The 57,671-nt window shown below is 60.9% G+C and carries 45 protein-coding genes (2 of these 45 only partly in view); 29 read left to right on the plus strand and 16 right to left on the minus strand.

Annotated features, from left to right (window positions below; translation table 11 throughout):
- A protein-coding gene (gene hisM, locus RGM2987_RS26550; protein ID WP_245145828.1) for a histidine ABC transporter permease HisM crosses the window boundary here: on the plus strand, nt 1–95 show its 3' portion. Its footprint begins 613 nt before the window's first position; 95 of the gene's 708 nt are visible here — the last part of the coding sequence; its start codon lies off the left edge, out of view; it ends in the stop codon at nt 93–95.
- Between the two features lie 62 nt (nt 96–157).
- Here hisM and RGM2987_RS26555 read toward each other — a convergent pair whose 3' ends face one another.
- Nucleotides 158–754 (minus strand): TetR/AcrR family transcriptional regulator, encoded by a 597-nt coding sequence (locus RGM2987_RS26555; RefSeq protein WP_245145829.1) that lies wholly within the window; start codon nt 752–754, stop codon nt 158–160.
- Between the two features lie 393 nt (nt 755–1,147).
- Here RGM2987_RS26555 and RGM2987_RS26560 point away from each other — a divergent pair, with 393 nt between their 5' ends.
- The 13 genes from RGM2987_RS26560 to RGM2987_RS26620 all read left to right on the plus strand — a co-directional run bounded on the left by RGM2987_RS26560 (nt 1,148) and on the right by RGM2987_RS26620 (nt 18,884).
- Nucleotides 1,148–2,161, plus strand: a complete 1,014-nt coding sequence (locus RGM2987_RS26560; RefSeq protein WP_245145830.1) for an SDR family oxidoreductase — start codon at nt 1,148–1,150, stop codon at nt 2,159–2,161.
- A gap of 81 nt (nt 2,162–2,242) precedes the next feature.
- Entirely contained in the window at nt 2,243–3,763 is a 1,521-nt protein-coding gene (locus RGM2987_RS26565) for a class I adenylate-forming enzyme family protein (protein ID WP_245145831.1), read from the plus strand.
- On the plus strand, nt 3,753–4,364 hold the full coding sequence (locus RGM2987_RS26570) for an HAD-IB family hydrolase (RefSeq protein WP_245145832.1): 612 nt from the start codon (nt 3,753–3,755) through the stop codon (nt 4,362–4,364). The genes RGM2987_RS26565 and RGM2987_RS26570 overlap by 11 nt, the downstream gene beginning before the upstream one ends.
- 3 nt (nt 4,365–4,367) lie before the next feature.
- On the plus strand, nt 4,368–6,131 hold the full coding sequence (locus RGM2987_RS26575; RefSeq protein ID WP_245145833.1) for an FAD-dependent monooxygenase: 1,764 nt from the start codon (nt 4,368–4,370) through the stop codon (nt 6,129–6,131).
- A 135-nt stretch (nt 6,132–6,266) separates the two neighbouring features.
- Nucleotides 6,267–7,337 carry an acyl carrier protein gene (locus RGM2987_RS26580; protein ID WP_245145834.1) on the plus strand — a complete coding sequence of 357 codons (1,071 nt, stop codon included), beginning with the start codon at nt 6,267–6,269 and terminating at the stop codon, nt 7,335–7,337.
- Nucleotides 7,338–7,416: 79 nt separating this feature from the next.
- Nucleotides 7,417–10,833 (plus strand): beta-ketoacyl synthase N-terminal-like domain-containing protein, encoded by a 3,417-nt coding sequence (locus RGM2987_RS26585; RefSeq protein ID WP_245145835.1) that lies wholly within the window; start codon nt 7,417–7,419, stop codon nt 10,831–10,833.
- Nucleotides 10,834–10,888: 55 nt separating this feature from the next.
- The gene (locus RGM2987_RS26590; protein ID WP_245145836.1) at nt 10,889–11,365 is read left to right on the plus strand and encodes a polyketide cyclase; all 477 of its coding nucleotides are present in this window, start codon (nt 10,889–10,891) and stop codon (nt 11,363–11,365) included.
- 55 nt (nt 11,366–11,420) lie between these two features.
- A complete protein-coding gene (locus RGM2987_RS26595) occupies nt 11,421–12,119 on the plus strand; it encodes an outer membrane beta-barrel protein (RefSeq protein WP_245145837.1) in 699 nt (232 codons plus the stop codon).
- Nucleotides 12,120–12,295: 176 nt separating this feature from the next.
- The gene (locus tag RGM2987_RS26600) at nt 12,296–13,951 is read left to right on the plus strand and encodes a sensor domain-containing diguanylate cyclase (protein ID WP_280640064.1); all 1,656 of its coding nucleotides are present in this window, start codon (nt 12,296–12,298) and stop codon (nt 13,949–13,951) included.
- 102 nt (nt 13,952–14,053) lie between these two features.
- Nucleotides 14,054–14,461, plus strand: a complete 408-nt coding sequence (locus RGM2987_RS26605) for a DUF1810 domain-containing protein (protein ID WP_245145838.1) — start codon at nt 14,054–14,056, stop codon at nt 14,459–14,461.
- Nucleotides 14,462–14,566: 105 nt separating this feature from the next.
- Complete coding sequence (locus tag RGM2987_RS26610) at nt 14,567–16,273, plus strand: molecular chaperone HscC (protein WP_245145839.1); 1,707 nt, start codon at nt 14,567–14,569, stop codon at nt 16,271–16,273.
- Complete coding sequence (locus RGM2987_RS26615) at nt 16,270–17,934, plus strand: J domain-containing protein (protein WP_245145840.1); 1,665 nt, start codon at nt 16,270–16,272, stop codon at nt 17,932–17,934. The genes RGM2987_RS26610 and RGM2987_RS26615 overlap by 4 nt, the downstream gene beginning before the upstream one ends.
- Entirely contained in the window at nt 17,931–18,884 is a 954-nt protein-coding gene (locus RGM2987_RS26620) for a DUF3829 domain-containing protein (RefSeq protein WP_245145841.1), read from the plus strand. The genes RGM2987_RS26615 and RGM2987_RS26620 overlap by 4 nt, the downstream gene beginning before the upstream one ends.
- Before the next feature lie 184 nt (nt 18,885–19,068).
- Here the strand turns inward: RGM2987_RS26620 and RGM2987_RS26625 are convergent, their stop codons facing one another.
- The 3 genes from RGM2987_RS26625 to RGM2987_RS26635 form a co-directional block, all read right to left on the minus strand.
- On the minus strand, nt 19,069–19,569 hold the full coding sequence (locus RGM2987_RS26625; protein WP_245145842.1) for a GNAT family N-acetyltransferase: 501 nt from the start codon (nt 19,567–19,569) through the stop codon (nt 19,069–19,071).
- 834 nt (nt 19,570–20,403) lie between these two features.
- Entirely contained in the window at nt 20,404–21,642 is a 1,239-nt protein-coding gene (locus tag RGM2987_RS26630) for a saccharopine dehydrogenase family protein (protein WP_245146159.1), read from the minus strand.
- 25 nt (nt 21,643–21,667) lie between these two features.
- Nucleotides 21,668–22,765 carry a carboxynorspermidine decarboxylase gene (locus RGM2987_RS26635; protein WP_245145843.1) on the minus strand — a complete coding sequence of 366 codons (1,098 nt, stop codon included), beginning with the start codon at nt 22,763–22,765 and terminating at the stop codon, nt 21,668–21,670.
- A gap of 457 nt (nt 22,766–23,222) precedes the next feature.
- On the opposite strand from RGM2987_RS26635, the gene ppk2 reads away from it, so the two are divergent.
- Entirely contained in the window at nt 23,223–24,140 is a 918-nt protein-coding gene (gene ppk2 / locus RGM2987_RS26640) for a polyphosphate kinase 2 (protein WP_245145844.1), read from the plus strand.
- A 47-nt stretch (nt 24,141–24,187) separates the two neighbouring features.
- Complete coding sequence (locus RGM2987_RS26645) at nt 24,188–25,807, plus strand: inorganic phosphate transporter (RefSeq protein ID WP_245145845.1); 1,620 nt, start codon at nt 24,188–24,190, stop codon at nt 25,805–25,807.
- 24 nt (nt 25,808–25,831) lie between these two features.
- Here RGM2987_RS26645 and RGM2987_RS26650 read toward each other — a convergent pair whose 3' ends face one another.
- Nucleotides 25,832–26,488: an NAD(P)-binding domain-containing protein gene (locus RGM2987_RS26650; RefSeq protein ID WP_245145846.1), complete on the minus strand. Its 657-nt coding sequence runs from the start codon at nt 26,486–26,488 to the stop codon at nt 25,832–25,834.
- A 38-nt stretch (nt 26,489–26,526) separates the two neighbouring features.
- Nucleotides 26,527–27,285 carry an SDR family oxidoreductase gene (locus RGM2987_RS26655; protein ID WP_245145847.1) on the minus strand — a complete coding sequence of 253 codons (759 nt, stop codon included), beginning with the start codon at nt 27,283–27,285 and terminating at the stop codon, nt 26,527–26,529.
- 153 nt (nt 27,286–27,438) lie between these two features.
- Between RGM2987_RS26655 and RGM2987_RS26660 the strand changes: the two genes are divergently transcribed.
- Entirely contained in the window at nt 27,439–28,050 is a 612-nt protein-coding gene (locus RGM2987_RS26660; protein ID WP_245145848.1) for a TetR/AcrR family transcriptional regulator, read from the plus strand.
- Nucleotides 28,051–28,065: 15 nt separating this feature from the next.
- Here the strand turns inward: RGM2987_RS26660 and RGM2987_RS26665 are convergent, their stop codons facing one another.
- Nucleotides 28,066–28,989, minus strand: coding sequence for a LysR family transcriptional regulator (locus RGM2987_RS26665; RefSeq protein WP_245145849.1), 924 nt, complete (start codon nt 28,987–28,989; stop codon nt 28,066–28,068).
- Between the two features lie 117 nt (nt 28,990–29,106).
- Between RGM2987_RS26665 and RGM2987_RS26670 the strand changes: the two genes are divergently transcribed.
- From RGM2987_RS26670 to yghU, 5 genes are all read left to right on the plus strand, one after another.
- Complete coding sequence (locus tag RGM2987_RS26670; protein ID WP_245145850.1) at nt 29,107–30,102, plus strand: aldo/keto reductase; 996 nt, start codon at nt 29,107–29,109, stop codon at nt 30,100–30,102.
- A 114-nt stretch (nt 30,103–30,216) separates the two neighbouring features.
- The gene (locus tag RGM2987_RS26675) at nt 30,217–30,975 is read left to right on the plus strand and encodes a transporter substrate-binding domain-containing protein (RefSeq protein ID WP_245145851.1); all 759 of its coding nucleotides are present in this window, start codon (nt 30,217–30,219) and stop codon (nt 30,973–30,975) included.
- Between the two features lies 1 nt (nt 30,976).
- Nucleotides 30,977–32,320 carry a diguanylate cyclase gene (locus RGM2987_RS26680; protein ID WP_245145852.1) on the plus strand — a complete coding sequence of 448 codons (1,344 nt, stop codon included), beginning with the start codon at nt 30,977–30,979 and terminating at the stop codon, nt 32,318–32,320.
- A 24-nt stretch (nt 32,321–32,344) separates the two neighbouring features.
- The gene (locus RGM2987_RS26685; protein WP_245145853.1) at nt 32,345–33,079 is read left to right on the plus strand and encodes a transporter substrate-binding domain-containing protein; all 735 of its coding nucleotides are present in this window, start codon (nt 32,345–32,347) and stop codon (nt 33,077–33,079) included.
- Between the two features lie 81 nt (nt 33,080–33,160).
- A complete protein-coding gene (gene yghU, locus RGM2987_RS26690) occupies nt 33,161–34,000 on the plus strand; it encodes a glutathione-dependent disulfide-bond oxidoreductase (RefSeq protein WP_245145854.1) in 840 nt (279 codons plus the stop codon).
- 189 nt (nt 34,001–34,189) lie between these two features.
- Here yghU and RGM2987_RS26695 read toward each other — a convergent pair whose 3' ends face one another.
- A complete protein-coding gene (locus RGM2987_RS26695; protein WP_245145855.1) occupies nt 34,190–36,151 on the minus strand; it encodes a methyl-accepting chemotaxis protein in 1,962 nt (653 codons plus the stop codon).
- A 389-nt stretch (nt 36,152–36,540) separates the two neighbouring features.
- On the opposite strand from RGM2987_RS26695, the gene RGM2987_RS26700 reads away from it, so the two are divergent.
- The 3 genes from RGM2987_RS26700 to RGM2987_RS26710 all read left to right on the plus strand — a co-directional run bounded on the left by RGM2987_RS26700 (nt 36,541) and on the right by RGM2987_RS26710 (nt 40,193).
- Nucleotides 36,541–38,412 (plus strand): ATP-binding protein, encoded by a 1,872-nt coding sequence (locus tag RGM2987_RS26700; protein ID WP_245145856.1) that lies wholly within the window; start codon nt 36,541–36,543, stop codon nt 38,410–38,412.
- A 126-nt stretch (nt 38,413–38,538) separates the two neighbouring features.
- A complete protein-coding gene (locus RGM2987_RS26705; protein ID WP_245145857.1) occupies nt 38,539–39,744 on the plus strand; it encodes a hypothetical protein in 1,206 nt (401 codons plus the stop codon).
- A gap of 11 nt (nt 39,745–39,755) precedes the next feature.
- Entirely contained in the window at nt 39,756–40,193 is a 438-nt protein-coding gene (locus tag RGM2987_RS26710) for a phosphate ABC transporter substrate-binding protein (protein ID WP_245145858.1), read from the plus strand.
- Nucleotides 40,194–40,446: 253 nt separating this feature from the next.
- Here the strand turns inward: RGM2987_RS26710 and RGM2987_RS26715 are convergent, their stop codons facing one another.
- Nucleotides 40,447–42,810, minus strand: a complete 2,364-nt coding sequence (locus RGM2987_RS26715) for an EAL domain-containing protein (RefSeq protein WP_245145859.1) — start codon at nt 42,808–42,810, stop codon at nt 40,447–40,449.
- Nucleotides 42,811–43,112: 302 nt separating this feature from the next.
- Between RGM2987_RS26715 and RGM2987_RS26720 the strand changes: the two genes are divergently transcribed.
- The gene (locus tag RGM2987_RS26720; protein WP_245145860.1) at nt 43,113–44,339 is read left to right on the plus strand and encodes a zinc-dependent alcohol dehydrogenase; all 1,227 of its coding nucleotides are present in this window, start codon (nt 43,113–43,115) and stop codon (nt 44,337–44,339) included.
- A gap of 421 nt (nt 44,340–44,760) precedes the next feature.
- Here RGM2987_RS26720 and treA read toward each other — a convergent pair whose 3' ends face one another.
- The 5 genes from treA to RGM2987_RS26745 form a co-directional block, all read right to left on the minus strand.
- On the minus strand, nt 44,761–46,398 hold the full coding sequence (gene treA / locus RGM2987_RS26725) for an alpha,alpha-trehalase TreA (protein ID WP_245145861.1): 1,638 nt from the start codon (nt 46,396–46,398) through the stop codon (nt 44,761–44,763).
- A 143-nt stretch (nt 46,399–46,541) separates the two neighbouring features.
- Complete coding sequence (locus RGM2987_RS26730) at nt 46,542–49,295, minus strand: RHS repeat-associated core domain-containing protein (RefSeq protein ID WP_245145862.1); 2,754 nt, start codon at nt 49,293–49,295, stop codon at nt 46,542–46,544.
- A gap of 361 nt (nt 49,296–49,656) precedes the next feature.
- Nucleotides 49,657–50,082, minus strand: coding sequence for a YciI family protein (locus RGM2987_RS26735; RefSeq protein WP_245145863.1), 426 nt, complete (start codon nt 50,080–50,082; stop codon nt 49,657–49,659).
- A gap of 149 nt (nt 50,083–50,231) precedes the next feature.
- Nucleotides 50,232–51,488: an MFS transporter gene (locus tag RGM2987_RS26740; RefSeq protein WP_245145864.1), complete on the minus strand. Its 1,257-nt coding sequence runs from the start codon at nt 51,486–51,488 to the stop codon at nt 50,232–50,234.
- A 20-nt stretch (nt 51,489–51,508) separates the two neighbouring features.
- On the minus strand, nt 51,509–52,003 hold the full coding sequence (locus tag RGM2987_RS26745; protein WP_245146160.1) for a helix-turn-helix domain-containing protein: 495 nt from the start codon (nt 52,001–52,003) through the stop codon (nt 51,509–51,511).
- Nucleotides 52,004–52,328: 325 nt separating this feature from the next.
- Between RGM2987_RS26745 and RGM2987_RS26750 the strand changes: the two genes are divergently transcribed.
- Together RGM2987_RS26750 and RGM2987_RS26755 are read left to right on the plus strand one after the other, a co-directional pair.
- Nucleotides 52,329–52,547 (plus strand): tautomerase family protein, encoded by a 219-nt coding sequence (locus RGM2987_RS26750; protein ID WP_245145865.1) that lies wholly within the window; start codon nt 52,329–52,331, stop codon nt 52,545–52,547.
- Between the two features lie 20 nt (nt 52,548–52,567).
- Nucleotides 52,568–53,026, plus strand: coding sequence for a DoxX family protein (locus tag RGM2987_RS26755; RefSeq protein WP_245145867.1), 459 nt, complete (start codon nt 52,568–52,570; stop codon nt 53,024–53,026).
- Nucleotides 53,027–53,044: 18 nt separating this feature from the next.
- On the opposite strand, the gene RGM2987_RS26760 is transcribed toward RGM2987_RS26755, so the two are convergent.
- Together RGM2987_RS26760 and RGM2987_RS26765 are read right to left on the minus strand one after the other, a co-directional pair.
- Entirely contained in the window at nt 53,045–54,787 is a 1,743-nt protein-coding gene (locus RGM2987_RS26760; protein WP_245145868.1) for an OPT family oligopeptide transporter, read from the minus strand.
- 97 nt (nt 54,788–54,884) lie between these two features.
- Nucleotides 54,885–57,110, minus strand: a complete 2,226-nt coding sequence (locus RGM2987_RS26765; protein WP_245145870.1) for a TonB-dependent siderophore receptor — start codon at nt 57,108–57,110, stop codon at nt 54,885–54,887.
- Between the two features lie 219 nt (nt 57,111–57,329).
- Here RGM2987_RS26765 and RGM2987_RS26770 point away from each other — a divergent pair, with 219 nt between their 5' ends.
- Nucleotides 57,330–57,671, plus strand: the 5' end (the start) of a protein-coding gene (locus tag RGM2987_RS26770; protein ID WP_245145872.1) for an MFS transporter. It continues 912 nt past the right edge of the window; 342 of the gene's 1,254 nt are visible here — the first part of the coding sequence; it begins with the start codon at nt 57,330–57,332; its stop codon lies off the right edge, out of view.

The following is a 57,671-nucleotide window of genomic DNA, read 5'->3' on the forward strand; positions in this document are numbered from 1 at the left end:
TTGCCGCCCTGCTCTACATGGTGCTGGCCTGCATGCTGGTGGGCGTGTTCCGCCTGGCTGAACGTCGACTACTGGCTTATCAGCGAACTCGCTGATTTCGCGGGATTACGACTGAAGCCGCCCGAGGTTGAGACCTCGCGCATGGTGAGACGGAAAATTACAGAGGCTCCGCCGTCTGGATAAGGGAGTCCAGCACCAGTTTTATTTCAGTAGCAGGGTCTTTGTGTCCTTGCAGTATCAGGCCTTCCGACAACGCGGTGAAAGTTCGGGCAAGCGCGGCGTAAGCCAAGGGCGGTTTTTTCCCGGCATGATTGAAGATAATGGTGATCAACTTGCCCAAGGCTTCACTGTTTTCCTGGTGCAAGTCGTAGTAGTGCGCTGAAAACTCTTCGTCACGAAGCGCGATCAGCTGGAGCTCGGCGTCGAGAATTGCACAGTTGGTATTGTTCTTCAGCGTGTCGATATAAGCATTCAAGCCCTGAGCCAGTTGCTCCGACGAATAGCCGGCGTTCAAGGTAGCGCTCAAGCGGTCGATTTCGACGCGTTTGAACCGCTGAGTCAATTGCAGAAGCAGATCGGACTTGCTTTCGAAGTTGGAAAAAAAAGCGCCCTTGGAAAAACCTGCCTCTTCGGCAATGACATTTACGCTTGCAGCATGAAAGCCTTTTTTGATCATCAGATCGGTGGCCGTATCGAACAATTTATCTCTTGTTAGTTGCTGGCTCTCTTCTCGACCTAGTCTCTTTTTAATCACGCCCTCGGCTCCTTTGGCCAAATAAAAATACGCACTTGTAACTGCTTGCGACACATCGCCTAGTCACCGCACGGCATCGGCGTCGGACATCATATCTTATACTCGCCCCTGCCTAGCATTTACATTTTAGGTTTTGATATTTAAGAAGTGCCATGTAATGGCCATGTAGTTGGCGGCACAGCGGAAGATCGCAGGGACGCTACCCGGCGCACCGAGCCTCGATGCGTTGATTTCCGGGCCCTAGGTGCAGGATTGCGAAATACCACTTGATTTTCAGATACCGAATGGTTTCTACTTGCGCCGTTGGTGGAGCCCAACGCCTGGTCAGGGTCGCGAGTCAGAGATTCGCTGCCTGCTGCAATGACCAGTCACCTCACAGGGAGCTGGATTTTGATGGAACATGCCTTCGTCACGGGCGCTACTGGCCTGCTCGGAAATAATGTCGTTCACGCGCTGCTGAAACGAAACATCAAGGTGACAGCGCTGGTTCGATCCGTGGAAAAAGCCCGCAAGCAATTCGGTGATCTGCCCGTCGAGCTGGTCGAAGGCGACATGCTCGATGTCCAAGCCTTCAGCCATGCCCTGCACGGCTGTGACGCGCTGTTTCATACGGCAGCCTATTTCCGCGACAGCTACAAAGGCGGCAAGCACTGGCAGAAACTTTACGACACCAATGTCACCGGCACCGAGCGCCTGCTGCAGGCGGCCTACGACGCCGGAATCCGGCGTGCCGTTCATACCTCTTCCATTGCGGTCCTGAAGGGCAATCAAGATCAAGTGATCGACGAAACGATGTCCCGCAGTGAAGCGGAGGCTGACGATTATTACTTGAGCAAAATATTGTCCGAACAGAAGGTCCAGGCATTTCTGTCACACCATCCGGATATGTTCGTCGCCATGGTCTTGCCGGGCTGGATGTTTGGCCCCGGAGACATCGGCCCTACTTCATCAGGGCAGTTCCTGCTGGATTTTGTCGGACAAAAACTGCCAGGCGTGCTGCCGGGGAGCTTTTCCGTCGTCGATGCACGGGATGTCGCCGAGCATCAACTCGCGGCCCTCACTCGCGGCCGCTCCGGAGAGCGCTACCTGGCAGCGGGTCGCCACATGGACATGAAGAGCATTTTCCAGGCGCTGTCCAGCGTCAGCGGCGTAAAGGCACCGGAACGCAAAGTTCCCCTGCTGATGTTGCGGATCATTGCCTTGATCTATGAAGGTTACTACCGCATCACCAAGAAGCCAGTACTCATCAGTACGTCTACGGTCAAGCTCATGGAGCAGGAACAAGGCCGTACCCATTTCAGCCACAATAAAAGTTCACGGGAACTTGAATGCAAATTCCGCCCGGTAACTGAAACATTGACCGACACACTTAATTGGTATCGGAACAATAACTACATAGATGCTTAATTGAAACATTTCATATATAGCCTGCCTCTGTAGTACTTTTTTTGACTAGCCATACATCCAAGGATTGAGAGAGGTTGGTAAATGAAAGACCTTTTATATAAGGAAGGTTTTCTGCATCGCTTTGTCAGTTTTTCGGACTCTTTTCCCGATCAGATCGCTATTCGCCATCTGGACGCTGAGGAAGAGTCCGTTACTTACAGGGAGTTGCGAATCAAGGCTGAAGAATGCAACGGCGCCCTCGCGGCGCTGGATGTAGCACCGGGCGACAAGGTCGCGCTGGTGCTGCCCAACGGCCTGGCCTTCATCGCGTTTTACCTAGCAATTGTCGGGCGCGGCGCAGTTCCGGTCATCTTGAACTACAAGCTGACTCCGTTCGAGATGACCAACGTCGTGAGCATCGCCAGACCAATGGTGGTGGTGACGACCGAAGCGCTGATGGAGCAACACAGCGAGACATTCCAACCTGCCTACGGCGTCCGGCACGCCTTGCTGCTGGATGTCGACAGTGTGCGGCCGTCCTCCCTGCCCGCCCACGCGACATTCTGCTCGGAACTGGCGTTACAAGCCGTTCCTTTGCTGATGCCCGAAGGCAATCCGATCGTTTCGATGCAGTTCACCTATCGAGGCCTGGGCAAGCCCCTGGCGGTGTGTCATCGCTATCTGGACCTGACGCAATCGAGCGATGGGCTGCATGAGCATTTCCATCCGCAGGGCCTCGGCTCCGTCCATCTGGTGACCTTGCCGCTGTATGCCATCTTCGGGCTGTCGGTGATGATGGTGTTCCCGTTGAGCATCGGTGCCACCCTGCTGCTGACCAATACCTTGCTCAATCGCGATCTGGCAGAAGTTCTGTCGGAACATCAGGTGACTTTTGCCTGCCTGGTACCCGACGTTATCCGCTACTTCAATACCCGGTTGGCCAAACGCAAAGGCGAGCCGTTGCCGCTACACCCTCAACTGATGATTTATTCGGGCGGCAGCCATCTGCCGGCCGATGAAGCCGACAAACTGGGGAAACTGCTGGGCTGCAACCCTGTGCTGCAGGGCTACGGCTTGACTGAAAGCATGCCGGTGATTGTCCAGAGTTCGCTTGGCGAGGTGCACCGTGGCGCCATGGGCCAGCCGATCAGCGGCGTGCAGCTGCGGGTAATCGATGCCCACGGCCAGGACGTTGCGCGTGGGCGCATTGGCGAGCTGCTGATCCGCGGCCCGATGGTGATCGAAGGTTACAGTGACGCCGAAGAAGCCAATGAGCGGTTCTTCCGTGACGGCTGGTTTCACACCGGAGACCTGGTCTGGCGCGACGATGCCGGGCACGTGTTTTTCTACTGCCAACGCCTGCGCATTTCGAAGATCAAGGCGCAGATGGTCGACTTCACGGAGATCGAATCCGTCGCCCTGAAGCACCCCGACGTGGTCCGTGCCAAGGCCTATATCGTCCCCGACCACAAGGAAGTCAACGTACTGCACCTGTGCGTCGAAGCGCGCGGTGACCTGAGCCAAGGCGCTCTCGCCACCCTGCTCGCGCAATATCTGTCGGGTTTCAAGCTACCCAAGACGATCGAGATCATTTCTCTCAAGGAAGAGGCTTATGCAAGCTGACCACGCAAAACCGGTACTGGCCGTCTTCGATTTTGACGGCACATTGACTGACCGGCACACGTTCTGGCGCTACATGCGCTACATCGCCGGCACCCGCGCGTTCTGGCTCAGGATCATCCCCCTGCTGCCAAAAATGCTCAGCGTGATCGTAGGTATCACGCCGTTGATGCAAGCCCGGCTGGCCTTCATAGCCTGCTACCTGGGCGGCCTGTCGGTGGAGCAAGAACGCGAACACGCCAAATATTTCATCAGCGAACTGCTGCCGCTCTGGCTGCGGCCCGAGGCGCTGCGCCGGCTGAAATGGCATCAATCCATGGGACACATCACCGCGCTGGTCAGCAATTCACCGGAGAACTACCTGATCCCCTGGGGCCAGGCCGCCGGCTTCGACTACGTGTGCGGCACCCGCCTGGCCACGGCCAGGAACCGGCTGACCGGCGGGATATCCGGTACCAACTGCGTCGAAAGGGAGAAAGTCACCCGGCTCAAGGGCTGCCTGAGCAACCTCGATGACTTCTATATCTATGCCTACGGCGACTCATCGGGCGACGACGCCCTGCTCGGCATTGCCAACTCCCCCTTCTACAGAAACTGGTACTGACCGATGAACACTATGAGCACGCTGGCCCCCCAGCATTTCAAACGCCCTGCAAGCGCCCCGACCGTGATGATCGTAGGCGCCGGCCCGATTGGCCTGTCCCTGGCGATCATGCTGAAGAAATGGGGCGTGTCGTTTCGCATCATTGAAAAGAACGCCGGCCCTTCGACCGCGACCAAGGCCATGGCGATCCATTCGCGCACCCTGGAAATCTTTCGCGACCTGGGTGTGGCCGACCAGACCGTCAGCGATGGGTTCACCATCAATCAGTTTTCGGTGCAGTCCAACGGCAAGCGCGTGCTGAACTACAACTTCTCCCACTTGGATGCGACCTATCCGCTGCTCCTGAGCCTGCCTCAGCCGCAGACCGAAAAGATTCTGCTGGAACGCCTCACCGAGTTGGGCGCTGAAGTGGAATGGAACACCGAACTGGTCGATATCGAAAACCAGCCGGGTTCGGTGCGCATGACACTGCGCCACGGCGACGGCAGCGAGGAGAACTTCACCTCCCGCTGGGTCGCTGCCTGTGACGGCGCGCGCAGCAACATCAGAAAGCGCCTCGACATGACCTTCGAAGGCTCGTCCTACGACCGCTTCTTCATGCTCGCCGATGCCGATATCCAATGGTCCGGCAGCAAGGATGAAGGCGCATTCTTCCTTGGCGCGCAGGATGGCTATGTGGCCGTGGCGCCGATCAGCGATCAGTCCCGCTATCGTTTGTTCATCGAGATGCCTTACAACCTGCCACCGGAAGGTGAGCGGCCTTCCCTGAGCTTGGAGAATTTCCAGCGACTGTGCGAAGGACGCGGGCAGAAAATGACCCTGTCGAATATCTCCTCTACCACCGTCGCCTCTTTCCAGCACCGTCGCGTGCAGTCGATGCAGCAAGGCGCGGTGTTCCTGGTGGGGGATTCGGCGCATATCGGCAGCCCGATTGGCGGGCAGTGGATGAACCTCGGGGTTTCGGAGGCCTATAACCTGGCCTGGAAAATGGCCTATGTCGACCAGGGCCTGGCGGATCCGTCCCTGCTGGAAAGCTACAACGAAGAGCGCTACCCGGTGGCCCTCGAAGTCGAGAACACCGCACATCGGTTGACGGGGCTGATTACCGTCAGGCAGCGCGCCCTGGTCTGGCTGCGGGACAATATCCTGCCGTTGGTGAGCAGCCGCAAGAAAGTCCAGCGCAAACTGCCGTCGATGATTTCCGGCCACCAATACCACTACGGCAAAAGTGAGTACATCCAGGAATCACTGACGAAAAAGCAGCGCAAGAACTGGGACAAAAAAGGCAAGAAACCCGAGTTCCAATCGCCGGTACCCCGGGCCGGTCAACTGGCCCCCGATGTGGAACTGTGGCAGCTGCAAGGTTTGCCGTCAAAGCGCCTGATCGATTTGTTCCACGGCACGTTCACGCTGTTGATCTTCAGCGCAGCCGATCAGTTTTCTCCCTTGCTGCCAGGCTATTACGCGGTGGCCGAATCGGTGGAAAAAGACTACCCGGGCATCAAGGCGTATTGCGTGATCGATGCCCTGAGCAATGACGGCCTGCCGGGCTGGCATTCGACGCTGCTGGACCCTGACTGGCGCCTGCATAAGCGTTATCACGCGCAACAAGGCACGCTGATGCTGATCCGTCCCGATGGCTATATCGCCTTCCAGGGCGCTGATGCCATGACGCTCGTCACCTATCTGAACGTCAGGTCCGGCCTGCTCAAAGGTGCAACCAGAACAACGCCTGCCGAGATCGACGCAGTGGAACTCCAACTCTAAGTCTCTTTTTGGCAACTGCCAGTTAATGAACTGATACGAACAAGGCCCGGCCCTGGGCCATGACTTTTGATTTTTCCCGTCTTTTGATTTTTCCCGTCTATGGAAACGTCACCCGACTTTGGTTAGGAGAACCTCATGCGCTTGCAACTCAACGATGTCGTGCAGGAATTCATCGTGTCCAATGGAAAAATAGCCCATAGCTACTTTTCCCTCTCGGAGAAAATCATCGACTCATTGTGCGAATCCAATATCGCCAAGGAATCGATCCTGATGCGTCTGCTGGAGCAGGCCGAATCCGTCACTGCGCACTATTTCAACGCCCATCAACAGGTGCTCGAAGGCGTCTACGCCCATAGCGTCGAAACCCCGGTCAGTCGAGGGGTTGCGGTGCTCGACCCGGTGCACGCGCAGGCGCCGGCATTGGTTCCGACGCCGGTCATCGAACAGACACCGGCACTTGATCATGCCCGTTGGCTGCGCGCCGAGATCAGTTCGGTCACCGGCTTCAAACCGCAGCAGATCGATTTCGACCAGAGCTTCGAAAGCCTGGGGATCGACTCCCTCGGGTTGGTGGACCTGTTCGAATCCCTCGGCCAGCAGTTCCCGGAAAAGAAAGCCCTGAGCGCCGAGCTGTTCGATGTGCCTACGCCCACGGCGCTGTTGGCCCGGCTCGAAGCAGATCCCCTGGCACCCGCGGTAGACGTTCAAGCCTGGGTACTGGAGCAATTGGCGACCATCACCGGGTTTACCGCCGAGCAAATCGACCCGATTCAAAGCTATGAAAGCCTTGGCCTGGATTCCCTGGTGCAGTTGGACTTCCTGGAGTCGGTCGTCGCCCTATGGCCGCCGCTCAAGGCCAGCGGCACCGAGCTGGCAAATGCCAAATGCCCCCAGGCGACCATCGACCTGATCAATTGTGCCCTGGCCAACCGCGAGGTCCCCGGTGAGGAGCAATCGGACGCCGCGCCGCACGCCCGGAAACCGGACAGCCACCGGTTGATCGACGCTCTCTCGCCTCTGGTCCCGGACGCAGCGTCAATCGACATCCAACTGCCTTTTGCACAGCTGGGGCTCAACGGGTTCGCCCGGGAGACGCTCTGCCAGTCCATGGCGCAGCAGTGCGCTACCAGCGAATTTGCCGGTGAAGCGCTGATGTCCCGACGCACGCCGCAGGATGCCATGTCTCTTCTGGAAAGGCTGAGCTGAGCCCTGCGATGGCAAACAAAGGAATGGAATCCGGGCGCTCGGGCAGAGCACCCGGCATTTGGCGATCAGGAGAAAAGGTATGAGTGGCGCAGTCACAACAGCGGGCGATTTCTGCTTCAGCGCGATGGCGGGCGAGTTTCCAGGAGCACCGTCAACGGACGCACTTTGGCAACTGCTGTCCCAGGGACAGTTGGCGCCGGTGGAATCGATGCCGGCTCGCTGGGAACTGGACAAGGCATCGATCTATTCAGCCAAGGCCGGCGAAAAGGATCGCGTGTACCTGGACAGCGCGTTTTGCCTGGCCGATGCCCCATCGACACCCTCACGCCATGAAGGGCGGCAGGTCGCGATTGGCAAGAAAGTGCTGCAAACGCTGCTTGCCCAGCTCGCCGCCCAGGGCGCTGCGCCGACCACCGGGCGCACCGCGCTGGTGGTGGCGACGTCCTGGAGTGACGAAAGCTATTTCGCCACCGGCGTGAAGGGACACAACGATGCACTGCGCGGCTATACGCCGGGCGAACAAGTGACTGAACTGGCAGCGGCGTTCGCCTTGGGCGGTCCGGCGTTGTCGGTGGATACGGCCTGCAGCTCGTTCCCCTACGCCATCGATATGGCCCGGGCCCTGGTCAACAGCGGCCAGGCGGATAATGCGATTGTCATGGCACTGAACACCGTGCTGCCCCCCGCGCTGTTCCTGGGCTTTTCACAGCTGACGGCTTTTTCCGCCCGGGCCCGGATGGAAGCCTTCGGCCAGGACGCCGATGGCATCGTACCCGGCGAATGTGCGGTGGCGTTTCTGGTCGAGCCGGTGTCCCAGGCGCTGAGCGCCCAGCGCCAGCCGTTGGGTATCGTGCGGGCGCTAGGGCTGTCCGCCGACGGCGCCGAAGGCTCGGTGTTTGCCCCAGGCAAACAGGCGCAATACTCGGCCTACCAACGTGCCTACGCCGACCTGGACCCAAGTGCTGTGGACTACATCGAGACCCACGGCACCGGCACGCCCTTGGGCGACGCGACCGAGCTGGCCTCGCTCGACAGCTTCTTCGGCCCCCACCGTACCGACGGCAGCAAAATCACCATCGGTTCGATCAAGTCGGTGATTGGCCACCCATTGGCCGCCGCTGGAGGCGCATCGCTGGCCAAGGCCCTGATGATCCTGCGGCATAAAGGCATTCCACCCCAGCCCGGCTACCGCCCCAGCGCGAAAGTCGACGCGACCTGCCTGAAGCTCGCCACCGAACAGGTACAACCCCTGGCGGATCGTCAGGCAGCGCTGCGGATCGGCATTTCCAGTTTCGGCTTCGGCGGCGCCAATGCGCATCTGGTGGTGGACGAGTATCTTGCCGACAACCACTGCGCCGCGCCGCGGGTCGCCCCCGGTGTGCTGATGCTGGACCTGGCCGTCGTCGAGGCTGAAGCCGCGTTCGGCGGGCATAAGGGTTTGCAGGCGTTCGCGCAACAGCTCGATCAACCGCCAGAAGCGCCGGTGATTTTCCCTTACGGGCGTTTCGTCGATTACACCGTTGCCGCGACCCAACCCTTGCTGGGGAAATTCCTGGCGCAGGACCAGCTCATCGACATCGACGGTTATGGCATGGGGCCCAAGCCGTTGGCCCATGTCGATCCGTTCAAGCTGTTGATCACCGACCGGGTCAATCATCTGCTGCGACGCCTGCCGGACGTGGCGGGCTCGGCCGGCACGGCGATGGTCATGTGCTGCAACATGGGCGGTGAACGTTTCAGCAATGCGTACAGCAGCGCCCACAATTTCTACTCCCGAGGCCAAGGCGTAGCGCCCGGTGTAGAAGTGACCGACGTGGCAACGATGCTGCCAAATATGCTGTCGGGCTACCCGGCACAGATCTTTGACTTCAAGGGCTTTCACCAGACCCTGGTGGGCACCGCCGGGCTGTTCTGGCAGACGCTGCTGGCTTCGCAGCAATGGTTCAAGGAAGGCATCACCACGCTGTTGCTCGGTGCCGGGCGCTTTATCAGCGCTGAAATCGAGGTCGAACGCGCACGTCGCTCGCCCACCGTGCAAGGGGAAGGTCTCGGGCTGCTGGCCCTGCGTCCTTATCAGGCGGCCGGCAACGAAAAACCGCTGCTGGTGATCCGCGCGGCGGTGCTCGCCCATGCCGCTGACTCACTGGAGCAGGCCTGCCAACGGCTGGGCAAAGAGCGCAAGCAGTACTCGAGCGTTGAAGTCTGTGAGCTCAAACCCCATGGGGCGCCTGCCAGCGGATCGCTGCAAGACCGGACCGGGTTCCTGGCGGAAGCCACTGGCATCGAGACCCTGCTGGCGGTGCTGCTCAAAGGCGCCACTCACAGCGTGATCGAGGTGCGCGAAGCCGGTAAGGTCGTGATGTGGTTGTTCACCGAAAAGCTGCGTCAATGGACGCCGGCGGCAAACGACGCCACCACGCCCATCAAGCATCCCTTCATGTTGCGTTTCGCCCACGGCGCGTCCCATGAGCTGCAACCGGTGACGGCGCCGACACGACCTGTCAGCCCTGCCCCCGAGCCGCGCCATGACGGCGTCGACGTGCTGCAACTCAGCGACATGCTGACCAGTACGGTGCTGTCCGGGCTGCGCGTTCGGGTTCGTGCCATGGAGAGCCTCTTTGCCCTGCATCGTGGCACCCAGGACCAACGGCCGACGCCGTGGCCGCGCCGTGAGCAAAATAAAGTGATCACCAACGTCCAGCGCAGCGCCAGGTCGTTGCAGGCGCAGTTGCTGGTGGACGAAGCGCATCCGTATTTCTTCGATCACCCCTTGGATCACATCCCGGGCATCCTGTTGCTTGAAGGCGTGCTGCAATTGATCGAACTGGCCATGCCGCCCCTCAGTGGCCGGGTTGCCTATGTCCAGACCCTGAACATCAAGTTCCAGCAGTACGTTCAGAAAGAAGGCGTGATCGATTTACACCTGGAACAGGGCAGCGACCCTCAGCTGTTCAACGCAAAGGTCACGCAGGGCGGCAAGCTGATGTGCACCTGCGTGCTCGGCATGGCCTACAGCTCGGCGTTCGAGACCTCCCCGGCCGTCGATTTCACCGCCACTCGCTGCCGCAACAAGGCCCTGCTGCATAAGCACCGGGAGGAAAACGTCATCGTCAGCGACATGAGCAGCGCCGTCCAGGGCCTGAGCGTGGACACGGTAAAACTTCCGGAGGGGCACTTCTTCCGCGATGGCGATCCCGAACATTGTTCGATGGTGTATTTCCTTGAAGTTGCCCGCCAGTGCTACATGCAGATTGCCCACAGCCATTTGCGGATTCCACTGAATACGCCGATGAATCTGCTGGCCCTGAGTTTCACCCTGGAACGGCCGATTCCCCGCAACAGCCCATTGTCGTTGGCCCCGCAGGCCGGTTTTGAAGGGCAGCTCCAGTCATTCAAAACCAATCGCATCTATATCGACCTGTTCAACCGGGGCGAAAAAATCGGTCAAGCCACCATTACTGCCCAGGTGCTGAGCCAGTCAGCACCCGCTGCCTGAGGCGCGGATTGAACCCGCCTTCAGCATGACCGTGCCCCCCAACCAAGGTGTCGCCATGAACGATGTAAAAGTGCAAGTCATAGTCAAATCGCCGCCTTCCGAAATCTGGAAGATCTGGAGCAATTTTGTCGAAGCGCCGCTGTGGGATACCGACGTGCGCCACTGCGAACTCAATGGCCCATTCATCGCCGGGACCCGGGGCAAGTGCGTCCTGGAGAATGGCCTGACCATGCCGCTGAAACTGGAGGCGGTAAGCCTGCATGAGAGCTATCGCAACAGCGCCAGGCTGCTTTGGATGAGCCTTGAGTTCGACCACCAGATGCGCAGGCTCTCCCCCCATGAAACCCAGGTCATCCATAGCGCGAAGATTTCCGGGCCCCTGAGCTTTTTGTACCGCGGGCTGATGCGCAAGGCGCTGAGCGTAGCGATGACCCGGGCCCTGGACAACCTGTGCAGCCTGGCCGAGCAGCGGACCAACGCCCTGAGCGCGACGAAGTTCGAGAAGAACCGGTCGCCCCTGCATCTGGCGTGAACACACCGAACAACCTTCGTTTACTTATCGATAACCGCCTTACTCTGGACCCAGCATGAACCTACAGAAAAACACCCAGTACCTCATGATGTGCATCATCGGCATGGGTGTCATCGCACCAGCGACCAGCTTCGCCGACACACTCGGCCCCTATGTCAGCGCCATGGGCGGCTTGAACTGGGTGGAAAAGCAGGACCTGACCCAGAACGACCTCGACTTCGTCGAAATGCAGTACAACCAGCCGTTGCACTCCGGCTACGCCACTGGGCTTGCCGTGGGTTGGGGCTTCCCGGTCGGGCTACGGCCGGAACTGGAACTCAACTACCGTCGCAACACCCTGGACCAATTCAATCACCGGGTCTACGAAGGCGGCGGCAGTATCGAGGGCAAGGGTGAAGAAGAAGCGAGCAGCGTCATGGCCAACCTCTGGTACGACGTCAAGAACCTGCCTGCCCCCTTCAGCCGGTTCACCCCGTACATCGGCGGCGGCCTGGGCTACGCGGTCCTGACCATCAGCGGCCTGGAGGCTGGCGGCGTCCAGTTCGGCGGCACCCACCGTGACACCGTCGGCGCCTATCAACTCGGCGCGGGGGTCGGCTATGAGCTTACCGAGCACTGGTCCATGTCCGTTGATTATCGGTACTTCAAGACTCGCGAAGCGCACTTCGGCAACATCCAGGGCCTGCCCGAGGGCGACGTGAGCACCGAATACAACGCTCAGTCGTTGATGCTTGGCCTGCGTTACTGGTTGTAAGCAGTCGGACGGATCGGCGCCTTCTGCGAGGCGCCGATCCTGGCCTATCTGGTCCTTGGATGCGGTCGATTGATTTCGCTCAGGGCCGCAGTACCGTAGCCGCAAAAAATTTGAGAGGATAAGCAAAAACAAGCCAGGGAACTCAGGCTTCTGGATAACACCCCTGGGGCAACACTATGTACTCCTTTCTCTTTCAAAGCCTGCGGGCACGCTTCGCCATCGTCGTGGCATTGGTCGTGCTCCTCCTCAGTTGTGTCTTTGGCGCCGTGATCGGCGAATCGTCCATCTCCAGGCTCAAGGAGCAGACAGGTCGTCAGTTGAGCGAATACGCCTATTCGATGGTCGATCGCCTTGACCGCGACATGAGTAACCGTGCCAAAGCACTCACCGTCCTTAGCAAGCTGAAGGCTTTGCAAGGTGCGGCCGATGCCGATCAGGCTCGGGCGCTGCTCAATCACCTCAGCGAGCAGTTTCCCAGTTACTCCTGGATCGGCCTGACCGATGCCCACGGCAAGGTGCTCGCTTCGACCGGTGGCCTGTTGCATGGCGCGGACATCTCCCAACGTCCGGTTTTCAGCAACGCCCGTGAGCAAACCTTCATCGGCGACGTGCACGAGGCGGTGATGCTCGCCAAGCTGCTGCCCAACCCGTCCGGTGAGGCGATGAAATTCGTCGACATCAGCATGCCGATCAAGAGCGACGCCGGCCAACTGACCGGTGTACTCGCGGCGCACCTCTCCTGGGAATGGGCCGCCGAGGTTGGACGCTCGTTGTTCGAGCCTCTGCAAAAACGCCTGCCTGGCCTTGAGTTCCTGGTAATTAGCAAAGACGGCACCGTGCTGCTGGGCCCCAAGGACATGATCGGCAAACCCGTTGGGGTCAGCCTGCATGCCGGCGGTGGACAGAGCTGGTCGGTGGATCGCTGGCAGGACGGCAATCTTTATCTGGCCGGTACGGCACAGAGCGTCGGCGTCGACGGATATCCGGGACTGGGCTGGACCGTGGTCACGCGTCAGCCGGCCGAGGTCGCCTTCGCCCAAGCCCATGCACTGCGCAACGAGATACTCATGTGGGGCGGCATTCTGTCCATCGTGTTCGCGGTCATCGGCTGGATTGTCGCCGGCATTCTCACGGGTCCCGTGAACACCATCGCCGACGCGGCTGCACGCCTTTCCGAGGGCGCCGATGTGCGCATCCCACTGCTCAAAGGCGCCCGGGAAGTCGAAACACTCAGCGTCGCGATCCGTCACCTGGTGGACAGCCTAACCCGCAAAGGCGGTCAGTTGGCCCTAGTCGAGGGCATCGCGTACCGTGACGTCGTCACCGGCCTGCCCAACCGGGCGGCGCTGGACAAATACATCGAGGCGCTGGGCAGCGAGGCTCAAGACTTACCTGAATTCGGCGTCTTGTGCCTGGACCTCGACGGTTTCAAGCCGGTCAACGATCGCTTCGGCCACGCCGTGGGCGATGACCTGCTGCGTGAAGTCGGCATCCGGCTCCTGGCCGCAGTGCGCGAGGGCGACATTGCCGTACGTCACGGGGGCGATGAGTTCGTGCTTCTGCTGCGCCTGCGGGCAGGCGAATCCTTGAGCAACCTGCAGAGCGCCGCCCAACGCATCATCGCCAAACTGGCAGAGCCGGTGGTACTGGCGGGAGAGCCGATCAAGATCGGCTGCAGCATCGGCGCAACGTTGTGGGCCGGTGGCGACTTTACTGCCGCGCTGGCCCAGGCCGATGCAGCGCTCTATCGGGCCAAGCGTGCCGGCAAGTCCAGGGCGATGTTTCATGAGCCCTCGGGGTCCAAAACGCCAGGTATCGAAGCCGAGGCCTGAGGACCGTAGGGCATTGCTGACAAAATGAGCAAAGGTCGATGCCGGGTTGTCACAACCCGGGATGCGCTTGTATTTTCAGCCTCGCAGTTGCATGGAGCCCCCATGACCGAATCACTGGAACGCTTCGTCCAAGCCCAGGCATCGAGCTACGAACAGGCGATACGGGAGCTTGAGCGTGGACGCAAAGAGAGCCACTGGATCTGGTTTGTGTTTCCCCAGCTACGTGGCCTGGGGGTCAGCGCAAACGCCACATACTATGGCTTGCGGGATCTCCAGGAGGCGCGTGATTATCTGCAGCATCCAATTCTGGGGCCACGCCTGGAACGGGCAACCCATGCCGTTCTGGATTCGAACATCCCGCTGGAGCAACTGCTGGGGGGCCTCGACGCGCTGAAGTTTGCGTCCTGCATGACCCTGTTTTCGGTGGCTGCCGCTGACGGTTCGCTGTTCGCCCGAGCGCTGGAATCCAAGGTCAGCGTGGACACCCGGACCCTGGAGATGCTTGGCTGATTCGCCGGGCAAAGATTTTCACAAATTCGCCGATACAGGCCTGATAAGCTGCCCGGCTAGCAGGTAGAGCCAAGCAAAAAGTAACGATAGGGAGATTCAACGGACATGATTGTCGGCATTGACCTGGGTACCACCCATAGCCTGATCGCGGTTTGGCGCGCCGGCGCGGCACAGTTGGTACCCAATGCGCTGGGCGAGTGGCTGACCCCCAGCGTGGTGGGCCTGGACGACGAAGGCCGGGTCATGGTCGGTCGCGCGGCCCTGGAGCGGTTACAGACGCATCCGCAGCTGACCGCCTCGCTGTTCAAGCGATACATGGGCAGCTCGCGCGTCACCACCCTTGGCAATCGTGAGTTTCGTGCCGAAGAGCTCTCGGCGATGGTGCTGCGCAGCTTGCGCGAGGACGCCGAACGGCATTTCGGCGAACCAGTGGAAGAAGCAGTGATCAGCGTCCCGGCCTATTTCAGCGATGCCCAGCGCAAGGCCACGCGGATTGCCGGTGAACTGGCGGGGTTCAAGGTCGAGCGACTGATCAACGAACCCACCGCGGCCGCCCTCGCCTATGGCTTGCATCAGCGTGACAACGCCAGCACCTTCCTGGTATTCGACCTTGGCGGCGGGACCTTCGATGTGTCCATCCTGGAACTGTTCGAGGGCGTAATGGAAGTGCGTGCCAGTGCCGGCGACAACTACCTGGGCGGGGAGGATTTCGACACGTTGCTGCTCCAGGATTTCGTCGCCGCTCAGGCCGCCAGCAGCGAAGGCCCGCTGGCCCTGGGCGACGCGCAGCTTTATGGGCGACTGCGGCGTGAGGCCGAGCGTGTGCGTAAAACCCTGGGCCATGACTCCAGCGCGACCTTCTCGGTACGCCAGGGCGAGCGTGAATGGCATCGGCAATACACCCAGGCGGCGCTGACCGAGCTTTATGCCCCCCTGTTTGCCCGGCTTCGAGCCCCCATCGAGACCGCCTTGCGCGATGCCCGGATCCGCGCCAGCGAACTGGACGAAGTGCTGCTGGTGGGCGGCACCACCCGCATGCCGCTGGTGCGCAAGCTGGCGGCCAGTCTGTTTGGACGCTTTCCTTCGATCCAGCTCAACCCCGACGAAGCCGTGGCACTGGGCGCAGCGGTGCAAGCGGGCTTGAAGAGCCGTGACGCGGCGCTCGAAGAAGTGGTCATGACTGACGTCTGTCCCTATTCCATGGGCATCGAGATCGCCGTCGAATACGGCGGTGCGCTCGAAAACGGCCACTACCTGCCAATCATCGAACGCAACTGCGTGGTGCCGGTGAGCAAGGTCAAGCGCGTGTACACCCTCAAGGACCAGCAAAAGGTCGTGCTGCTGAAGGTCTACCAGGGTGAAAGCCGGCGGATCAACGAAAACATTCTCCTGGGCGAACTGGAGATTGCCGTGCCGCCGATGCCCGCCGGGGAAGTCAGTATCGACGTGCGTTTCACCTACGACACCAACGGTCTGCTGGAAGCCGATGCGCAGATCGTCCAGACCGGGGAACGGCGCAACCTGGTGATCGCCAACAATGCCGGCGTGCTGGACAGCGAGGAGATTGGGCAGCGTCTCAAGGCCCTGCAAGCGTTGAAGATCCATCCCCGGGACGAGCAACCCAACACCTTGCTGATCGCCCGGCTGGAGCGCCTGTACCAGGAAAGCCGCGGCGACCTGCGCCAGCAGCTCGATGAGATGGCCACCCGCTTCGCCCGGATGCTCGAGACACAGGAGCTGCATGACATCCGCGAGTTGCGCATGCACATCAGCGCTCAACTCGACGGGCTGGAAGAAGGTGTCTGGCGATGAGCTGCTGGGAGGTCCTGGGCCTGCCGGCGGACGCCGACAAACGCAGCATCAAGCGCCAGTATGCGAACCTGCTCAAACAGCATCGACCGGACGAAGACCCCGAGGGTTTCCAGCGCCTGCGCGAAGCCTATGAGCAGGCCCTGGCATGGGCCGATTGGCAACAGGAGGTGGTGGTCGAGGCTGACGGACCGATTCCCGTCGACTGGCTTGAAACGCAGCCCGCGGCCCCGCACCCAGAACCCAGGCCAGCAGAACCGCAGGGCCCGTCGCCGAGCCAACGCCTGGCCATGCAATGCCTGGAGGGGATCAGCGCTGCCAACCTCGCCGAGCGCGTAGCGCAAGCGCGCCTCTACGGATACGAGCAGGACTTCGAGCACGGCCTGCTCAGACACTGCCTGGCGCAGGAAGATGCCTACGCACTGGCGCAAGCAGCTATCAGCCAGTTGCATTGGTTGACGCCGTGGCAGCGAGAGGACCTGCCCGTCGGCGCCACCGAGCAATTGCGCAACCAGCTCATGGAGCTGGCGTGGTCGCGCCTGACCGAAGCCTGGCACGACAGCCAACGCTTTCTCGACCTGGCCCGACAGCTCGGTGCCAGCCCCTGGCTGCAGACACTCGATGCCCGGCAGTGGCTGAACCAATGCCTGGCCATGGCCTTGCTACAGACACCGCGTTGGTCAGAGGAGTTGTTCGACGCGATCTGCGCGCAACAGGGTTGGAAGCAGACCGGCCATCACAGCCCCTGCCCCGAACCCTGGTGGAGTCAATTGCTCGCCCGCAGCCATTGCGCAACATTCCTTGAGCAGCAGGCGCGCCTCGCAACCACCACCGACGGCAGCGACTCCAAGGCCGCCCGAATGCTATTTGGCGGGCTCGACGAAGACGCCCGGGTGCGCTTGAGCATGACCTTCAGCGCCGAGGACTGGGCAGCTTGCGAGGCGTTGTACCGCACGGTTGAGATCCGCCACCCACATCTGCTTGAAGAACTTCCTGAGCTGGCCCCGGACAACTGGCGCCCGCTGCGCCGACAGACGCCGATCATGGCCGTGCCGCTGGCGATCCTGGGCACTTCGGCCTGCATGAGCTGGTTCTTCGAATATCGACTCGGTGGCTCGTTCTTCAGCAGCGTGCTCGACATGCTCATGCGGGCGTTGCTCCTGGGTGTGGTCGCCTGGGGGCTCAACGCCTTCTGCAAGGTGTTGAGTCGCGGTGCCTGGCGCCTCGACCAGTCGCTCCACGCTCGCTTCGGTCAATGGCTGAGTTTGCGCCGGCCCGCGCCATTGCCGATCCGCGAGAGTCTCTGGGTCGGGTTGCTCGGTGGGCTCATCTACCTGGCGGGAGGTATTCTCGCCGCAGGGACGTACTTTGGCATCCTCGGTGCCCTGGCAGTCCTGAGCCGGCGAAGGACCTCCAGACGCGGCCCGTCTGTGTTCGCCCGGCTCTATGAGCACGTCCCTGGCGACGTGCTCATCGGCCTGTTCCTGGGCATGCTCGTGCCCCTTGTTCTATTGGGTAATGCCCTGGCCAACAACGGCGCCCTTGCCGTAAACCAGGGCCTCCAGGCCTGGCCGCAGCGAACCTGCGTCGCCCGCCAGTCGACGCCCCCGCCCTGCCCTTCGGAACTGTCCACGATCCAGTGGCATAGCACGAGCCAACCATGATCAGCACCCGAGCCTTTTTCACCGCCGTTGTCGTCCTGCTGACGATGAGCTGGATGGTCCTGCGCTTGTCCGCCCCCGACACCGATCCGGATACGCTTTCACGCTGGACCGCGGTCCAGGACATCAACACGTGCCTGATCGATGGCGCCGAGCTGCTGGACGAGCGTTATGTCAGTTATCGCACCCTGGTTTCCCAACCCAGGGAAAAATGGCCATTTGGCTGGATCTTCCCCGGCTTCGGCATGGGCTCGGGCGATCTCATCCGAGCGCAGAACGCCCAACCTTCGCCCTGTAAACCCTGGCTCAGCCATCCTGATCCTGGCCTCAGTGCCCTGGCCAGGAACTACGTCCAGGCCTATAACCACCTGCGCCCGGACTCGCTGGCTGTCGAACGGTGGATGGCAGAACGGCCGGTCGATCGAGATGAGCGGGGCCTGGAGCCACTCGACCGGACCTTTACCGCGCATCTGCAGGACGTCCGCGCCCAGGCAATACCGTTGCGTCAGGCACTGGAACAGCCGCAACTGCAGGTTCGGGGAGAGCAACTGGCGGCCATCGAAAAGCGTTTGGGGCGCGATCAGCATTGGTACACGCTGCGCTTCATGATCGATGCCCGCGAGACCATCAATGCCCTGGATGCCATGACCGCAGGCACACCTTTGACCCAAAAACAGTTGCTCGCCATGCAACAAACCCTGGCGGCCACCTGGACGGACGCCGACTCCGCCATACAGGCGCTACCCCGCCTACGCTCCGCCAACGGCGGCCCGCCCGTATGGAGCAAAATCAGCCTTGCTGCCAAGGAATGGATCGCCACCCTGGAACGCTTGCAGCGACACTGGGCGGCAAGAGCCGATGCCGCGCAACTGAACCAGGACCTTGCGGCTGCACAGGCTGGGTACGATGAGTTGCGCAGGCGCTATAACGCTGCGGTGCAGGGGCAGTATTGATCAGCCGGATTTACCATTTGGATGAACATTCCGGCTCCTTCCATGAGCGTGCCAAGGCATTACTGCCGCAGGTGTACTCGGTTGAAAGAAAGCTTGGGGGTGACCCACCACAAACCGGCCCCTTCGGAGAGTCACTATCGGGTCAATATCGAGACAATGGGACTACCGCAAAGGCCATTACATGTCAGAGCGCAAGCACGAAACGGCACTCGCCTCTGGACGTATTGCCGTTGGATAGCTGCTCAGGCACGAACCCGCACCGCTCAACGACCTTTCTCGAACCCGCGTTGCCCTGATACACATACGCCACCAACTGTGTCAGCCCCCAGCGCTTGCGCGCTTCTTCGATCAGACGCTTCAAGGCCAGCGTTGCCAACCCCTGCCCGCAGACGCCTTGATCTATCCGGTAGCCCACTTCCGCCGAGCCCTGCGGTGAGTTGATGCTTTTCAGGTTTGCCCGACCGACGATTCTTTCGCGGCAATCCTCGATCACAAACGGGTGCCAGGTCTGGGCGGCGAAATCAGCCAGGTAGCTTTCGATATGCTCTGTGACGCCTTCAAGCGAATAGAACGAAGGGTCCCGAGGGTCGATGTGGGATTCGAACCAGGTGCGGTTATCGGCTTCGAATGCCAGTAGTGCTTGGGCATCGGTCAATTTCAATTCGCGAATATTGATGGGTTGCACTGATGACCTCTCCTTGGGTTCCGGTGGCAATCGTAAGGGCGAATGTGGGTTATGGAAACAGTCGGCATCTCATCGGCTGATCCACCGCCATCGCGAGCAAGCCCGCTCCCACAGGGGGTTTGGGGCGGATGCGGAATCTGTATGCACACCCAGATCACTGTGGGAGCGAGCCTGCTCGCGATGGCGGTGGGTCAGCCAAGCAGATGTTGATTGGACCGCCGCTTTCGCGGGTAAACCCGCTCCCACAGGGGGGTTGTGGCGGATGCGGAATCTGTATGCACACCCAGATCACTGTAGGAGCGGGCTTGCTCGCGAAGGCGGTGGGTCAGCTGAGCAGATGTTGAATGGACCGTCGCTTTCGCGGGTAAACCCGCTCCCACAGGGGGTTTGTGGCGGGTACAGAGTTTGTATGCACATCAAGATCATTGTGGGAGCGGGCTTGCTCGCGAAGGCGGTGGGTCAGCCAAGAAGATGTTGCATGGACCGCCGCTTTCGCGGGTAAACCCGCTCCCACAGGGGGGTTGTGGCAGGTGCAGAGTTTGTATGCACATCAAGATCATTGTGGGAGCGGGCTTGCTCGCGAAGGCGGTGGGTCAGCCAAGCAGATGTTGAATGGACCGCCGCTTTCGCGGGTAAACCCGCTCCCACAGGGGGTTTGTGGCGGATGCGGAATTTGGATACAGACCATGATCACTGTGGGAGCGAGCCTGCTCGCGATGGCGGTGGGTCAGAGTCAGCCATAACGAAAAATGCCCCGTACCTTTCGATACGGGGCATTTTTTCTGCGGTTTGCCAGGTCTTCACGCTGACGGCAAACCGTTCGGCGTCAACTTATCAGCCGTTCCAGGGGCGGTCGCCCTGCTCGTCCTTGATACGCGTCGGCAGGCCCATCACGTCCAGCGCCTGGAGAAACGGCTCGGCTGGCAGTTCCTCGACGTTGACCATGCGCTGCACGTCCCACTCGCCACGGGCCACCAACAGGGCGGCGGCGACTGGCGGTACGCCGGCGGTGTAGGAGATGCCCTGGCTGTCGGTTTCGGCGTAGGCCTCTTCGTGGTCGGCCACGTTGTAGATGAACATCTCGCGTGGCTGGCCGTCCTTGACACCCTTGACCAGGTCACCGATGCAGGTCTTGCCGGTGTAGCCCGGCGCCAGCGAGCTCGGGTCCGGCAGCACGGCCTTGACCACTTTCAGCGGTACGACTTCCAGGCCTTCGGCGGTCTTGACCGGTTGCTCGGAGAGCAGGCCGAGGTTACGCAGGACGGTGAACACATTGATGTAGTGCTCGCCAAAGCTCATCCAGAAGCGCACGTTTGGCACGTCGAGGTTCTTCGACAGCGAGTGCACTTCGTCATGGCCGGTCAGGTACAAATTTTGCGAGCCCACGACCGGCAGGTCGTCGGTGCGCTTGACTTCGAACATGGTGTTGCTGGTCCACTGGCTGTCCTGCCAGCTCCACACCTGTCCGGTGAATTCACGGAAATTGATTTCAGGATCGAAATTGGTGGCGAAATATTTGCCGTGCGAACCGGCATTGACGTCGAGAATGTCGATCGAATCAATGCGGTCGAAATGCTGTTGCTGGGCCAGTGCCGCATAGGCATTGACCACGCCCGGGTCGAAGCCCACGCCGAGGATGGCGGTGATGTTCTTCTCCTGGCACTCCTGCAGATGCTTCCACTCGTAGTTGCCGTACCAGGGCGGCGTTTCGCAGACCTTGCCCGGTTCTTCGTGGATGGCGGTGTCCAGGTAGGCCACGCCGGTATCGATGCAGGCACGCAGCACCGACATATTGAGGAAAGCGGAGCCGACGTTGATGACGATCTGCGACTCGGTCTCGCGAATCAGCGCCTTGGTCGCTTCGACATCCAGCGCATTGAGCGCAAAGGCCTTGATGTCGGCGGGCTGCTTGAGGCTACCCTTGGCCTTGACGCTGTCGATGATGGCCTGGCATTTGGAGATGTTGCGCGACGCGATAGCAATACGACCGAGTTCGTCGTTGTGCTGCGCGCACTTGTGGGCCACCACCTTGGCGACACCTCCTGCACCAATGATAAGTACGTTCTTCTTCAATTTCTTCAAGTCTCCTTCCGCCAGCTCAAGAGAGGCTGGACAGATAGTCGTCGTAAACAAATTCGCGAACCACTTCGACGCTGCCGTCGAGCTGCTTCACTACGATGGACGGCATTTTCAGGCCGTTGAACCAGTTCTTCTTGACCATGGTGTAGCCCGCTGCGTCGATGAACGACAGCCGATCGCCGATGGACAGCGGACGATCGAATTGATATTCGCCGAAGATGTCTCCGGCCAGGCACGACTTGCCGCAAATCATATAGGTGTGCTCGCCCTCGCTCGGCGCCAGCTTGGCGTTCAGGCGATAGATCAGCAGATCGAGCATGTGCGCCTCGATGGAGCTGTCCACCACGGCCAGGTGCTTGCCGTTGTAGAGGGTGTCGAGCACGGTGACTTCCAGCGATGCGCTCTGGGTGATCGCCGCTTCGCCCGGCTCCAGGTAGACCTGCACGCCGTATTTCTGCGAAAACGCCTTGAGACGCGCGCAGAATGCGTCCAATGCATAGCCTTCGCCGGTGAAATGGATGCCGCCACCAAGGCTGACCCACTCGACCTTATGTAACAGGTGACCAAAGCGCTCTTCGATAGTGCCCAGCATCTGGTCGAACAGACCGAAGTCGCCGTTCTCGCAGTTGTTGTGGAACATGAACCCGGAGATCTGCTCGATGACCTGCTCGACCTTTACCGGGTCCCATTCGCCCAGGCGGCTGAACGGACGCGCCGGGTCGGCCAGCAGGTAGTCCGAACTGCTCACTTGCGGGTTGACCCGCAAGCCACGAACCTTGCCCGCCGACGCCTCGGCGTAGCGCTGCAACTGGCCGATGGAGTTGAAGATGATCTTGTCGCAGTTGGCGAGCATGTCCTCGATCTCATCGTCGGCCCAGGCCACGCTGTAGGCATGGGTCTCGCCGGCGAACTTCTGCCGACCGAGCTTGAGCTCATAGAGCGACGACGAAGTGGTGCCGTCCATGTACTGCTGCATCAGGTCGAACACCGACCAGGTGGCGAAGCACTTGAGCGCCAGCAAGGCCTTGGCCCCGGACTGCTCACGCACATAGGCGATCTTCTGCATGTTCGCCAGCAGCTTCTGTTTGTCGATGAGGTAGTACGGCGTTTTGATCATTTTCGCGGCCTCCGGCAAGGCGAGCCAAAAAAGGATGCGCATTGTGCCTTCACTGACTGCATATCGAAAGAGCGAAAAGCCCCGTTCGAGTAATCATCCTGATCCGCGCTGAAGCTTCCGATAACCGGTTTACCCGTTGTTCTATAAAGGAAATGGTTCACGACCTGACGATAAGGAAACGCCCAAGAGGTGCCGATGCCCGACGTTGAGCGCTCGCCGACCACGCACATCGGGAAGCAGCCACCAGCGTGGCCACCGAGCTTGCCATGGCGCTGATGACACCTGGATGACATTTTTATGCGCTTGAGCGGCCGCCGCATAAAAGCGGATCTTGCAGGCATCGTCCTGCATAAAACGTTTTAGTGATAACAAATGACATGAAGGGAAGATGACCGTCACCACTATGTAACAAATTGCAACTAGCGTAGACAGCGCCTCCACGACGCGAGTTGCCAAGATGCTTTCAACCCAGGACACCTTGATCCAACGCATTCACCGCGAGCTGCTCGATCACGGTGATGAGGAGCTTGAACTGGAATTGGCCGAGGACGGCCATGACCTCAGTGCGTTGTTCGATGAGCAGGCACCGGAAGGCAGCGAGAAGGAAAATCGCCGCCGGTATTTCAGCGAACTGTTTCGTCTCCAGGGCGAACTGGTGAAGCTGCAAAGCTGGGTGGTCAAGACCGGGCACAAGGTGGTGATCCTGTTCGAAGGCCGCGACGCCGCCGGCAAGGGTGGGGTGATCAAGCGCATCACCCAGCGCCTCAATCCGCGGGTGTGTCGGGTCGCCGCCCTGCCCGCCCCCAACGACCGCGAACGCACGCAGTGGTACTTCCAGCGCTACGTCTCGCATCTTCCGGCCGCCGGTGAAATCGTGTTGTTCGACCGCAGTTGGTACAACCGTGCCGGGGTCGAGCAGGTCATGGGGTTCTGCACTGACGACCAGTACGAAGAGTTTTTCCGCACCGTGCCGGAGTTCGAGCGGATGCTCGCCCGCTCCGGCATCCAGTTGATCAAGTACTGGTTCTCGATTTCCGACCAGGAACAACACTTGCGCTTTCTCAGCCGCATTCACGATCCGCTCAAACAATGGAAGCTCAGCCCCATGGACCTGGAGTCCCGTCGACGCTGGGAGGCGTACACCAAGGCCAAGGAAATCATGCTCGAACGCACCCACATCGCCGAGGCCCCGTGGTGGGTGGTGCAAGCCGATGACAAGAAAAAAGCCCGACTCAACTGCATCCACCATCTGCTTGGGCAAATGCCCTATGAAGAAGTCGAACTGCCGGCCATCGAGCTGCCGCAGCGGGTGCGACAGGAGGATTACAGCCGTAGTCCGACGCCACCGGAGCTGATCGTGCCGCAGATTTATTGAGGCCCGCCGCAAGCGCCCCCCACCGTCCCAATGAACCGGATTTCATCATGACAAACCCGACCCTGGCCATGGACTCAGCGAGTCCAGTCGCCCACAGCACAAGACCACAACTCCACCGCAAGCCAAGCGTGCTCACCCTGGTGGTGTTCTTCGCCGTGCTGGGCAGCGGATTGCTGTTCACCGCCTACAGCCTGATGCACGACATGAACGAACTCGGCACGGTGGTGACCACCTGGACGCCGTTCCTGCTCCTGGGCGTGGCGCTGCTGATCGCCCTCGGTTTCGAGTTCGTCAACGGCTTCCACGACACCGCCAACGCGGTGGCCACGGTTATCTACACCAACTCCATGGCGCCGAACCTTGCGGTGGCCTGGTCGGGGTTCTTCAACTTCCTGGGGGTGCTGCTGTCCAGCGGTGCGGTGGCCTTCGGCATCATCGCCCTGCTGCCGGTGGAACTGATCCTGCAGGTCGGCTCCTCCGCCGGTTTCGCCATGATCTTCGCCCTGCTGATCGCCGCCATCCTGTGGAACCTCGGCACCTGGTGGCTGGGCTTGCCGGCGTCTTCGTCCCACACCCTGATTGGCTCGATCATCGGCGTCGGCGTCGCCAATGCCCTGATGCACGGTCGCGACGGCACCAGTGGCGTGGACTGGGTCCAGGCGAGCAAGATCGGCTACGCGTTGCTGTTGTCGCCGCTGGTGGGCTTCGGCTGCGCCGCGTTGCTACTGCTGGCGCTGCGGGCCTTCGTCAAGAATCGTTCGCTGTACAAAGCCCCTGAAGGGAATACCCCGCCGCCCTGGTGGATTCGCGGCATGCTGATCCTGACCTGCACCGGCGTGTCGTTCGCCCACGGTTCCAACGACGGCCAGAAAGGCATGGGCCTGATCATGTTGATCCTGGTCGGCACCCTGCCGATGGCGTACGCGCTGAACCGCACCATGCCGGCCGACCAGGCCCTGCAGTTCGCTGCGGTGGCGCAAGTCACCCAGCAAGCCCTGGTAAAAAATTCACCGCAGCCAGCGCCGGCCGATCCGCGTGCGGTGCTGTCCAGCTTCGTCAGCAGCAAGCAGGCCACGCCGCAGTTGGTGCCGGCCCTGGCTGCGCTGACCGGCAGCATCGGCGCCGAGGTCAAGGGCTACGGCTCTCTCGCCAAGGTGCCCGCCGAAGCCGTGGGCAACGTGCGTAACGACATGTACCTGACCAGCGAAACCATTCGCCTGATGGACAAGAACAAAGTCGGCAACTTCGACGCTGACACCAGCGGCAAGCTGCAACTGTTCAAGCAACAGATCGACGCCTCCACGCGGTTCATTCCGTTGTGGGTGAAGATCGCGGTGGCCATCGCTCTCGGCCTGGGCACCATGGTCGGCTGGAAACGCATCGTAGTGACGGTGGGTGAAAAAATCGGCAAGAGCCACCTGACCTACGCCCAAGGCGCATCGGCGGAAACCGTGGCGATGATGACCATTGGCGCGGCCGACATGTTCGGCTTGCCGGTCTCCACCACCCACGTACTGTCCTCCGGCGTGGCCGGGACCATGGTCGCCAATGGCTCCGGCTTGCAGATGCGCACGATCCGCAACCTGCTGATGGCCTGGGTCCTGACACTGCCTGCGGCGATCCTGTTGTCCGGGAGTCTGTACTGGTTGTTTACCAAACTGTTTTGACCCCTCCTGCACCAAGGTCCTGTGTCAACGGGGCCCTGGGTTCTTGGCGACAGCCCCGGCAAGATTGGCCGCCAATTCGAGCCGGGGCTGGCGCTCCTGCTTCCAAGCGGGCTGACCGGGCGCGCTGCGCCACGATTCGCTCAGCGGACTGTTGTCGACGGTGTCGAAACCGAACTGGTCATACAGCCGCGTCACCCATTGCACCGCCTCGGGAAAATCACTGGAAACCGACAGAGCCAGGCGCTCGGGTGAACCTGCGGGCCTGCCCCAGGTGTTGATCCTGAGCGCCTGGATATGGGTAAAGGCCTTCACCACCTTGGAGGTTGGGAGGTGCTCCTGGCGAAGCTCGTGAACGGTCTTTTCACCCGAATCAATAACTGGGATATGGCCGTCACGCCAAACCATGTAGTTGTTCGTGTCGATCACCACCTTGCCCGCCAGCGCCGCCACCGGCATGTCGTTGATGACCTTGAGCGGGACGGCCACGACGACGATATCGCCCGCCGCCGCAGCTCCTTCTGCCGTGGCGGCACGCGCCGAGGGGCCCAGTGTCTCAACCAGCTCACTCAAGGTGTCAGGCCCCCGCGAATTGGCGATGACCACCTGATATCCGTTCGCGATAGCGGCGCGCGCGATATTGCTGCCGACTTCGCCCGCGCCGATGATGCCGATCGTGACCATGCGTCAGTTACCTCCAGATTCTGGTTGAGACACGCAGCTCAGATGCTCAGGCCGCCGGCCACATCGATGGCACTGCCGGTGATATAGCCTGCGCTCGGTCCAGCCAGGAAGCAGACCGTGGCCGCCACCTCTTCGAGCGTCGCGATCCGGCGGATCGGGTGCAGGTCAAGGAGCGCCTCGGGCACGCCATCGCCCAATACTTGCGCGGCCATGTCGGTCGGCATGACACCCGGCTGGACGACGTTGACCGTGATATTGCGCGCGCCCAGGTCCCGGGCGACCCCCTTGGCGTAACCAGCGATAGCGGCCTTGGTCCCGGCGTAGTCGGCAGCGCCAGCAAAGGGGACATGCCCACCCAAGAGCGAACCGATGAAGATGATCCGCCCCGCGTCCGACAATACCGGAGCAGCCGCGCGCGTGGTTGCCACTGCGCCCATGACGTTGATTTGCCACTGGCGATCAAGGTTGATCGTATCGAGGTCAGGGTCGTCTACCGTTCTGCCCTGTACCGCAATCGCGGCATTGTTCACCAGGATGTCGAGCTTGCCGAAATGCGCGATCACGCTGTCAATCAACGGCTCGGCCGCCGCCATGTCTGCCTGGTCACTCTGGATCGCCAGCGCCCGGACGCCTTTGGCCTTGAGCATTTCGACCACAGCCTGGGCCTTCTCGCTCGACGCGACGTAGCTGATCGCCACGTCCGCCCCCAAGTTTCCAAGCGCCTGGGCCAAGTGGGCACCGAGCCCACGGGAGCCGCCGGTTACGAGGGCGACTTTGCCTGCCAATGGTTTTTCCATGGGTAAATCCTCTTGATTGAATGCCTGAACGTGTCCGTTTCTGTAGATCAACGGAAACCATAACGACCGTTAACGTAACGAACAGTACGAATTTGGACAGCTGCCGTCAACCGGTTTAATATCGGTCGTTATGAAATTTACAGAGGTGATCAGATGGGCCGTCAACGCGAGTTCGATGTGGATACGGCGCTGGACGCGGCGCTTTGCGTGTTCTGGCGCAAAGGCTATGAAGGCGCGTCCTACACCGACCTGACCCAGGCCACGGGCGTCGAGCGTCCGGCGCTGTACTCCGCGTTCGGCAACAAGGAGGCGTTGTTCCGCCGTGTGCTTGAGCGCTATTACGAGCGCTACCTGGATTTCTTCCCGGCAGCGCTTGAGCAACCCACCTCCCGAGAGGTGGCGGCGCACATTCTGCGTGGAGCTGTCGAAGCCACTACCCGTTACCCGGACCGCAAGGGCTGCCTGGGCGTCCAAGGTGCCTTGGCCGGTTCGGACGATGCCGAGCCCATCCGACTGGCCCTGATCGATGCACGCGCGGCGGGGGAAGCATCGCTGCGTGAACGCCTGGAACAGGCGAAGGCGGATGGCGACCTGCCACAAACCGCCAACTGCGCGGCGCTTGCAGCATTTGTCATGGCGATGACCCACGGCATGGCGGTTCAGGCCAAGGCGGGCTTCAGTCGCGAGATCCTCGAAGCGGTCGTCGAACAGGCATTATCGACTTGGCCCTCCAGACCGCAGGATGACGCTTCGGAGCGAGAATGAGCTCAGCATCGGGCTCTACACCCTCGCCATCAACGCCCCCTGCCCGTCCGCCACGCCATGCAACAGCTCGATCAGCCAATCGATAAACACCCGCACCCGTGGCGACAGCTGTCGATGGGGCGGGTACACCGCCGAGATCGGCCAGGACGGCACGCCGTAGTCGTCCAGCACCGGAATCAGCCTGCCCTCGGCCAGCTGCCGTTGCACGTGATAGCGCGGCACCTGGATCAAGCCCAATCCCGCTTCGGCCGCGGCCACGTAGGCGTCGGCATTGTTGACCGTCAACGCGCCGGACAGCTGCCACTCGCGCACCTGCCCCGCCACCTCGAATTCGAACGGAAAAAAGCGTCCGTTGCCGGACGAAAACTGGATGACGCGATGGGCCGCCAGGTCCTCGAGGTGCTGAAGCTTGCCCGAGCGCGCCAGGTAATCGGGGCTGGCGCAGGTCAGCTGATGCAGTTTTACAATCGGCCGCGCCACCAGTGCTTGATCGACGATTGCGCCGGCGCGGATCGCACAATCGACGCCCTCGCGTTGCAGATGAACCTGACGATCATGAAAGCCGAGGTCCAACTGCAACGCTGGATAGCGGCGATAGAACTCAGGCAGGCGTGGCACGATCCAGGCGCAACCGAAGGCAATGGGCATGTCCACTTTCAACGTGCCGCGAGGCTGGCTGCGCTGCGCCGAGAGCGAGCTTTCCAGGTCGTCGAGATCGTCGAGCAATTGGCCGCTGCGCTGGTAATACGCCTCACCATCGAGCGTTGCCCGCACCTGACGCGTGGTGCGTTGCAGCAATTGCACACCGAGGTGAGCTTCCAACTGCTGGATCAACAGGCTGACGGTCGCCCGGGGCAGCCCCAGATCATCAGCCGCCTTGCCGAAACCGCCCAGCTCGACGATGCGCCTGAACACCTGCATGGCCTGTAATCGATCCATTCTCTTGAATCCTACTATTTAGATATCACGAATAGTTAAACCAATAATCGCGGGTTTATCCAGAAAAGAGCTTGATGGAGACTGATCGGGTATTCAATCAACTCAGGAGTTACCCGCATGAAGACCCGCCAACTCGGCCATCATGGCCCACGCGTCAGCTCCATCGGCCTGGGCTGCATGGGCATGTCGGATTTCTACACCACCGGCGTGGATGGGCGCGAAGCCGTCGCCACGCTCCACCGTGCCCTGGAACTGGGCGTGACGCTGTTCGACACAGCCGACATGTACGGCCCCCACACCAACGAAGAACTCCTCGGGCGAGCCCTGCGCGGCAAGCGTGACGGTATTTACCTGGCAAGCAAGTTCGGCCTGGTGCGCAGCAGCGATCCCCATGCCCGAGGCGTCAATGGCCGCCCCGAGTACGTCAGGCAGGCGATTGACGGCAGCCTCAAGCGTCTGGAGACCGACTATCTGGACCTCTATTACCAGCATCGTATCGACCCTGAAGTGCCCGTCGAGGAAACCATTGGCGCCATGGCGGAATTGGTCAAGGCCGGCAAGGTCCGCCACATCGGCATTTCCGAAGCCAGCGCCCAGACCATCCAGCGGGCACACGCCGTGCATCCGCTGGCGGCCGTGCAAAGCGAATACTCGTTGTGGTCTCGCGATCCGGAACACAATGGCGTGCTCGACACCTGCCGGCGCCTGGGCATTGCGTTCGTCGCATACAGCCCGCTGGGTCGCGGTTTCCTGACCGGCGCGTTGAAGTCGGCCCAGGATTTTGCCGCCGATGACTATCGCCGCTCCAACCCACGCTTCGAGGCCGACAATTTCAATCGCAACCTGGCGCTGGTGGAACGGGTCAAGGCGCTGGCCGCCGCCAAGGGCCTCAGCGCCTCCCAACTGGCCCTGGGCTGGGTCCTGGCCCAAGGTGAACACATCATTCCGATCCCCGGCACCAAGCAGCGCCACTATCTGGAAAGCAACGTGGCTGCCATCGGGGTCGAGTTGAGCTTGGGAGAGTTGGCGCAGCTCGATGAAATATTCATTGGCGAAGGCGCGGTAGCCGGTGACCGCTACCACGCCCAGACGATGTCACTGCTCGACGGCTAGACCGTTGGGCGGCGATCGCGGTCCAGGCTCAAGCAGCGGACAGCCCAGCCGATAACCTTATGAATGGCGGCCTCGAGCCTTGCCGAGGTACAGGTTGCATAGGGTTATTTATCGATGGGTTCGCTGCTTGATCGCCTCCTGATGTGGGGCCTGCTGATGCTCCTCGCCGCCAGCACCTGTGCGGCGCAGGTGCCATTGCGCATCGTGACCGAGGAACTGCCGCCATTTAACATGACCCAGGACGGTAAAGTGACGGGCATGAGCACCGAAGTCGTGCAGGCCGTCCTCAAGGAGATCGGCGAGGAGGCACCGATCCAGCCCATGCCTTGGGCGCGGGCGTACGAGCTGGCGCTTAACGAGAGCAATGTGCTGATCTATTCCATCGTCCGCACACCTGAGCGCGAATCGCTTTTCCACTGGGTCGGGGCCATCGCCTCGACCCAGTGGTACCTCTACTCGCTGGCCGACCGCCCGGTGATTCTCAACTCCCTGGCCGATGCCCACGGTCACCAGATCGCCACGGTCAATCAGGACGTGGGTGAGCAATACCTGGTTTCCAAGGGTTTTCGCATCGGCGAGGAGTTGCAATCGAGCACCCGCTACGAGCACAACTACCGCAAGCTCAAGGTCGACCACGTGGAGATGTGGATTTCCAACGAACTCAATGCGCTGTACCTGACCCGCCAGAATGGCGAGGACCCGGACAAAGTACTGATCCGCTCACTGCCGCTGCCCGAATTGAGCCGTGCAGACGGCTTCTACATGGCGTTCAGCCGCAAGACCCCGATCGAGACGGTCGAAAAGTTCCGCGCCGGCTTGGAGGCCATCCGTCACAATGGCGTCTACGATGCCATCGTGCGCAAGTGGTTGTGACATGGACGGACGCCTGCGGGGTGACACTTCCCAGCAACCACAGACCAAGGCTTTCAGCTCCCTGGGGCGGCGCCTGGTCTTTGCCACGCTGGTGTTTTGCCTGGTCTTTACCCTGGCCATGGTCACATTGCGGACCTGGCTGGCCTGGGAAAGCAACCTGTCGGAAATGAACTCGGAACTGGCCCTGATCGACCAGGTGTTCCAGAACACCCTGGCCCACGCGATCTGGGAAATGGACCGCGAATCCCTGAACCAGCAGGTCACCAGCGTGGCAAGCGCCGCGCCGGTGGGGCGTGTGGTATTGAATATCCTGCGCCCGGGCCAGTTACCGGAAATCATCGAACTCAATCGATACGCGGCCGGTCAATCCGGCGTGGCGCCGGTGCTGCATCGCCAGCTGGTCGCGCAACCCTACGCCGGCGCCCACGAAAAAGTCGGGGAGTTGATCATCGAAGGCGATAACCAGCTGCTCTGGGAACGCCTCTGGGGCGAAGCGCGCAGCATCGTCATCACCCAGGTGATCCAGTCGTTGCTGCTGGCCGGGTTGGTCATGACCATGTTCAACCGACTGGTGACGGTACACGTGGTGCACATCGCCCGCCACCTGGGGCAACTCGCGCCGCAGACCCTATCGCGCCACCTCAAGCTGCAACGCGCTGCGAATCGCCAGGATGAACTGAGCCTGCTCGAAGCCCAGGTCAATGAATTGCAGGACAATCTCAATGCCCACCTGGCGCGCCAGCATTCGGATGAGCTGGCCATCGCCGCCAGCCGCGACCAGTTGGCCGAACTGGTCGAGGCGCGCACCGCCGAACTCAAGGCAGCCAACCAGTCCCTGGAAGCGTTGTCGCGTCACGACGCCTTGACCGGCCTGGCGAACCGGCGCTATTTCGACGAATTGAAGGAAATCGAATTCCGCCGGGCAATCCGCCACAAGACCCCGCTGGCCGTGCTCATGTGCGATGTCGATTTCTTCAAGATCTACAACGACACCTACGGCCACATGCAGGGCGACGAGTGCTTGAAGCAGATCGCCGAAACCTTGCGTAGCGTGTTCGGCCGCTCCGGCGAAGTCACCGCCCGCGTCGGGGGTGAGGAGTTCGTCGTGGTGCTGCCCAACGTTGACGCCGGGCAGGCTTGCGAAGCGGCCCAGCGGGTCCGGGCGTCCCTGGCCGAGCGTGAGCTGCCCCACAGCGGTTCCCAAGTGTCGCCCTTCGTCACCCTGAGCATTGGAGTGGCCGTGCTTGACCCGGACACCATGGACCACTTCGACCAACTGCTGCAACGCGCCGACCAGGCGTTGTACCGGGCCAAACACCAGGGGCGCAACCGCGTTGCCCTGTAAACCACCGCATGCCTCGAGGTCTGTATGCACGATCGTCTGACACTCTGTTCATGCTTGTTCCTGGCCATGATCTGCCTCAAGAGCCAGGCCGAGACGGTCGAAGTCGTGACCGAAGACTCCTTGTACGCGTTTTTGCGTGAAGACAAGGTGGTCGGGCCAGGCACGCGAATCGCCGAGCAAACCCTGAAAAGCGCAGGCCTCGCCGACTTCAGCGTGTCGCTCTACCCGTGGGCCCGGGCCTACGACAAAGCGCTGCATGAACCCAATGTGCTGATTTTCCCCCTGGATCGCACCCCGGCCCGGGAACCGTTGTTCAAATGGGTCGGTGAAATCCAACGGGTGGCGAGCAAGCTCTACAAACTGCGTGGACGCAACGACATCGCCGTCAACAGCCTTGAAGAGGCCAAGCAATACAGCATTGGCGTGGTGCGCAATGACGCCAAACAGATCTACCTGCAAGACCGCGGATTTACCCGGCTGGTGATTTCGGCCAACAACCATGACAATTTCCAGAAACTGTTGAATCAGCAGGTGCAACTGGTGCCGATGCCTGAAAACACCGCGCGCCTGTTGAGCGCCGATGCCCGGATGGATTTCGCTGCGCTGGAAGAAGTCTACATCCTCAACGAGCAGCCCCACCGGGTCTACCTGGCCTTCAGCCTGAGCACGCCGGACGAGGTCGTCGCCAGTGCCCAACGCGCCTTCGAACAGCTCAAGGCTAGTGGTGAAGTGACACGGATCATGGACGAAAAGCGTTAAGCTCTCGGGTCCCGTAGTCCGCTCCGTGCTTGCGCTTCGCGGTCTACCTGCCCCTGACGAGCAAACGACGAGGAACGTCCCATGAGCAAAGCGCCCTATGTTCCACCCAAGGTCTGGAAACATGACGCCCCGTCTGGCGGCCAGTTCGCCAGCATCAATCGCCCGGTCGCCGGGCCGACTCACGACAAGCCGTTGCCCACCGGCAAGCACCCCTTGCAGCTCTATTCGATGGGCACACCCAATGGCGTAAAAGTCACCATCCTGCTGGAAGAGCTGCTGGCGCTGGGTCACGGGGACGCCGAGTACGACGCCTGGCTGATCCGCATCACCGAGGGCGACCAGTTCTCCAGCGGCTTTGTCGAGATCAACCCCAATTCTAAGATCCCGGCGCTGCTGGATCGCAGTGTCGAGCCGCCGGTGCGGGTCTTCGAGTCCGGTTCGATCCTGTTGTACCTGGCGGAAAAATTCGGCGCCTTGCTGCCCAGCGACCTGGCGGGTCGCACCGAAACGTTGAACTGGTTGTTCTGGCAGATGGGCGCGGCGCCCTACCTGGGTGGCGGCTTCGGACATTTCTACGCCTACGCGCCAGAGAAGCTGGAATACCCCATCAACCGCTTCACCATGGAAACCAAGCGCCAACTCGATGTGCTGGATCGCCGTCTTGGCGAAAGCCGCTACCTGGCCGGCGACAGCTACACCATCGCCGACATCGCAGTCTGGCCCTGGTATGGGCAACTGGTGCGCAACAACGTCTACTCGGCAGCCGAGTTCCTTGCAGCACACGAGTACACCCATGTACAGCGCTGGGCCGAAGAAATCGCCAAGCGCCCGGCGGTCATCCGTGGACAGCGGGTCAATCGGACCTGGGGCGACGAGGCAAGCCAGGTGCCGGAGCGGCATGGGGCTGAGGATCTGGGCTGATCCTTTCAGCCAACCACCCATTCCGTGGCGAGGGAGCTTGCTCCCGCTGGGGTGCGAAGCGCCCCTGAAAAAGCCGCCTGCGGTCCCCCTGATATACCAAGGTGCCGGATTTCAGGGCTGCTGCGCAGCCCAGCGGGAGCAAGCTCCCTCGCCACGGAATTTGTTTCTCGCCACACATGCATCACTGCTTCAGGCCACCTTGAAGCGACTCACCAGTTGTTGCTGGTACTCCGCCAGGCGCGCCAGTTCCTGGCTGGTGATTGCGGTCTGCTCGGCGCCGGCGCTCACTTGGATGACCAAATCATTGATCTCGTTCACGTTGCGATTGATGTCTTCAGACACTGCGCTCTGCTCTTCCGCAGCCGAGGCGATCTGGGTGTTGCGGTCGCTGATGCTGGCGACACCCTCGGCGATTTCCACCAACAGCTCACCCGCCCGCTCAACCCTGCTCGCGCCGTCCTGAGCCTTGCCCAGGGTCTGTTGCATGGAAACAGCCGCTCGATCCGAGCCCGCCTGCAGGTTGCTGATCATCTGTTGAATGTTACCCGTGGACTCCTGGGTCTTTTGCGCCAGAGTCCGCACCTCCGAGGCCACCACCGCGAACCCACGACCGTGATCACCGGCGCGCGCCGCTTCGATGGCCGCGTTCAGCGCCAGCAGATTGGTTTGTTCGGCAATGCCACGAATCACGTCCAGTACCGAGGAAATGGCGTCGCTTTCCAGTTTGAGGTCACCGATGATCAACGCCGTTTCCTCGGCCTGCCCGGACAATTGGCGGATCAGGCCGATGGTGCTTTCGATCTCTTCGCGGCCTTGCTCAGTACTGCGATTGACCTGCCGGGACATCTGCGCGGCATCGTTGGTACTCTGCGCCACATCTCGTACGGTCGCGCTCATCTGGTTGATCGCAGTGGCGACCAGCTCGGTGCCCTGGCGCTGCTGTTCGACACTCTGGCTGGTCTGGACCGTAACCGTGGAAGACTCCTCCGCCGCGGTTGCCACCTGGGCCGTGGCATTGCCGATCTCCTGCACAATGGTGCCGATCTCCTGTGCCATGCGATTGAGGTTGTGGGCGATCTGGCCGAATTCGTCCCGGCCCTCATAGCTCGCCCGAGCGGTGAGGTCGCGCAGGGCCAGGCCATTGAGGGCCTGGTTCACGTCCCGCACCGCCAGATCGATCATGCGAATGATCAGATACGAGAGCACCGCAACGGCAACCAGCGCCACGACCACTGCCACAAGCGTCAGCCATAACGCGCGACTTGCCTCATCACGCTCGTGCATCGCCAACCGGCTGACACTCTGGCCCAAGGCTCCTTCCACCTGGCTCATCAGGTCAATGCGTTGCGTGGACACCTCAAACCAGGCTTCCGGCTGGACGGCCAGCGGCTGGCCCAGCGGCACCTCGAAGGCCAGGCGTTGCAACTTGCCCACTTCAACCGCGGCAGGTTCCTGCATCTGCTCATTGAACTGTTGGAGCAAGGCTGGTGGGGCCTTGCGCCGGAATGCGTCGGAGTAAGCCGCGAACTCCCCCAGGTTGCGACTGAAGCGCGACAGTAACGCCTCGTCAAAACGGCCCTGGCTGAATACCAGGCCGAGCACGACCCGCTCACGTCCGGCGCGCTCTTTCATCTCGATAAACTGATTGAGCGCACCGAGTGCACGAACAATGGAGGCGTTATTGATCGTCGCTTCCAAAGAGTGGGTGTAGCCCACAAGGGTCTGGATAATCTCGGTGTAGCGAACACCTGACTCGGTGCTGCTGATACTCAATTTGTCGACCTGGGCACGGATTGCAGGCAGTTCACTCAGTGCGCGCAGCACAGCGTCCAACTGCTCGTTCCCCGGCTGCGCCAGCCCGCGCACCACCTCGACCGAGGCGCTGGAATCCTGGCGCATCCGAGCCATCCGCTCGCCCATGGACTTGCCGTTGCTGCCCAGGAATACCCCGCTGGCACCGCGTTCGCGCTGGAGCGTGGTAATCAGTTGGCTCAACTTCTGTGCCTTGGCGCTGGCGGCCACGGTGGCATCCATATCACGCAGCGTCTTGTAGTTATCGACTACGAAGACGCCAGCCAGCGTCAGAAACCCCAGTAAGGGAAGGAGTAGGATCAGTAAAAGTTTCAGACGTAGCGGTGCATTCTTGAGCATCTGCGTTCAAGCCTCATTCCATTTCAACCCAATGTATTGACGCGTGAACTTGTTATGAGGTGATTGTATCCGCGCTGTTCCTGCCGGGATCTTAGCGCAATATCAAACAGCCATCACCCCCGAATATCGAAGCATTGCCCGCCTCTCGCGGCGCTGGACGGTGAATAGTCATTTGCCTTGATCAGGGTCAACAACAAGCCATTTATGTGCGGCTGCGCCTGACCCAGGATCGTGCGTAGCCCGACTTATTGGCAGGCCGGTTTTGTGGTCTATAGTTCTTGGCAGAACCGCGATTCAAGGCTCGGGCAATCAGGAGCGACACCCCTCGAGCCGCAACCCGCGGCGGATACCACAAGCCTTGAGTCGTGAAACCATGCAGGGAGCACACTATGACGGCCCAGCGGCCCAATACACTGCGGTTGGACCCTGGCATCACCGATTGCGCAGCGCCCGAGCCCGCTAGCGGGGCCAGTCTGATCCGGCGCGTCTTCGACCAGGCCAAAGAGGCCTACATTCTGTTCCCGCTGCTGGCCGTGTTGCTGTTGCTGGCTATCTGGACAGCCACGCTGTACCTGATCAAGGTTGAACGTCTTCGCGCACAACAAAGCGCGGCGATGGCGAGCGTGGAAATCGGCGCCACCTACGAAGCGCAGATGCTGCGGGCCATTCACGAAATCGACCAGACCCTCAAGCTGGTCAAATACACCTTTGAGACCGAGGGCGAGCCTGAACCGTTGCGCAAGCTCCAGCAGCGGGCCCTGTTGCCGCCGGCCCTGGTGTTCGACGTCAGCGTGGTCAGGCCGGACGCAAGCCTGGTGGCGAGCACGCGGGCGCACGAGCGGGAAAACATCGCCGACCCCGATGAACAGCAAACCCTGCGCCACAGCGATACCCTTTCCATCAGCCGGCCCTGGAAAAGCCCGGCAACGGGCGAATGGCGATTGCGCTTCAGCCGCCGGCTCGACGCGGCGGACGGCACTCTCAGTGGTATCGCCAGGGTCGAGGTCGATGCGGCCTACTTTGTCAGCAGTTATGACCCCTCGAAACTCGGCGACCATGGTGTGCTCGGACTGCTCGGAACCGATGGCATCTTCCGAGTCCGGCGTACCGCAGACGCGGTGATGGCGGGTGATGAGGTCGATTACGCTGCAGTAGTGCCGGACGCCGAAAACACCGAGGCCGTGCTCGCGGTCAATGGCTGGGACGGGGTACGGCGCTACACCAGTGCCCGGCAGCTCTACGATTTTCCGTTGGCGGTGATCGTCGGGCTGTCCGAGGAGGAGCAATTGGCGGCGGTCATCCAGCGGGCGCATACCTATCTATGGCGGGCGGCGGGTGGCAGTCTGCTGTTGGTGCTGCTGGTGGGACTGCTCGCCCGGATGAGCTGGCAACTGGCGCAGAGTCGTTTGCGTGCTGCCGAGACCCAGGCGCAACTGGCCGCCGTCGCGCGCCAGGCCGGCATGGCCGAGATCGCCACCAATGTGTTGCACAACGTCGGCAACGTGTTGAACAGCGTGAACATCTCCGCAGAACTGCTCACCCGAAAATTGCGCACCAGCAAGGCCCAGGGCCTTGGCAAGGCGGTGCAACTGATGAACCAGCACGCCGACGACCTGGGCGATTTCATCTCCAAGGATGAGAAAGGCAAGCTGCTGCCCGGGTACTTCAATCAACTGGTCGACGCGCTTGCGGTCGAGCAACAGAGCATGACCGACGAGCTTGAACAACTCTCCAAAAGCGTCGATCACATCAAGGAAATCGTCGCCGCCCAGCAATCCTACGCGGGCGCCTCGAGCATCGCCGAGACCGTCCAGATCAAGGAACTGATCGAGGATGCCCTGCGCATGAACGCCGGCATCCTCGCCGCACGGCAAATCACCATCGTGCGACATTTCGCCGAGACGCCACCGCTGCCGCTGGACAAGCACCGGGTGCTGCTGATCCTGGTGAACCTGATCAAAAATGCCGGCAGTGCGATGGATGACAGGCCTGACCTGCGCCCGCAGATCACCCTTGAGAGTGAAATCCAGGGCGACAGCCTGGTGATCAGGGTCATCGACAACGGCGAAGGCATCGCTCCGGAGAACCTGACGCGGATCTTTGCCCATGGGTTCACCACTCGCAAGGACGGCCATGGTTTCGGCTTGCACAGCTGCGTCCTGGCGGCCATGGAAATGGGCGGTTCCCTGCAAGCCCATAGCGACGGACCGGGAAGCGGCGCGATGTTCACGCTGAAACTGGCAATCAAGACTGCTGAATAAGAACGATCCTGGTAACGCCGCCGGGGCCGGTAATGGTGCAAGCGCATCTGGATGCCCGGATGCATTATTTTCTGATGAGGTCGCGGGGACTCTATGGCGGCAAGACTCAACACTCTGGCCTGGGCAATGGTGACTTTGTACCCCTGTGTCGCCAGCGCCGACGACGCAGACAGATCGATATTTTCGCTGAGCAGTTTCGGCACCGTGGGAATCGTCCACTCCAGCGAAAAAAATGCCGACTTCACCCCGAGTATCTTCAAGCCCAACGGTGCCGGTCACACGCGCAGCTGGAACGCCGACGTCGACAGCCTGGTCGGCGCACAACTGACGGCGACCTTCACACCGCAGTTTTCGGCGGTGGTGCAGGTCATTTCCGAGCAGCGCTACGACAACAGCCATCGCCCCTTCGTTGAATGGGCCAACCTCAAGTATCAGTTCACCCCGGACTTCAGCGTTCGAGTCGGACGCACGGTGCAACCGGCCTTTTTGTTTTCCGACACGCGTAAAGTCGGCTACACCCTGCCCTGGGTCAGGCCACCGGGGGAGGTCTATAGCTTGATTCCCGTCACTAACATCGACGGTATCGACGTCAGCTACAGGCTGCATCTTGGCGATGTGATCAATACCGTGCAGGGCAACTATGGTCAAAGCGAACCGCGGCTGCCCGATGGTGCGGGCAAGATTCACGCAAAGGAATCATGGGGCATTTCGAATCTGACCGAGTACGGCGCCCTGACCACCCGCGTCACCTATCTGGAAACCCATCTGACCGCAGAATCGTTGAACCCGCTCTTCGATACCTACCGGCTGTTCGGTGACGAGGGCGACCGCATCGCTGACCGCTATGACCCCAAGGACAAGCTCATGAAGTTCATCGGCGTGGGGGCGATCTATGACCCGGGCGACTGGTTCGTCATGGGCGAATGGGGCCATTTCGACAGCAATTCGGCCATCGGCACCCTGGGTGCCTGGTATGTGAGCGGGGGCTACCGAATCGATGCATTCACGCCCTACGTCACTTATGCCCGCTCAAAGACCCTCAGCGAAACCTCGACCGCCGGTCTGAGCACCGCGACCTTGCCGCCGGAATTCGCAGGCGTGGCGACGGAGCTCAACGCCACACTGAACACCGTCATGGCGTCAGCCAGCAGCCAGCAGACCTGGTCGATGGGCGTGCGCTGGGACTTCGCCAAAAACATGGATGCCAAGCTGCAATACGACCATACCCACCTGGGCAACGAATCAAACGGCCAGCTAACCAATCTGCAGCCGGACTACGAGCGCGGTGGCACGTTCCGCCTGCTGAGTCTTTCCGTGGATTTTGTCTTCTGATGGAGCCGATCATGCCGGGTCTCAAACGCATTGCGCATGCGCTGTTGGGAACTGTCCTGTATGCAGGCAGCTCCTTTGTCACGGCCGACGTGGTCGTGGTGGTCGCCGCGGCCAGCCCGTTGCAAACACTGACGCGCAACCAGGCGGCCGACATTTTCCTGGGCAAGACCAATCGCCTGCCCGGCGGCGGCCAGGCTGTGGTCATCGACCAGCCGGAAGGCTCCGCGACCCGCGATGAGTTCTACTCGACCTACACCGGCAAGTCGGCGGCACAGATCAAGGCGCACTGGTCGAAGATTATTTTTACTGGTCGGGGACAACCTCCGCAGGTTGTGTCCAATAGTGCAGAGGTCAAGAAACGTATCGCCGAAAACCCCGACACCATCGGCTATATCGACGCCCGCGAGGTGGACGGCAGCGTCAAGGCACTGCCGGCTGCTTCGCAGTGAGCAATCCACAACCTCACAGGGGTTTTGTGGGTGTCTGGGCTGTTGCTGTCAGGTGCTGATGGGAGGCATCGGAGAATCCAGGACTGACGCTCGTTTTTGTGGCGAGGGAGCTTGCTCCCGCTGGGTTGCGCAGCGACCCCTTGAGGCTGGATGCGCTCAGTCTGATACACCGAGGCACCTGGTTCTTGGGTCTGCTGCGCAGCCCAGCGGGAGCAAGCTCCCTCGCCACAGGGGGTTAGGGTGCCTGGGCTATTCAGATTGGGTCTGGGTTTTGCGTTTGCAGCAATGCCATGAACTGGGCGGCGGGCAGCGGTTTGTTGAAGTAGAACCCCTGGAACTCATCGCAGGCATTGTCCCGGAGGAAGTCGGCCTGTTCCTTGGTCTCCACTCCTTGCGCAACCACTGTCAGGCTGAGGGTCCGTCCCATCGCGATGATCGCTTCGGTCAGGGCCTTGTCTTCCGGCACGCTGGCGGTGTCGCAGATAAACGAGCGGTCGATCTTGATGGAGTCCAGCGGGAACTGCTGGAGCGCGGAAAGCGATGAATAACCGATACCGAAATCATCGATGGCGATGCGGATGTTCAGCTTCTTCAGTCCGGTCAATACCATCAACGCCCGCGAGACGTCCTGCATCAGCAACCTTTCGGCAATCTCAAGTTCCAGCAGGCTGGCGTCCATGCCGGTTTCTTCAAGTATCTGCGCCAGGTCCGAGAGTAGGTTTTCATCGTTGAACTGACGCGCCGTCAGGTTCACCGCGATGCCCAACCGTGGCAAACCCTGTTGTTGCCAGGCGACGTTTTGCTGGCAGGCAGTCCTGAGCACCCACTTGCCGATCGGCACGATCAACCCGGTCTCTTCGGCCACCGGGATAAATTGCATGGGCGCCACCGTGCCCAGGTCCGGGTGGTTCCAGCGCAGCAGCGCTTCCATCCCGGTGATCTGGCCGCTGCGCATATCGCGCTTGGCTTGATAATGCAGTTGGAACTCCTGGCGCTCCAAGGCATGGCGCAGGCTCAGCTCCAGCGTCATCCGCTCCAGCGAGTCGGCGTTGAGTTTCTCGGAGTAGAACTGGAAGTTGTTCTTACCCTTCTGCTTGGCCTGGTACATCGCGATATCGGCGTGTTTCTTCAGGGTCTGCTCGTCCAGGCCATCCTGGGGAAAAATGCTGATGCCGACACTGGCGGTCACGCGAAACTCCTGGCCTTGCAGGTTGAACGGCTTGGCAATGGCAGAGAGGATTTTCTGTGCCGTGGTCGCCACATATTTATCCTCCGAGAGCTCGGGCAGCAACACCACGAATTCGTCACCGCCCAGCCGCGCGACCGTATCGCTGGCCCGCAGCGAAGCCTTGAGCCGCAAGGCGACGCGTTGCAGCAACTGATCGCCGGCGTCATGCCCCATGGTGTCGTTGATCTGCTTGAACCGATCCAGGTCAAGGAACAGCACCGCCAGTTGCCGATGATAGCGATCGGCTTCGCGAATACTCTGGGCCAGGACCTTGCTGAACAGACTGCGGTTGGGCAGCGAGGTCAAACCGTCATGGTAGGCGAGATACTCGATACGTTCTGCATAGGCGACCTTGGCCTGGGCCGCCCGCAAGCGGCCTTGCGCCAGTTGCCAGCTCATCCGGCTCAGCAGCGCGACCAACAACACCAGCAACAGGCTACCGCCGGCCGCACGCCACAAATAGGTGTGCGCCTGCCGGGTGGTTGCGGCCAATTGCTCCTGTTCGGACAACCCCACCACCACCGCCAACGGAAAATCATAGAGCTGGCGGGCGCTGGTGTAGCGCCGTACGCCGTCCCACCTGTTGGTCGAGAGCACCGCCTCGGTGTCTTCGGTATCTGGCACCACCGCCGCGTAATCGACCGAATCACCGGCCATCACCGTTTCCCCGGTGCGCCGCACACGAAAGATGCCGTCGGTGCCGAGCAATCCCAACACGCCCTTGTCGCCAAGCTTCGAAGCATCGTAACTGCTGGCAAAATAGGCCGCATCGACCTCGACCATGGCGATCCCGGAGAACGTGCCGTTGGCCGCGTCAAGCCGACGACTGAAGCGCACGCGCCAGTCTCCGGTGCCGGGGTTCCTCCAGGGCCGGCTGATGGACAACGTATTGGCGAGCCGAACGCTTTGCGACTCACCCTGGGCGACGACGCTCCCGGCCTCACGTGCCTGGGTACTGGCGACGACCAGGTCATTGGCGTCGACCACACTGACGTCAAACAGATAAGGCGATGGCAGTAATTCCCGCGCCTTGAGTTTGGGCAGCGGATTGCGTTCCCCCTCGACCTCGTAGGTGAATTTGACGAGCTTGAGCGTCTGGTCAATCTCCCGCACGGCCCTGAGAATCTGTGCTTCATAGGTGGCGCCGATTTCCAGGCTCGCCGCGGCGATGCTCTGCTGTGCACGAAGCTGTTCGACCTTGATCAGGTACAGGGTGCCCGCCCAGATCGCCAGCAGTAGCAAGCCGGCCAACAGGGGAAACAGGATGTAGGCTTCCCTCGCCTGGTCGAAGACGCGTCGAAACCGGCTGGTGTCAGTACCGGGGGCGGGTTGCGCGTTGGGGGTGTGATCTGGGACCGACCTCAGTGCGTCCGACCGCTGGATCAGCATGCTGTGCTCCCTGCAATGATCAATTCCGAAGGCCGTGGACGGTGATGGCTCGATAAGGTGGTTGATATTCGCTCGCCCGCACGAAAGGACTGGCGGACCTGCTGAAAACTATAGACCACAAACCGCAAATGGCGCTGCCAATCGGCACCCAGTCCCGGCCTTGTTGATTGCCATGACCGCCATGAGCGCCAATGCCGCGGGGAAACAACCGCCAGTCCCCGGCCCCTGCGATCTCTCTGAACTTCCAGCACCCAGCGCCCCTCTGCCCTTTACCATCACGCTATCGAAAGAGGCAGGACATCATGAGAGCACTCACCTATCACGGTGCACACAGTGTGAAAGTCGATACGGTCCCTGATCCGATCCTGGTGGACAGCGACGACATCATCCTGCGGGTCACCGCAACGGCCATCTGTGGTTCCGACCTGCACCTCTATCGGGGGAAAATCCCTACCGTCGAGCACGGCGACATCTTCGGGCATGAGTTCATGGGCATCGTCGAAGAAGCGGGCTCAGCGGTGACCGCCGTGCAACCCGGCGACCGGGTGGTCATCCCTTTCGTGATCGCCTGCGGCAGTTGTTTCTTCTGCCAGATGGACCTGTTCGCCGCCTGCGAAACCACCAATACCGGACGTGGCGCGATCCTGAACAAAAAGGCGATCCCGCCTGGGGCCGCGCTGTTCGGTTTCAGCCACCTGTACGGCGGCGTGCCCGGTGGGCAAGCCGAGTATGTGCGCGTACCCAAGGCCAATACCGGTCCTTTCAAAGTACCGGGGACACTCTCGGACGAGAAGGTGCTGTTCCTGTCCGACATCTTGCCCACCGCGTTTCAAGCGGTCACTAATGCCGGGATCGGCAATGGCTCGAGCATCGCCATCTATGGCGCCGAACCGGTAGGCTTGTTGAGCGCCGCCTGCGCCAGAATGCTGGGCGCCGAGCAGATCTTCATGGTCGATCATCACCCCTATCGCCTGGCCTACGCCCAGAAAACCTACGGCGTGATCCCGATCAATTTCGATGAAGACGACGATCCCGCCGACACCATCATCCGCCAGACCAAAGGCATGCGCGGCGTAGACGGGGTGGTCGATGCGGTCGGCTTCGAAGCCAAGGGCAGCACTACCGAGACGGTATTGGCAACGCTCAAGCTCGAAGGCAGCAGCGGCAAGGCGCTGCGCCAGTGCATCGCGGCCGTCAGGCGCGGGGGCACGGTGAGCGTACCTGGCGTCTACGCAGGTTTTATCCACGGCTTCCTGTTCGGGGATGCTTTCGACAAAGGCCTGACCTTCAAGATGGGCCAGACCCACGTGCAGCGTTACCTGCCTGAATTGCTCGGGCACATTGAGACCGGCCGCCTGTCTCCGGAAGTGATCATCAGCCATCGTATGTCACTGGAACAGGCGGCAGAAGGCTACAAGATTTTCGACAAGAAGCAGGAGGATTGCAGGAAGGTGATCCTGACGCCGGGCAACAATAGTGCCATTGCCTTGCCCGACGATGGCGGCCCGATTCCGATGCCCGTGACTTGAGTTTGTTATTTGGGTGTTGAGGGCGAGAGGGAACTTGCCGCCCTCATCGCGAGCAGGCTCGCTCCCACATTGGATCAGCGGTGGTCGCGATTCCAGGTATGACGCAGATCCTGTGGGAGCGGGCTTGCTCGCGAAAGCAGTGGGTCAGCTTGAACTGAGGGTGAATAGGCCGCAGTCTTCGCGGGCAAGCCCGCTCCCACATTAGATCTGCGGTGGTCGCGATTCCAGGTATGACGCAGATCCTGTGGGAGCGGGCTTGCTCGCGAAAGCAGTGGGTCAGCTTGAACTGAGGGTGAATAGGCCGCAGTCTTCGCGGGCAAGCCCGCTCCCACATTGGATCAGCGGTATCTTGCAAATCCAGACCTGACACGAATCCTGTGGGTGCGGGCCCCTCTCTTGATCCGTCCTGCGCTCCTTGACGTCATTGCCCAGCCATGCGCTGCGGGACGCCGCCGGAGTATTTACTCATGAGTTTGAGCGTCACCCCGTTCGTCCAACCGAAGCCGTCCTGCAACTCATACTCGCCACCGCCACCGCCACCGCCATTGCCTTGGCCGGACAGGTCATATTTCTCCACCAGTTTGTTCTCCTTGCCGTAGAGGTCCTGGACCTGTTGCAGGAAATGACTGCCGATCTGTTGCGCCAGCGCCGATTGCCCGTAGCGGTCCAACCCTTCCACCGCCACCCATTGCAACGGTGCCCAGCCATTGGGTTCGTCCCACTGCTGGCCGTTGTTGACCTGGGTCGTGGCAATGCCCCCGGGACGCAAAAGCCCCTGGCGCACCGCATCGGCGGTGCGATTGGCGTGCTCGGCCGAGGCCAACCCGGTGTACAGCGGGAACAGCGTGGCCGCGCTCAGTTGCTGGCGTTGCTGGTGCCGTTGCCAATCGTAATCCACATAGAAACCACCTTCGCCATTCCACAAGTGCTGCTCGATGGCCCGCTGACGTCGCTCGGCACGCTGTCCATATGCCTGGACGCAAGGCGCGTTCTGCACCGTCTCGCAGGCCTTGGCGATGGTGCGTTCCAGGTGATAGACCAGACTGTTCAAATCCACCGGTACGATGGAGGTGGTGCGGATGGTCGCCAGGTTTTTCCCATCGCCCAGCCAACGGGAACTGAAATCCCAGCCACTCTCGGCGCCCGCGCGCAGGTCGCGCCAGACTTCCTCCTTGGGTCGGTCCGGGGCCTGCTCGGCGGTCTTGACGTCCTGCATCCAGGATTCCTGGCGCGGCGTCGGGCTGGCGTCCCAATAGCGATTGAGTACGCTGCCATCGACGAGCTTGACCGCATGTTTGGCTGCCTCACCAGGCTTGAGGGTGCTGGCGCCGTCCATCCAGTAGGCGTATTCCTTCTGCAACTGTGGCAAGTAGCGCCCGTAGGCCTGGTCACCTTCAATATGTGCCTGCAACTCGACCATGTAGGCAAAGAACGGTGGCTGTGACCGGCTCAAGTAATAAGTACGGTTGCCATTGGGGATGTGCCCGTAGGTATCGATCAGGTAGGCAAAGTTGTCGGTCATCTGGCGGACCTGGGCTTTGTCGCCGCTGCGCTCAAGACCCAGCATGGTGAAGTAGGAATCCCAGTAATACATCTCACGAAAGCGCCCGCCCGGCACCACATAGGGCTGCGGCAAGGGCAGCAGGCTGCTGTACTGCGGCACTTGGCGATAGGTGCGGCTCAATACCGGCCAGAGTTTGTCGATGTGTTCTTCAATCGGCTCCCCGGGCTTCGGCGCCGGGCTCTCGGCCTCGCCGGATTCAATGAAGTTGTCCTTCACAAAGGCCTTGAGGTCGAAGCCGACGTCGTCGTGGCGGGCCAGGTAGTCGGCGCGGATCTGCGCCGGGTCGCGGTTGGGCAGCGCGTCGACGAAATGCTTCTGGTCAGTGAAGACCTGCTGGCGCTGCACCGCCTCAAACAGCTCCGGATACAGCTGATCAGGGGGCTGAGGCGTACGGGCTTGAGCGTCCTGGTAGCTCCAGGTTGCAGGCGGTTGGCTTGAACAGGCCGCGCAGAAAACGGCGGCGAAAGAAAGACTGGTGAGATAGATCGGTCGCATCAGCGGCTCCATGTTGTCGTTCCTGACAGACAGGTGACAGGAGGCGATGGAGCTGGGTTCATTAAATGCGCCGGATTCGACGTGGCAAGGTGCTGGTGGCCCGGGACTGACACCTATCAAAAACAATAGCATCGATACCGTTTTTAATATTCCCCCTGAAATTTTATATACGGCCTCCTTGTACTTACTTGAGTTGGCGCATCAACAGGACTCAACCCGTCCTGCATTTCAAAAGACTTTGCGCCAATCATCTGCTGAAGCTGCATAGGCGCCTGGGCATCGTTCACGTACAGATATTGTTTAATCGAAGCCGTGGTACTCGCACCCGCTAGCCCCACGCGTATGTCAAGCAATCGCTCTTTATGAACATGAGAATCCTCACTCAATACAATTGAGGGAACATCATGAATCTCGAAGGCTAGTATTCCACCGTTTCCTGAAAGATAAGAGCGAACCGAATGGGCCTTCTCCTCGTTGCTAAATAACTCACCCCCCAGGGCATCGAGTTTGACCTTCTCCCCAGCAAGATCCTGTAGAACTACCGTCCCACGGGCCAGGCCAGGATTACCGGCAGACGTATTGAATGCCTCCAGATAGCGCCTCGGCCATATTTCCATCGTCCTACTTGACGGATTATGCTTGACCATATCAGCTTCAAACTCCCAGCGCTGCCCCTTGCTAAAATCGTTCATTTTTATTTTCTCATACCATATTAACGACGGCACTTCCTCAAACCTGCCCAGCCAACGATCCATCAGGCTAGGGTTGTATGAAACCACAAGATTGGCAATAACGTTATGCCCAATCATTTTCTTAGACTTTAATTCCGAATGAGTTAATTGCAATCGCTCAAGACGCCATTTCCCGAGCTGCTCCGGCTTAGCCAGCACCGAGTCCTCACCATTTAGTCCTCTTTCGTCTTGGAATAGGACAGGTCGATTCCCAACCATTGCAAAGAGGTTAAGACCATCCGTTGTTCCCGAAGGGTCAGGATTGATCCACCGACACAACCAGGTTGCGTAATACCTGAACCCATAATAATAAAGCCCCGTTGCATCCCGCTCCTTGCCCGAATAACGCACAGTCTTGTAACCCGCCTCCACCTCACTCCGTCCGGCAAACCAGGCGGTACTGCCATAGGGGTGATAAGCCTCCTGGCTGATCATCTGCGCCTCGTCATCCAGTTCCAGGCTGCTCGACCCAAGATGGTCAGTCAGGTTGTAGCGATACTGATCGTTGGCGATTCCAGAGGGCGGGGTCGCTTCCCAGTGCAATACCTGCATCGCGCTACGGCCGGCTTGTACGCTGATCACTTGAAGTACTTCGCCCGTTATTGAGCGGATCCGGATTTCCAAGCCCGGCAAGTAGCGAACTTCGGATATCAGCGAACGGGCGTTGATTTGATTCGTACGCACCTTGCGCCGCCGCATGCCATCACTACCATATCGATACAGCTCGCTATCGTCCGCCCTGTCTTCCCGCTCAATCGGCCGAACTTCACTCAGCTGATTACGCAAATCCCAGCCCATCGCCTGGCCCGGTTGCAGTTCCAGCAAGTTCCCATTGCCATCGAACGCAGCGACAATCTCCTCTTCGGTGGGTGGCCGGTCATTTTGCTCGGGCAGGCAGCGGTTGCTGTAGCGTGCCGCCGTCAGTTTGCGGCTGTGGTTTTGCGGGCCGACATGGATCAGTTCCAGCAAGTTACCGCCGGCATCGTAATGGTAAGTCTGACGGTAGTTGGCGATAGCACCCGGGTCGTCGAAACGATTGAACCCTGGCCCACGACTGGCGGCCCCCGCCTCCCAACCGGTCGCTTCGAGCAACTGATAAAGGGTGTCGTAGCGATAGCGCTTGACCGGCTCTACCCGCTGGTTGGCGAAGAACCGAATCGGTAACGCCGCATCTTCGATGCTCAACACGTTACCCACCGGGTCGTAGTCATAGCGCAGGTCTTGCAGGATTTCGCTGCCATGCAGAGCTTGGAGCCGGGTCAAGCGCCCATCCTCAGGGCGATAGGTCAGCGTGCTGACCACGCCGTTGCCAGCGGTTTCCTGCTCCACCTGGCCGTAGGCGCCGTAGGCAATGTCGCTGGCCAATGTGCGTGGAGAGGTCTGGTCGCTGAGTTGCAGATGGGTGGCGAACAACACGCCATCAACCGTGTAATCGAACGACTGTCGATTGCCCTTGGCGTCCGTCTGCTCCGATATGTCACCCAGCGGATTGAAACGCGAAGCGCTGCTGGCGGCTTGCGCGAGCGGCTCCAGCAAGGCATCTCTTTCCGGTCGCGCCGAGGGCCAGTCTGGCAGGTCCAGGGAAAGCAGGAAACGCTGGGTCTGCTCAAGCACCCCACCGGCCAGCGCATAGTCGTCCAACGTCTGGGTGCCGACAGGGTCATCGTGGCGAATCAACTGCCCACATTGGTTATGCACAGCGAAATCAGCGCCTCTGTCAGCGTATTCATAGCGCTCGCTGCAACGCGGCGCCTCGCCTTCGCCCTGTTCGATGATCGCCAAGGGACGTAGCAGCTCGTCGTACTGGATCCGTCGCTCCGTGCCTCGACTGTCCCAGCTCTGGAGCAACTGGTCGCCATCACCGAACAGGCTGATGCGCCCGCCGGCATCGACACTGATCGATGCCAGGACTTTGCCTGACAAGGAGTACCGATTCTTCAGGTTGGCCGGTGTCGCGGTGTCTTCTGCACGCAAAGCCCAGAGCCGCGGATCCCACTGTTCGACCAGCCGTCCCAGCGCATCGCAGGCATTGCGGTTGATCCGCTCTTCGGGCTCCACCGTCTCGACGGAGCGACAATAAGCCACCGATCGCACGGTGAGGCCCCGGGGGTCGAGTACCGTAAGGGTAGGTGTACTGACGTCAATAGTGCCGGGCGCCACTGGCATTGCCTACGTTCCTTCAGGTTGAGATTGGCAACAGCAAGTCAAAGGAGACCTTGGAGCTGGAGCCAACCTCCCCCCAGCCTTCTTTACCGATACTCTGGATCGCACCGCCGCCCTTGGGCAATGAGTGGGTGTGATGCTGAACGCCTCCTGTTGGTCCATCGCGCGGCTCCCGGCGGGTTTGCTTCGGCCAATGTGCAAGCAATCCGGCCGCGCCGCTACTGTCAGAGCTCACAGTTTTTAAGCGCTTAATGAAATAGCACAATGACCGGGGCGGCATAACCAGGTCAGGTCACCGGCCTCAACCTCCGTTGAAGGTCAGGTAGGGGATGATTTTCATGGCAGGATTTCCTGTTGTAGGTGTTCACGATTGCCCGGGCATCTTTGACCGCAGGCGTTCTTCCTGCTCACGCAACTCGGGGGTGAAGGTGTCGCCAAAATCTTCGACTTCGAAAATCTGGCGGATTTCGATTTCGCTATCGCTGACCATCGGGTTCGGGCAGCGTTTGACCCAATCGATCGCTTCCTGCAACGACTGGACCTGAAAGATCCAGAAGCCGGCGATCAATTCCCCGGTCTGGGCAAAAGGCCCAGGGACGACGTTCCGGTCCGTGCCGGAAAACTGCACGCGCACGCCCTTGGCGCTGGGATGCAGCCCTTCTCCGGCAAGCATCACCCCGGCCTTGACCAGTGTTTCGTTGTAGGCGCCCATGGCGGTCAGCAGTTCTTCGCTGGGCAGTTCTCCGGCTTCCGATTCGGGGCTGGCTTTGACGATTACCATAAAGCGCATGGTCTTATCTCCTGAAGGTCGATAAGCCGTCCTGGTGGCGGCTCTATGGATAGTCGAACGGCCGAGGGTGAGATCGACAGGCTGGAATAATATTTTTCAGCCTGTCGGGGCGAGTACGTGTCCGGGAACGAGTCCGCACGGAGGGTGATTCAAGTCACTTCATAGCGCTTCGCAGCCGCCGCGACGGGCTGCGGAGCGCGGCTCGGGATGCAGGTCTCCGGTAGCACCAGCAACAGGCCGAGCGCCAGCGCAGCGATTGCAGCCAGCGTCAGGAACGCAACACTGTAGCCAGCCGCCTGCACCACGAAGCCCGCCAGGCTGTTGCTCAACGCGGCGCCGAGCCCGAATACGGTCGACAGCACGCCAAGACTGACATTGAAGCGTCCGGTGCCTTGGGTCAGGTCCTTGACCACCAGCGGGAACAGCGCACCAAACAGCCCGGCGCCAATGCCATCAAGCAGTTGTACCGCCACCAGCCAGTAAGGATCGTCCGACAGCACATACAGCACGCCGCGGATCGGCAGGATCAGGAAGCCCGCCAGGAGCAGCGGCTTGCGCCCCCAGACGTCGGCCTTGACCCCGACCAACCAGGCCATGGGCACCATGACCAGCTGCGCCGCAACGATACAGGCCGAAGTCAGCGGCGTAGCCAGATGCGCATTCGCCTGGGCAAGCTTCTGGCTCACCAGAGGAAGCATGGCGGCATTGGCCAGGTGAAACAGTGCGCAGCAGATGGCGAACAACAGCAGCGTGCGGTTATCCAGCAGTATCCGCAACGCCGAGGGCATCTCGCCCGGGACCGGTTGATCCGCCTCCAGGCCACGGGCCACGTCGTGGTCGATGGCGTCGGCGGACACACAACCGACTGCCACGATACTGGCCAGCGCCATGGCCGCCATCAGGTAGAACACGGCGATGGGCCCGAACAACCAGGCGAATCCACCGGCCAGCAGTGCCGCGCACGCATTGCCGGCATGGTTGAAGGTCTCGTTTCGCCCCGTGCGCCGGGTGAAGGCCCTGGCCCCGGTGATGCCCAGGGAAATCGCTGCAATAGCCGGGGCGAATACCGAAGCGGCCACGGCGCTGAGCGCCTGGGTCAGCGCCACCAGGCTAAACGAAGAGGTGAACGGCAACACCATGCAACCCAGCGTCACCAGTAACGCCGCAGCGGCCAGGACGGCGCGCTTGCTGCGGACCCGATCGATCAGTGCACCAGCCGGCCCCTGGGTCACCAGCCCGGCGATGGCCGACACGGTCATGACCACGCCAATGCTCGCCGGATCCCAGTGATGGACCGCCAGCAGATAGATCGCCAGGTAGGGACCCAGCCCATCGCGCACGTCGGCGAGAAAAAAATTCAAACCGTCCAGGGAAAGGTTGTTACGGCGGTCGCGGTTAAGATCCATATCGGCCTCCATAAGGGCGTTCACGACTTACGCTTGAAAGCTGCCCGGCGGGCGGTACGCTCGTCCAGGAAACGCTGGCTGATCGTCGCTTCCAGGTCCTTGCGCTGCACAGGCACGCCGCAATGCGGGCAGATGCTCGCCAACCCGACGTCATGACCGCAGGCCCGATGGACAAAGTGCATCGCCAGCCCCTCGTCCTCGTCCTTGCACCAACCCTCGCCCCAGGCGCGCAATGCGTAGAGCACCGGGTAGAAGGCCCAGCCCTTTTCCGTCAGCTGATACTCGTAGCGCATCGGTTTTTCGTTATAGGGCCGACGCTCGACCATGCCGTCGGCTTCCAACGCTTTCAGGCGTGAGGCCAGCATCTGGGGCGTGGCACCGGTCTGGATCTGGATCTCTTCGAAACGCGTCGAGCCCATGTACAGCTCGCGCAGCACCAGGATCGTCCATTTGTCGCCGACTATGTCCACCGAGCGTGCAACCGGGCACACCGTCTCGTTCGTCTCATTGTGCATCGGGCTCACCGGGTTCTGGTCAAGATCACTATTGTTTTCATAGTCGACACCGCCGGGCTCCTCCAGGCCTTGCAACCGCAATGAAGGAGTCAGGGCCATGACCGTAGCGTCGGGGTTCCCTGCACGCCTGGTCACAGCAATCGCGCTCGCGGCCACGGCGACCAATGCCTGCTCGCCCCGCGATTCGAGTGCGTTGATTGTTTCGCAACATTGAATACACATGGCAACCCAACGGCATTTATCTCACGAGGCTGAACAAGAAGAATGCGTTCCCAGGGCACGTCGCCCCTTTCCAACCCATCACCTTCTTCCAAGGAACCATCCCATGCCGTTTGCCAATTTCAAATTCCCCGAAGGAATCCTCGATCACGCGCGCAAAGAGGAGATCATCCATCGCACCACGCAAATGTTCGTCGAATACTTCGGCGAGCAGGTCCGTCCGTTCAGCATGGTGCTGGTCGAAGAGGTTGCCGACGGCGGCTGGGGGCGCGCCGATGAAACGCTGACGTTGGAGAAGATGGGCATCGCCAGGGACCGCAAGTGATCACCCGACATGCGTCGGCAATGCGCACGCGCATTGTCGCCATGGGTGAGCGGGCGACCCTGGCAGAGCCTTACCTGTACGCCCTGCTGCGGATCGTTTTCGCGGTCGTTCTGCTGACCCACGGCGTGCCAAAGGCGCTGGGCACATCCCACGGGTCGATGGCTGACCCGATGGCCGGATCGATTCACCTGATCGACAACGTGCTAGGGCTGCCCTTTGCACCTCAACTGGCCTTTTTGGTCATGCTCCTGGAAACCGGCGGTGCACTCCTGCTCGCCATTGGCCTGGGCACTCGATGGGTGGCGCTGCTGATCGTCATGCAAATGGCTGCGATCAGTTATGCCTTGGGACCGAACTGGCCGTGGATCGACCGAGGCATTGAGTTTGCGGTGCTGATGGGGTTTCTGGCGCTCTATATAGTCGCCCGCGGAGGCGGAGCCTTTTCATTGGACTCGCGTTTGGGGGCACGCCTGAGGTGACGGCCCCTCTGCTCGCCATCACCCGCTCCCGAGCATCTGCCACAACGAAGCCCCCACCCCGGTGATGCTCTCCCCGGCGATCAATCCTGCGGCAGCGGTAATGGCGAAACGTTCGGTCAGGCTCGGCCAGCGACAACTGACCAACCAGGTGAGCACTGCGCCCAGGGCCATCATCAGCGATACCGAAGCTGGCAGGACAAACGCCAGCCCCAACGCCGCCGTGCTGGGCAGGTAGCGCGTGCGGTGGGCAGGCAAGAGGCTGTCGAGAATGCCCAACAGCAGACCCGCCAGGCCACCGATGAAAATCGCCCAGCGGATACTCACCGACAGCGAGTCCAGACCGTGGGTCAAGGTCTGTGCGACGGCTTTCCAAGTGGCAACGGCCGGAGCCGGCCACTCTTCGGTGAGCAGCATGGCTTGCGGGTCCGGGATCAGGGCCAGGTAGGCGAACACGCCGACGATGCTGCCGATGAAAATCCCCAGGGTCTGGGCGATCAATTGTTTGCGCGGCGTGGCGCCAATCGCCTTGCCCACCTTGAAGTCGTTCATCAGGTCGGTGCATTGCCCGGCCGAACCGCCGGCGGTGTTGGCGCTCATCAGGTTGATCGGCACCTGCCCCGGCGCGACGATGCCAAAGCTCAACTGCGACAGCTGGCCGATGGCACCGATGGGCGGGATCCCGGTGGCACCGACCACCCGAGCCGCCACGGCAGCCAGGCAGATCGCCAATGGAATCGTCAATAACGCCATCCACGGGTTGATGCCGAACAACGATGCTTGCAGGCTCACCACCAAGAGGATCGCCAGCAGGAATCCGGCGGCTGGCCCGATTTTGGGCACCACCCAGATCGCCCCACTGCCAGCCCGGGTAGACCGGTGCAAAGCCCACAAACGGATCGCCAGCGAGGCCAACGTCGAGCAGACCATCAGGCTTACCCCGGGCCACAACAGCCACTCCACCAAGGCGGCGAATTGCGGGCCGCTGCTGCCTTCGGGCAACTGCACCAGGCCCTGCGCCAACAGCCACGGCGCCAGCCCGCCCCACGCCAGCACGGCGCCAAGCAGCAGAGTCAAGCCAACGCGAATGCCGATGATCCCGCCGAATCCCACCAGCAGCAGCGAAGGATCCGCCGTGAACGTCAGGCGCTCCAGCTGGGCGGTGGGCGACCAGCGCGGCAAGGCCCAGAGAAAACTGTCGACCCACTTGACCAGCGCCGACAGCAACGTCGCACTGAGCAGCACTTTCAGGCGCGTCGCCGCTTCGTGGCCGTGGTTATAGATATGCAGCAGCGTCTCCAGGGTCGCCATGCCCTCGGGAAATTTCAGCGCCTTGTCATTGAGCAACGACGGACGCAAGTACCAGGCGATCCAGATCCCGAGGAAACTCACCGAAAACACCCAAGCGACCATCGGCAGCGCATCCAACTGTTGACCGGTCAGCAAGGTGTAGGCCGGGATGGGTGCCACCAGGCCACCGGAAATGATCGAAGCGGCGGCGGATGCGACGGTCTGGTTGATGTTGCTTTCGTGCAGGGTCCAAGGCAGTCCACCGGCCGAGCGCCTGGCGAGGCCTTGCCAGAGGCCATAGCCGATCAACAAGGCGATGATCGACATGTTGAACGACCAGCCGATCTTCAATCCGGCGTAGACATTGGAGGGTGTCAGCAGAATGCCGAGCATGATCCCGGTACACACCGCACGCAGGCTGAGTTCGCGTTCGACGGGCCCGTGCGGCGGAATCGGTGACGAAGTTGGAGGCATGCGAATTCCTTATCGACAGTGACAGCGCGTTCACTTGAGGCGGCAACTTAACAAGTGAGTGCTGTATTGGCGCAAGGTTCATACAACGGCATCAGCCTCAGAAATCGACCGTGGCCGAGAGCTGCAACGTGCGCGGATAGCCTGGCGAGAAGGCGCCGTACGAAGCCACACCCGACCAGTATTCGCGGTCGAACACGTTCTGCACGGTGGCGCGGAACGTGGTAGGCCGACCTTCGATCTTCGTGGCATAACGGGCGCCCGCGTCGAAGCGGGTCCAGGAATCCAGTTCCTGGGTGTTGGCCTGGTTCACGTACTGCTTGTCGGTGTAGATCGCGCCGCTGGTGAGGGTGAAGCCTTCCAGCCACGGCGTATCCCATTCGGCCCAGACGTTGGCTTGTACGTCCGGCACACCCACGGGTTTGTTGCCACGGTTGGCGGCGGTGGCCGAATCGGTCAGCTCGCCATCGAGCAGCGTCACGCCACCCATCAGGCGGGTGCCGGGCGCCACTTCGCCGAACATGCTCAGCTCCACGCCACGGTTGCGTTGTTCGGCCTGCACCGAGAAAACGTTGCCGGCACCCACTTCACCACTGGGCTTCTCGATCTGGAACAACGCCAGGGTGGTCATGAACGTACCGTGCTCATACTTGACGCCGATTTCGTGCTGCTTGGACTCATAAGGAGCGAAGGTCTCGCCGGCGTTGGCCGCGGTGCCCGGCGCGATGTCACCCTTGCTCAAGCCTTCGACGTAGTTGTAATACAGCGACACGTCCTCCCAAGGCTTGACCACCACGCCGACCAGCGGCGTGGTCGCGCTGTCGTCATAACGGGAACTGACCGAACCGTTCGCACCATAGTTACGCGACTCGATATCCTGGCGTCGCAACCCCAGGGTCAACTGGAAACGGTCGTCGAGCATCGACAAGGTGTCGGTCAAGGCAAAACCGCTCAGCTCCGACTCGGAAACCCGTAGCACCTTCGGCGAGCTGATGTATTGCTTGGGCACGTCCACCGGGTGATAGATGTTCGAGCGCACTTCGGTACCGTTGGTGATGCCTCGGGACAATTCGTCCTGGTAACGCGTCGCCATCAAGGTGGTGGTGTGGGTCACCGGGCCGGTGTCGAACACCCCGCGGATCCCCACATCGGCCGTCGAGCGGTCCACGTTGAATTTGTAATGACCCGGCACGTTGGCGGTGTCACCGGCATTGTTGATGATTCTCGGGACCTGGTCGGACATCCGGTCAACGTCGGACCGACCGCCGCCCGCGTGGGCAAAAACCGTGACCGAGTCATTCAGGTCGTATTCGCCGCCCAGCAATGCCGATTGCTCCCGGGTGTCCGACCAACCCCAGTCCTGCGACACATTGGTGCGACCGTTAGGCGCTGACGGAACATCCACGCCGGGGGCAACGGTGAAGGGCCGCGAGGCGCCTTCGAAGCTTTCTTTCTGGCTGATGAAGTCCAGGTTCAAGCGCAACCGCTCGCCTTTATAGTCGAGGGCGATGGCGCCGATGTTGAGTTCGCGTTCCTGATTATCGACGGCGGTATCGCCACCTTGCAGGGTGCCGTTGAAGCGCACGCCGAACTGGTTTTCCGAACCGAACCGGCGGCTGACATCCAGATGACTACCCAGTTCGGAGTCGGATGCGTAGCTGGCGGTCACGCGGGTCAGGTCTTCGTCCAGCGCACGCTTGGGCACGATGTTGATCACCCCGCCTACCCCGCTGTTGGGCGAAATACCGTACATCAGGGCACCCGGGCCCTTGAGCACTTCGACCCGTTCGGCGTAGTCGGTGAATACCCGGTAGTTGGGTGCCACACCGTACACACCGTCATAGGCCAGCTCACCGAGGTTGCCCTCGCCGATCGGGAAACCACGGATGAAGAAGGAATCGACGATGCCCCCTGTCTGGCCGGTGGAGCGCACCGAGGGGTCACGTTGCAGCGCGTCGGCCACGGTCACGGTCTGCAGATCGGCCATGGTCTTGGCGGTGTAGCTGGTCACGCTGAAGGGCGTGTCCATCACATCCTTGTTGCCCATCATCCCCAGGCGAGCACCCCGTGCGACCTGCCCACCGGCAAGGACCGCAGGCAAGTCACTCGGGCCGCTGGAGGTCCCGGTGATGTTGGTCTCGTCAAGGGTCAACCCCTGCGCTTTCCCGTCCGTCGAAACGTTCGAGTTTTTATCGGCAACCGGTTCCTGAACCGGGGTTGCCGCCCAGGCGGTGGCGCTTCCTGCGGCCAGAACGAAACTCAGCGTGGCGGTACGAATCGCGAGTGATAACGCGCACTCACCGCAGGGTCGACTTGCAACAGACATGACGGAGGGATCCTTTTCAGCAAGAGAAAATGGTAATCACTCCTATTGCCAGTCGACCTGCGAAAAGGTATCACCCCCACGAAATATTTTTTTGCGCTGCGCTACCGTTTTTTTTTGCTCTGCGCTACCCCATCGCCAAGTCATGCATACGCGCCAGCCGCTGCGCGTGTATCGTTTACGGTCCGCCCGCGACCACCCTTCAACCACCGAGGCTGAGTAATGCCCTACGCAGGTACAATCCAGGGTTCGACTGTAAGAGTCCTGATTTATCTTCTGTTCGCGATTCAGCTCATCTCCATGGGCGCGATGGAAATGAGCGGGCCTTTCTGGCCCATCCACCTGCGTGGGCTGACGTCCTCAGAATCGGTTTTCAGCTTCGCCAGCGTCGCCGTGTATGTCGGGCCGATGCTGGGCATCATGCTGACCAGCGCCTTCTGGGGCCGTGTCGGTGACCGCTACGGCCACAAGCTGATGATGATCCGCGCCCTTGCAGGCTTGTCGCTGACCCAGCTCGGGCTGGCGCTCTCCAGCGATATCTGGGTCATCCTGATCCTGCGATTC

It is taken from the genome of Pseudomonas sp. RGM2987 (assembly GCF_022952855.1).
Taxonomy (GTDB): domain Bacteria; phylum Pseudomonadota; class Gammaproteobacteria; order Pseudomonadales; family Pseudomonadaceae; genus Aquipseudomonas.

Bases quoted from the DNA above. Each gene is read 5' to 3' on its own strand.
- yghU (WP_245145854.1), top strand. From the start codon at position 33,161: ATGAGCAAAGCGCCCTATGTTCCACCCAAGGTCTGGAAACATGACGCC.
- RGM2987_RS26605 (WP_245145838.1), top strand. From the start codon at position 14,054: ATGACCGAATCACTGGAACGCTTCGTCCAAGCCCAGGCATCGAGCTAC.
- RGM2987_RS26585 (WP_245145835.1), top strand. From the start codon at position 7,417: ATGAGTGGCGCAGTCACAACAGCGGGCGATTTCTGCTTCAGCGCGATG.
- RGM2987_RS26730 (WP_245145862.1), bottom strand. From the start codon at position 49,295: ATGCCAGTGGCGCCCGGCACTATTGACGTCAGTACACCTACCCTTACG.
- RGM2987_RS26700 (WP_245145856.1), top strand. From the start codon at position 36,541: ATGACGGCCCAGCGGCCCAATACACTGCGGTTGGACCCTGGCATCACC.
- RGM2987_RS26615 (WP_245145840.1), top strand. From the start codon at position 16,270: ATGAGCTGCTGGGAGGTCCTGGGCCTGCCGGCGGACGCCGACAAACGC.
- treA (WP_245145861.1), bottom strand. From the start codon at position 46,398: ATGCGACCGATCTATCTCACCAGTCTTTCTTTCGCCGCCGTTTTCTGC.
- RGM2987_RS26710 (WP_245145858.1), top strand. From the start codon at position 39,756: ATGCCGGGTCTCAAACGCATTGCGCATGCGCTGTTGGGAACTGTCCTG.
- RGM2987_RS26720 (WP_245145860.1), top strand. From the start codon at position 43,113: ATGAGAGCACTCACCTATCACGGTGCACACAGTGTGAAAGTCGATACG.
- RGM2987_RS26755 (WP_245145867.1), top strand. From the start codon at position 52,568: ATGCGCACGCGCATTGTCGCCATGGGTGAGCGGGCGACCCTGGCAGAG.
- RGM2987_RS26595 (WP_245145837.1), top strand. From the start codon at position 11,421: ATGAACCTACAGAAAAACACCCAGTACCTCATGATGTGCATCATCGGC.
- RGM2987_RS26680 (WP_245145852.1), top strand. From the start codon at position 30,977: ATGGACGGACGCCTGCGGGGTGACACTTCCCAGCAACCACAGACCAAG.
- RGM2987_RS26760 (WP_245145868.1), bottom strand. From the start codon at position 54,787: ATGCCTCCAACTTCGTCACCGATTCCGCCGCACGGGCCCGTCGAACGC.
- RGM2987_RS26620 (WP_245145841.1), top strand. From the start codon at position 17,931: ATGATCAGCACCCGAGCCTTTTTCACCGCCGTTGTCGTCCTGCTGACG.
- RGM2987_RS26715 (WP_245145859.1), bottom strand. From the start codon at position 42,810: ATGCTGATCCAGCGGTCGGACGCACTGAGGTCGGTCCCAGATCACACC.
- RGM2987_RS26670 (WP_245145850.1), top strand. From the start codon at position 29,107: ATGAAGACCCGCCAACTCGGCCATCATGGCCCACGCGTCAGCTCCATC.
- RGM2987_RS26660 (WP_245145848.1), top strand. From the start codon at position 27,439: ATGGGCCGTCAACGCGAGTTCGATGTGGATACGGCGCTGGACGCGGCG.
- RGM2987_RS26635 (WP_245145843.1), bottom strand. From the start codon at position 22,765: ATGATCAAAACGCCGTACTACCTCATCGACAAACAGAAGCTGCTGGCG.
- RGM2987_RS26740 (WP_245145864.1), bottom strand. From the start codon at position 51,488: ATGGATCTTAACCGCGACCGCCGTAACAACCTTTCCCTGGACGGTTTG.
- RGM2987_RS26675 (WP_245145851.1), top strand. From the start codon at position 30,217: ATGGGTTCGCTGCTTGATCGCCTCCTGATGTGGGGCCTGCTGATGCTC.
- RGM2987_RS26735 (WP_245145863.1), bottom strand. From the start codon at position 50,082: ATGCGCTTTATGGTAATCGTCAAAGCCAGCCCCGAATCGGAAGCCGGA.
- RGM2987_RS26650 (WP_245145846.1), bottom strand. From the start codon at position 26,488: ATGGTCACGATCGGCATCATCGGCGCGGGCGAAGTCGGCAGCAATATC.
- RGM2987_RS26560 (WP_245145830.1), top strand. From the start codon at position 1,148: ATGGAACATGCCTTCGTCACGGGCGCTACTGGCCTGCTCGGAAATAAT.
- RGM2987_RS26765 (WP_245145870.1), bottom strand. From the start codon at position 57,110: ATGTCTGTTGCAAGTCGACCCTGCGGTGAGTGCGCGTTATCACTCGCG.
- RGM2987_RS26645 (WP_245145845.1), top strand. From the start codon at position 24,188: ATGACAAACCCGACCCTGGCCATGGACTCAGCGAGTCCAGTCGCCCAC.
- RGM2987_RS26600 (WP_280640064.1), top strand. From the start codon at position 12,296: ATGTACTCCTTTCTCTTTCAAAGCCTGCGGGCACGCTTCGCCATCGTC.
- RGM2987_RS26590 (WP_245145836.1), top strand. From the start codon at position 10,889: ATGAACGATGTAAAAGTGCAAGTCATAGTCAAATCGCCGCCTTCCGAA.
- RGM2987_RS26745 (WP_245146160.1), bottom strand. From the start codon at position 52,003: ATGCACAATGAGACGAACGAGACGGTGTGCCCGGTTGCACGCTCGGTG.
- RGM2987_RS26750 (WP_245145865.1), top strand. From the start codon at position 52,329: ATGCCGTTTGCCAATTTCAAATTCCCCGAAGGAATCCTCGATCACGCG.
- RGM2987_RS26685 (WP_245145853.1), top strand. From the start codon at position 32,345: ATGCACGATCGTCTGACACTCTGTTCATGCTTGTTCCTGGCCATGATC.
- RGM2987_RS26705 (WP_245145857.1), top strand. From the start codon at position 38,539: ATGGTGACTTTGTACCCCTGTGTCGCCAGCGCCGACGACGCAGACAGA.
- RGM2987_RS26580 (WP_245145834.1), top strand. From the start codon at position 6,267: ATGCGCTTGCAACTCAACGATGTCGTGCAGGAATTCATCGTGTCCAAT.
- RGM2987_RS26575 (WP_245145833.1), top strand. From the start codon at position 4,368: ATGAACACTATGAGCACGCTGGCCCCCCAGCATTTCAAACGCCCTGCA.
- RGM2987_RS26565 (WP_245145831.1), top strand. From the start codon at position 2,243: ATGAAAGACCTTTTATATAAGGAAGGTTTTCTGCATCGCTTTGTCAGT.
- RGM2987_RS26665 (WP_245145849.1), bottom strand. From the start codon at position 28,989: ATGGATCGATTACAGGCCATGCAGGTGTTCAGGCGCATCGTCGAGCTG.
- RGM2987_RS26570 (WP_245145832.1), top strand. From the start codon at position 3,753: ATGCAAGCTGACCACGCAAAACCGGTACTGGCCGTCTTCGATTTTGAC.
- RGM2987_RS26695 (WP_245145855.1), bottom strand. From the start codon at position 36,151: ATGCTCAAGAATGCACCGCTACGTCTGAAACTTTTACTGATCCTACTC.
- ppk2 (WP_245145844.1), top strand. From the start codon at position 23,223: ATGCTTTCAACCCAGGACACCTTGATCCAACGCATTCACCGCGAGCTG.
- RGM2987_RS26610 (WP_245145839.1), top strand. From the start codon at position 14,567: ATGATTGTCGGCATTGACCTGGGTACCACCCATAGCCTGATCGCGGTT.
- RGM2987_RS26655 (WP_245145847.1), bottom strand. From the start codon at position 27,285: ATGGAAAAACCATTGGCAGGCAAAGTCGCCCTCGTAACCGGCGGCTCC.